General features: G+C 61.9%; 48 protein-coding genes and 6 pseudogenes (1 of these 54 only partly in view). 26 read left to right on the top strand and 28 right to left on the bottom strand.

The genetic code is table 11. The features are described from left to right. Positions 1–205: 205 nt before the first annotated feature. Positions 206–814, bottom strand: a complete 609-nt coding sequence (locus C7401_RS27220) for a M24 family metallopeptidase (RefSeq protein ID WP_373864460.1) — start codon at positions 812–814, stop codon at positions 206–208. A 381-nt stretch (positions 815–1,195) separates the two neighbouring features. Here C7401_RS27220 and C7401_RS27225 point away from each other — a divergent pair, with 381 nt between their 5' ends. Next, positions 1,196–3,388, top strand: coding sequence for a TonB-dependent receptor (locus tag C7401_RS27225; protein WP_112174542.1), 2,193 nt, complete (start codon positions 1,196–1,198; stop codon positions 3,386–3,388). Positions 3,389–3,436: 48 nt separating this feature from the next. Here C7401_RS27225 and C7401_RS27230 read toward each other — a convergent pair whose 3' ends face one another. From C7401_RS27230 to C7401_RS27240, 3 genes are all read right to left on the bottom strand, one after another. Then, complete coding sequence (locus tag C7401_RS27230) at positions 3,437–4,282, bottom strand: MBL fold metallo-hydrolase (protein ID WP_112174543.1); 846 nt, start codon at positions 4,280–4,282, stop codon at positions 3,437–3,439. Then, a complete protein-coding gene (locus C7401_RS27235; protein ID WP_220092859.1) occupies positions 4,279–5,556 on the bottom strand; it encodes an MFS transporter in 1,278 nt (425 codons plus the stop codon). Before C7401_RS27235 ends, C7401_RS27230 begins: the two co-directional genes overlap by 4 nt. A gap of 111 nt (positions 5,557–5,667) precedes the next feature. After that, entirely contained in the window at positions 5,668–6,621 is a 954-nt protein-coding gene (locus tag C7401_RS27240) for a D-2-hydroxyacid dehydrogenase family protein (RefSeq protein WP_112174544.1), read from the bottom strand. Between the two features lie 113 nt (positions 6,622–6,734). On the opposite strand from C7401_RS27240, the pseudogene C7401_RS46125 reads away from it, so the two are divergent. Together C7401_RS46125 and C7401_RS27245 are read left to right on the top strand one after the other, a co-directional pair. Beyond that, positions 6,735–6,929: pseudogene (locus C7401_RS46125) on the top strand (LysR family transcriptional regulator); the annotation flags it as partial. Between the two features lie 63 nt (positions 6,930–6,992). Continuing rightward, a complete protein-coding gene (locus C7401_RS27245; protein ID WP_258397262.1) occupies positions 6,993–7,694 on the top strand; it encodes a LysR substrate-binding domain-containing protein in 702 nt (233 codons plus the stop codon). Between the two features lie 22 nt (positions 7,695–7,716). Here the strand turns inward: C7401_RS27245 and C7401_RS27250 are convergent, their stop codons facing one another. Beyond that, the gene (locus C7401_RS27250) at positions 7,717–8,334 is read right to left on the bottom strand and encodes a TetR/AcrR family transcriptional regulator (protein WP_258397263.1); all 618 of its coding nucleotides are present in this window, start codon (positions 8,332–8,334) and stop codon (positions 7,717–7,719) included. Between the two features lie 259 nt (positions 8,335–8,593). On the opposite strand from C7401_RS27250, the gene C7401_RS27255 reads away from it, so the two are divergent. Next, a complete protein-coding gene (locus C7401_RS27255; RefSeq protein WP_112174653.1) occupies positions 8,594–9,739 on the top strand; it encodes an MFS transporter in 1,146 nt (381 codons plus the stop codon). Positions 9,740–9,777: 38 nt separating this feature from the next. Here the strand turns inward: C7401_RS27255 and C7401_RS27260 are convergent. Further along, a pseudogene (locus C7401_RS27260) lies at positions 9,778–11,785 on the bottom strand (pyridoxamine 5'-phosphate oxidase family protein). Positions 11,786–11,818: 33 nt separating this feature from the next. After that, positions 11,819–12,484 (bottom strand): glutathione S-transferase family protein, encoded by a 666-nt coding sequence (locus tag C7401_RS27265; protein ID WP_112174547.1) that lies wholly within the window; start codon positions 12,482–12,484, stop codon positions 11,819–11,821. Between the two features lie 125 nt (positions 12,485–12,609). Between C7401_RS27265 and C7401_RS27270 the strand changes: the two genes are divergently transcribed. Beyond that, on the top strand, positions 12,610–13,554 hold the full coding sequence (locus C7401_RS27270; protein ID WP_112174548.1) for a LysR family transcriptional regulator: 945 nt from the start codon (positions 12,610–12,612) through the stop codon (positions 13,552–13,554). 87 nt (positions 13,555–13,641) lie between these two features. On the opposite strand, the gene C7401_RS27275 is transcribed toward C7401_RS27270, so the two are convergent. Continuing rightward, on the bottom strand, positions 13,642–14,436 hold the full coding sequence (locus C7401_RS27275; RefSeq protein WP_112174549.1) for an alpha/beta fold hydrolase: 795 nt from the start codon (positions 14,434–14,436) through the stop codon (positions 13,642–13,644). A gap of 112 nt (positions 14,437–14,548) precedes the next feature. Here C7401_RS27275 and C7401_RS27280 point away from each other — a divergent pair, with 112 nt between their 5' ends. Continuing rightward, positions 14,549–15,466, top strand: coding sequence for a LysR family transcriptional regulator (locus C7401_RS27280; RefSeq protein ID WP_112174550.1), 918 nt, complete (start codon positions 14,549–14,551; stop codon positions 15,464–15,466). Between the two features lie 16 nt (positions 15,467–15,482). Here the strand turns inward: C7401_RS27280 and C7401_RS27285 are convergent, their stop codons facing one another. Further along, positions 15,483–16,259 (bottom strand): SDR family NAD(P)-dependent oxidoreductase, encoded by a 777-nt coding sequence (locus C7401_RS27285; protein WP_112174551.1) that lies wholly within the window; start codon positions 16,257–16,259, stop codon positions 15,483–15,485. 161 nt (positions 16,260–16,420) lie between these two features. Between C7401_RS27285 and C7401_RS27290 the strand changes: the two genes are divergently transcribed. After that, positions 16,421–17,317, top strand: coding sequence for an AraC family transcriptional regulator (locus C7401_RS27290; RefSeq protein WP_112174552.1), 897 nt, complete (start codon positions 16,421–16,423; stop codon positions 17,315–17,317). Positions 17,318–17,337: 20 nt separating this feature from the next. Here the strand turns inward: C7401_RS27290 and C7401_RS27295 are convergent, their stop codons facing one another. The 4 genes from C7401_RS27295 to C7401_RS27310 form a co-directional block, all read right to left on the bottom strand. Continuing rightward, a complete protein-coding gene (locus C7401_RS27295; protein WP_181565700.1) occupies positions 17,338–18,471 on the bottom strand; it encodes a porin in 1,134 nt (377 codons plus the stop codon). A gap of 114 nt (positions 18,472–18,585) precedes the next feature. Then, a complete protein-coding gene (locus tag C7401_RS27300; RefSeq protein ID WP_112174554.1) occupies positions 18,586–19,710 on the bottom strand; it encodes a polyamine ABC transporter substrate-binding protein in 1,125 nt (374 codons plus the stop codon). A 25-nt stretch (positions 19,711–19,735) separates the two neighbouring features. Continuing rightward, positions 19,736–21,712 carry a S9 family peptidase gene (locus tag C7401_RS27305; protein WP_112174555.1) on the bottom strand — a complete coding sequence of 659 codons (1,977 nt, stop codon included), beginning with the start codon at positions 21,710–21,712 and terminating at the stop codon, positions 19,736–19,738. 95 nt (positions 21,713–21,807) lie between these two features. Beyond that, complete coding sequence (locus C7401_RS27310) at positions 21,808–23,049, bottom strand: M20 aminoacylase family protein (RefSeq protein ID WP_181565701.1); 1,242 nt, start codon at positions 23,047–23,049, stop codon at positions 21,808–21,810. 141 nt (positions 23,050–23,190) lie between these two features. Between C7401_RS27310 and C7401_RS27315 the strand changes: the two genes are divergently transcribed. Continuing rightward, positions 23,191–24,129: a LysR substrate-binding domain-containing protein gene (locus C7401_RS27315; RefSeq protein WP_112174556.1), complete on the top strand. Its 939-nt coding sequence runs from the start codon at positions 23,191–23,193 to the stop codon at positions 24,127–24,129. A 21-nt stretch (positions 24,130–24,150) separates the two neighbouring features. Here the strand turns inward: C7401_RS27315 and C7401_RS27320 are convergent, their stop codons facing one another. Further along, positions 24,151–24,801 carry a sensor histidine kinase gene (locus C7401_RS27320; protein WP_258397272.1) on the bottom strand — a complete coding sequence of 217 codons (651 nt, stop codon included), beginning with the start codon at positions 24,799–24,801 and terminating at the stop codon, positions 24,151–24,153. On the opposite strand from C7401_RS27320, the gene C7401_RS45100 reads away from it, so the two are divergent. Further along, on the top strand, positions 24,788–25,297 hold the full coding sequence (locus tag C7401_RS45100; protein WP_181565710.1) for a hypothetical protein: 510 nt from the start codon (positions 24,788–24,790) through the stop codon (positions 25,295–25,297). The two genes, C7401_RS27320 and C7401_RS45100, sit on opposite strands and share 14 nt — an antisense overlap. Here the strand turns inward: C7401_RS45100 and C7401_RS27325 are convergent. After that, a pseudogene (locus tag C7401_RS27325) lies at positions 25,185–25,490 on the bottom strand (aminotransferase class IV); the annotation flags it as partial. The gene C7401_RS45100 and the pseudogene C7401_RS27325 sit on opposite strands and share 113 nt — an antisense overlap. 117 nt (positions 25,491–25,607) lie before the next feature. Continuing rightward, the gene (locus C7401_RS27330; protein WP_258397264.1) at positions 25,608–26,261 is read right to left on the bottom strand and encodes a TetR/AcrR family transcriptional regulator; all 654 of its coding nucleotides are present in this window, start codon (positions 26,259–26,261) and stop codon (positions 25,608–25,610) included. A 96-nt stretch (positions 26,262–26,357) separates the two neighbouring features. On the opposite strand from C7401_RS27330, the gene C7401_RS27335 reads away from it, so the two are divergent. After that, the gene (locus tag C7401_RS27335; protein ID WP_181565702.1) at positions 26,358–27,614 is read left to right on the top strand and encodes an MFS transporter; all 1,257 of its coding nucleotides are present in this window, start codon (positions 26,358–26,360) and stop codon (positions 27,612–27,614) included. Between the two features lie 118 nt (positions 27,615–27,732). Continuing rightward, the gene (locus C7401_RS27340; protein WP_112174560.1) at positions 27,733–29,745 is read left to right on the top strand and encodes an ATP-binding response regulator; all 2,013 of its coding nucleotides are present in this window, start codon (positions 27,733–27,735) and stop codon (positions 29,743–29,745) included. Here the strand turns inward: C7401_RS27340 and C7401_RS27345 are convergent. After that, positions 29,742–30,437: a response regulator transcription factor gene (locus C7401_RS27345; RefSeq protein WP_112174561.1), complete on the bottom strand. Its 696-nt coding sequence runs from the start codon at positions 30,435–30,437 to the stop codon at positions 29,742–29,744. The genes C7401_RS27340 and C7401_RS27345 overlap by 4 nt on opposite strands. Positions 30,438–30,764: 327 nt before the next feature. Here C7401_RS27345 and C7401_RS27350 point away from each other — a divergent pair, with 327 nt between their 5' ends. Both C7401_RS27350 and C7401_RS27355 read left to right on the top strand, forming a co-directional pair. Continuing rightward, positions 30,765–31,127, top strand: a complete 363-nt coding sequence (locus tag C7401_RS27350; protein WP_112174562.1) for a hypothetical protein — start codon at positions 30,765–30,767, stop codon at positions 31,125–31,127. 155 nt (positions 31,128–31,282) lie between these two features. Then, on the top strand, positions 31,283–31,825 hold the full coding sequence (locus tag C7401_RS27355; protein ID WP_181565703.1) for a PaaI family thioesterase: 543 nt from the start codon (positions 31,283–31,285) through the stop codon (positions 31,823–31,825). Positions 31,826–32,221: 396 nt separating this feature from the next. Here C7401_RS27355 and C7401_RS27360 read toward each other — a convergent pair whose 3' ends face one another. Continuing rightward, positions 32,222–33,751, bottom strand: coding sequence for a DUF1254 domain-containing protein (locus C7401_RS27360; protein WP_112174564.1), 1,530 nt, complete (start codon positions 33,749–33,751; stop codon positions 32,222–32,224). A 355-nt stretch (positions 33,752–34,106) separates the two neighbouring features. On the opposite strand from C7401_RS27360, the gene C7401_RS27365 reads away from it, so the two are divergent. After that, positions 34,107–35,618, top strand: a complete 1,512-nt coding sequence (locus tag C7401_RS27365) for a DUF1254 domain-containing protein (RefSeq protein WP_112174565.1) — start codon at positions 34,107–34,109, stop codon at positions 35,616–35,618. Between the two features lie 150 nt (positions 35,619–35,768). On the opposite strand, the pseudogene C7401_RS27370 reads toward C7401_RS27365, so the two are convergent. After that, positions 35,769–36,320, bottom strand: a pseudogene (locus C7401_RS27370) (tyrosine-type recombinase/integrase). 190 nt (positions 36,321–36,510) lie between these two features. Here C7401_RS27370 and C7401_RS27375 point away from each other — a divergent pair. Beyond that, entirely contained in the window at positions 36,511–37,977 is a 1,467-nt protein-coding gene (locus C7401_RS27375) for a metal-dependent hydrolase family protein (RefSeq protein ID WP_258397265.1), read from the top strand. A gap of 492 nt (positions 37,978–38,469) precedes the next feature. Here C7401_RS27375 and msrA read toward each other — a convergent pair whose 3' ends face one another. From msrA to msrB, 3 genes are all read right to left on the bottom strand, one after another. Further along, entirely contained in the window at positions 38,470–39,147 is a 678-nt protein-coding gene (msrA, locus tag C7401_RS27380) for a peptide-methionine (S)-S-oxide reductase MsrA (protein WP_112174656.1), read from the bottom strand. 96 nt (positions 39,148–39,243) lie between these two features. After that, entirely contained in the window at positions 39,244–41,058 is a 1,815-nt protein-coding gene (locus C7401_RS27385) for a cytochrome c biogenesis protein DipZ (protein ID WP_112174566.1), read from the bottom strand. Positions 41,059–41,094: 36 nt separating this feature from the next. Beyond that, positions 41,095–41,628 carry a peptide-methionine (R)-S-oxide reductase MsrB gene (gene msrB, locus C7401_RS27390; protein ID WP_112174567.1) on the bottom strand — a complete coding sequence of 178 codons (534 nt, stop codon included), beginning with the start codon at positions 41,626–41,628 and terminating at the stop codon, positions 41,095–41,097. 206 nt (positions 41,629–41,834) lie between these two features. Between msrB and C7401_RS27395 the strand changes: the two genes are divergently transcribed. Next, complete coding sequence (locus tag C7401_RS27395; RefSeq protein ID WP_112174568.1) at positions 41,835–42,596, top strand: response regulator transcription factor; 762 nt, start codon at positions 41,835–41,837, stop codon at positions 42,594–42,596. Continuing rightward, entirely contained in the window at positions 42,593–44,092 is a 1,500-nt protein-coding gene (locus C7401_RS27400; protein ID WP_112174569.1) for a sensor histidine kinase, read from the top strand. Before C7401_RS27395 ends, C7401_RS27400 begins: the two co-directional genes overlap by 4 nt. A gap of 27 nt (positions 44,093–44,119) precedes the next feature. Here the strand turns inward: C7401_RS27400 and C7401_RS27405 are convergent. Then, a pseudogene (locus C7401_RS27405) lies at positions 44,120–44,314 on the bottom strand (2Fe-2S iron-sulfur cluster-binding protein); the annotation flags it as partial. 187 nt (positions 44,315–44,501) lie between these two features. On the opposite strand from C7401_RS27405, the gene C7401_RS27410 reads away from it, so the two are divergent. The 3 genes from C7401_RS27410 to C7401_RS27420 all read left to right on the top strand — a co-directional run bounded on the left by C7401_RS27410 (position 44,502) and on the right by C7401_RS27420 (position 47,323). Continuing rightward, complete coding sequence (locus tag C7401_RS27410) at positions 44,502–45,449, top strand: LysR family transcriptional regulator (protein WP_112174570.1); 948 nt, start codon at positions 44,502–44,504, stop codon at positions 45,447–45,449. 152 nt (positions 45,450–45,601) lie between these two features. Next, positions 45,602–46,804: an NAD-dependent formate dehydrogenase gene (locus C7401_RS27415; protein WP_112174657.1), complete on the top strand. Its 1,203-nt coding sequence runs from the start codon at positions 45,602–45,604 to the stop codon at positions 46,802–46,804. Between the two features lie 6 nt (positions 46,805–46,810). Then, entirely contained in the window at positions 46,811–47,323 is a 513-nt protein-coding gene (locus tag C7401_RS27420; RefSeq protein ID WP_112174571.1) for an HPP family protein, read from the top strand. A 110-nt stretch (positions 47,324–47,433) separates the two neighbouring features. On the opposite strand, the gene C7401_RS44510 is transcribed toward C7401_RS27420, so the two are convergent. Together C7401_RS44510 and C7401_RS27425 are read right to left on the bottom strand one after the other, a co-directional pair. Beyond that, positions 47,434–47,682, bottom strand: coding sequence for a hypothetical protein (locus C7401_RS44510; protein ID WP_146758004.1), 249 nt, complete (start codon positions 47,680–47,682; stop codon positions 47,434–47,436). Positions 47,683–47,720: 38 nt separating this feature from the next. Then, positions 47,721–48,599 carry a LysR substrate-binding domain-containing protein gene (locus C7401_RS27425; RefSeq protein ID WP_112174572.1) on the bottom strand — a complete coding sequence of 293 codons (879 nt, stop codon included), beginning with the start codon at positions 48,597–48,599 and terminating at the stop codon, positions 47,721–47,723. Positions 48,600–48,874: 275 nt separating this feature from the next. On the opposite strand from C7401_RS27425, the gene C7401_RS44515 reads away from it, so the two are divergent. The 3 genes from C7401_RS44515 to C7401_RS27440 all read left to right on the top strand — a co-directional run bounded on the left by C7401_RS44515 (position 48,875) and on the right by C7401_RS27440 (position 52,383). Then, positions 48,875–49,204: a hypothetical protein gene (locus C7401_RS44515; RefSeq protein ID WP_146758005.1), complete on the top strand. Its 330-nt coding sequence runs from the start codon at positions 48,875–48,877 to the stop codon at positions 49,202–49,204. A gap of 351 nt (positions 49,205–49,555) precedes the next feature. Further along, positions 49,556–50,305 (top strand): hypothetical protein, encoded by a 750-nt coding sequence (locus C7401_RS27435; RefSeq protein ID WP_146758006.1) that lies wholly within the window; start codon positions 49,556–49,558, stop codon positions 50,303–50,305. 536 nt (positions 50,306–50,841) lie between these two features. Next, the gene (locus C7401_RS27440; protein WP_112174575.1) at positions 50,842–52,383 is read left to right on the top strand and encodes a methyl-accepting chemotaxis protein; all 1,542 of its coding nucleotides are present in this window, start codon (positions 50,842–50,844) and stop codon (positions 52,381–52,383) included. A gap of 263 nt (positions 52,384–52,646) precedes the next feature. Here the strand turns inward: C7401_RS27440 and C7401_RS45665 are convergent, their stop codons facing one another. Then, the gene (locus C7401_RS45665) at positions 52,647–53,054 is read right to left on the bottom strand and encodes an RES domain-containing protein (protein WP_224043368.1); all 408 of its coding nucleotides are present in this window, start codon (positions 53,052–53,054) and stop codon (positions 52,647–52,649) included. On the opposite strand from C7401_RS45665, the pseudogene C7401_RS27445 reads away from it, so the two are divergent. Beyond that, positions 53,010–53,108 (top strand): annotated as a pseudogene (locus tag C7401_RS27445) (hypothetical protein); the annotation flags it as partial. The gene C7401_RS45665 and the pseudogene C7401_RS27445 overlap by 45 nt on opposite strands. A 28-nt stretch (positions 53,109–53,136) precedes the next feature. Here the strand turns inward: C7401_RS27445 and C7401_RS27450 are convergent. Further along, positions 53,137–54,375, bottom strand: a complete 1,239-nt coding sequence (locus tag C7401_RS27450; protein WP_181565704.1) for an MFS transporter — start codon at positions 54,373–54,375, stop codon at positions 53,137–53,139. A 554-nt stretch (positions 54,376–54,929) separates the two neighbouring features. After that, the gene (locus C7401_RS27455; protein ID WP_112174578.1) at positions 54,930–55,769 is read right to left on the bottom strand and encodes a GntR family transcriptional regulator; all 840 of its coding nucleotides are present in this window, start codon (positions 55,767–55,769) and stop codon (positions 54,930–54,932) included. Positions 55,770–55,828: 59 nt separating this feature from the next. On the opposite strand from C7401_RS27455, the gene C7401_RS27460 reads away from it, so the two are divergent. Continuing rightward, positions 55,829–56,785 carry an isocitrate lyase/PEP mutase family protein gene (locus tag C7401_RS27460; RefSeq protein ID WP_220092860.1) on the top strand — a complete coding sequence of 319 codons (957 nt, stop codon included), beginning with the start codon at positions 55,829–55,831 and terminating at the stop codon, positions 56,783–56,785. Continuing rightward, positions 56,782–57,501, top strand: the 5' portion of a protein-coding gene (locus C7401_RS27465; RefSeq protein ID WP_309252002.1) for a 3-isopropylmalate dehydratase large subunit. It continues 702 nt past the right edge of the window; only the first 720 of its 1,422 coding nucleotides appear in the window; the start codon lies at positions 56,782–56,784; the stop codon falls past the right edge of the window. The genes C7401_RS27460 and C7401_RS27465 overlap by 4 nt, the downstream gene beginning before the upstream one ends.

Genomic DNA, 57,501 nt, shown 5'->3' on the forward strand with positions numbered 1-57,501 from the left:
CCACGCCGATGATAGTGCGGATTGCCCGTGTGAAAGTAGGTAATCGTCAGGCTCCTTATGCAGCAAGTCCAGAACCCCGGTGTCTCCGAAAGAGAACCGGGGTTCTGGCGTTTGGGCGTCTGAAATGCGTGTGCGGGCAAGGCACCGCGCGATATAAAAAAGCCGTCCCATGGACGGCTTTTTTGCTTTATCAGCCTCGGTGACACTACGCGAGCAGATCCTCGTAAAACGCCCCGAAGGGTCGCTCGGGGTGCGCAATCTGGATTTCGAGGATCCACAACCCAGGCGTCGGCTGCGCGTCGTACTCGCCGAGGTCGCCCGCCTTGTAAATCGCATGCGGAAAGTCGCTTACGCGGTGACCCTTGATGTCGATGTTCAATTTCCAGCCATGCGCGCGGGCGCGTTTGGCGGCATAGTCGTACAGCGCGATGCCGCTGCATCCGGTGCCGCGCCAGTGAATGGCGACTTCGTCGTAGATCGTCCTCGCAGCTCGAGCGCAAGCCTGCATCTCGGGGTCACTACCGGTCACGAAGGTTGCGCCCGCATCGCCTTCGTGACGGTCCCAGACCGCGCCCAGATCGATGAAGAAAATATCGTTCTCGCCCAGCACAGGGTCGCCAACCGAGCGCTCCTTGAAGATGCGCAGCGTGTTCTCGCCAAAGCGGATCAGCACGGGATGCCAGATCCGGTCCATACCCAACTCCTGCAAGATCGCTTTACCCAGTGCATTGGCCTCGGATTCGTGCATGCCCGGCCGGATTGCGGCGGCGATCTGATCGACCGCCTTCCAGGTCATCACACGGGCGTGTTCCATGGCGGCGAGCGAAAAGTGCTCGCCGACCGCCTGCTTGTTTTCGCTGCTCACCAGATGTCGCTCCCGTTATCACTTGATTCAACGCACTGAATGCATCGACGCCGGTCATCACAACCGTGACGTCAAGGATGCACGTTGCCTCGATATATTCTCGCGTATATTTCGCTGCGTTGACAGTCGTGACCGGAGAACGAGTCGCGCCAGGACTCAACCAAAATAAGCTCCGGAACGTCGTCCCGCCACAACAGCCATGAGCGACGCGTTAGTTTCTTGTATCCGATGCTCGATGAGTAATTTACAATTGCGAATGAGTCGTATTTAAGTATGTAATCGAGCACATTTCGGGTCATCGCCCGGTCTTCAGGGAACAACAAACACGCCATGCCACAACGGGGAACGCAGCAAAACGCCAATCGCCGCACAGCGGTATCGTCGGCAGTCGATCGTCTTTTCGTCGGGTTGGCCGCGGCCGCGGCGTTGCAGGCCAGCGCTTATGCGCAGGACACGGCGCCGCAAGGCAGTGCCGCTTCGCAATCGGACGTGTTGCCTGCGGTCGTCGTCAAGGCCGCGGCGGCCCCTGGGGAATTGCCCGCGCCATATGCGGGGGGCCAGGTGGCGCGAGGCGGCAGCATCGGCGTGCTCGGCACATCGAACGTGATGGACCAGCCATTTAGCACGACGAACTATACCGATCAGATGATCCGCGATACGCAGGCCCGTACGATCGGCGACGTCGTTGTCAATAACGCATCGGTGCGCACGGAGCAAAGCAGCGGCGGCTTTGGCGACGTGTTCCAGATTCGCGGCTTCGACGTACAGGCGACCGATGTCGCGCTCAACGGTCTGTACGGCATGGTCTCGGCCGCACGCGTGCCGGTGAACCTGCTCGAACGTGTGGAAGTCCTGCAAGGCCCGGGTTCGCTCATGTACGGCATGGGGCCGGGCGGTAGCGTCGGCGGCGCCATCAACATCGTCACCAAGCGTGCGGACGACGAACCGCTCACGCGTCTCACGGCGATGTACCAGTCGAAGGGACAGTTCGGCATGGCTGCCGACATTGGCCGCCGTTTCGGCGACGAGGGCCAGTGGGGCGTGCGCTTCAATGGTCAGATCAACGACGGGCAAACCGGCATCGCGCACGGCAACCAGCTTCAGGGCGACAGCTCGATCGGCCTGGACTATCGCGGCAAACAATTGCGCTGGTCGTTCGACGCCTATAACGTCGCAGAGAACACCGATGAGTTTCGCTCGCAGATCGGCTTCGGCACGGCAACCGCCGTACCGGCCGCGCCGTCGGGATACAGCAACCTTTATCCTGGTTCGAAGCTGAAGTTGCGCGACACGGCCGTCATGACGCGCCTCGAGTACGACATCAACCCGCACGTAACCGTGTACGGCGCAGCGGGCGAGCATTACGGCACGTCGGCGCAGAATTTCCCGTACGCGGCCGATATGACCTCCGCCGGCGCGTTCAACGTGTACAACGGCTACTACGACCAGTACACGCGCACGAAGACCGTCGACGCAGGCTTTCGCTTCCACTTCGACACCTTCGGCGTCAAGCACACACTGGTCACGGGCATCACGAGCCTGAATCAGGAGATCGGCTACTTCTATGCGCTGGGCTCGACCGCCGTGGCGTCTAGCCTCTACAATCCCACGCCGCTTCCCCCCATGGACGTCGCGCGCGGCGACGCGCAACGCAGTTCGCAGTTGCGCCTGAACAGCCAGCAGGTCATCGACACGATGTCGTTCTTCAACGACCGTCTGCTCATCACGGGCGGTTTCCGCCGACAGACGATCGGGCAGGACAACTACGACCCGACCACCGGCTTGCAGCAAAGCTCGATCGACCAGCAGGCGATCACACCGCTCGCGGGCATCGTGTTCAAGCCATTGTCGAATATTTCGGTGTACGGAAATTTCACATCGGGTCTCACGAACGGCGGCACGGCGCCGGCCGAAGCCGCCAACGCGGGTCAAGCGTTCGCGCCGTACAAGTCGAACCAGTACGAAGCGGGCGTCAAGGCGGACTGGGGCCACGTCATGACCTCGGCCGCGATCTTCCAGATTTCGCAGCCGAACGCCGTTATGGATCCGACGACGAAAATCTACGGATATAACGGCAAGACGCGTGTGCGCGGTCTCGAACTGTCCACCTACGGCGAGGTGTTTCGCAGCCTGCGCCTGATGGCGAGCGCGACCTTCTACGACCCGAAGCTTTCGGGCACGGCGGGCGGCGCGCAGGACGGCAACGAACCGGGCGGCGTGCCGAAGTTTGCCTTCAACCTCGGCGCCGACTACGATCTGCCCTGGGTGCAGGGGCTGAGCGTCAACGGCCGCATTATCCACACGGGCGCGCAGTACTACGATTCGAGCAATGCCTTGCGACTGCCCGCGTGGACGCGCTATGACGTGGGCCTGCGTTACGAGACGCAGATTGCGGCAAAGGATGTCGTGTTCCGCGCGAACGTCCAGAATCTCTTTGGCAGCCGCTACTGGATCCAGCAGGGGACCTACGTGACGAACGCCGCGCCGCGCACCGTACTGGTTTCCGCGCAGATCGACTTCTGAGGCCAGGTTCGCGGGCACGGGAAGTCCCGGCCCGCGCCTGCGAGCCGGCTATTGATACCTGCTCAGGTCCAGCCGGTATCCGCCGCTGCAACAACTACGTATCCGGCCAATCCCGGTGACGTGCGGGCCTGCCACCAGCGTGTCTTCGGTTGCGAGTTGCGCGAGCAACCGCTCGCGCGTGCGGACTGCCTGCTGCGGGTCCACGTCGAAGCCTATGCTCCAGTCCGGATAGCGCAATTGCAGTAACGTCGAATGAATGACGTCGCCCCAGATGAGTACTTGCTGGTCTGCGTCGCGTATCTGCACGCCGCTGTGGCCCGGCGTATGACCGTGAAGCGGCACGAGCGACACGCCGGGGATGACTTCGCTATTCGCGGGCAATGCCGTCACGCGTCCCGCATAGGCTTCCAGCACCGACGTTGCCAGCCGGAACAAACCGGCCTCCGCCATACGAGGATATTGCTCCGGCGACGTCGCATCGGTCCAGAACGCCCATTCTTCTTCCGAAAGGAATAGCGTGGCGTTCGGATACAACGCAAGCCCGTCGTCATTGATTAGTCCTCCAACATGATCTTCATGCAGATGAGAGAGGATGATGCCCTGTACCTGGTCGAACGCGTACCCTGCCGCGCGCAAGGCCTCGGGGGCTTTGCCGAAGCGCGGTCCGAGCTCACGACCACAGCCTGCATCGATAAGCCATAGTTCGTCGTTCCTTTTCAATGCGAACGCATTGATTGGCTCGGGAGACGGCCCCGATGCGGGAAGCCCCGCGCTCTTGAACAGTTCCGCGCCTTCCTCCGAGGCCGCAGCGCGAATCATCTCCGTGCCGCAGAGAAAAATGCCGTCCAGCAGGGTAATCAGCGTGAATTCGCCAATCCGGTGTTCCTCAATCACTTCTGTTTCTCCTGAGTCGTGAATTCTCGATGAGTGGATGAAGCCATTTGCGCGTCGAGCCGCGACTTGTGACGACGCCCGATTTGCAGCGCCAGTGCCGCTACGGAAGCGGCCGCAGCCATTGCCATCACTGCGGTCCAGCCGCCGGTTCTCCACGCGAAGCTTGCCGCGCTCGAACCCGCAGCGCCGAAGCTGAATTGCGAGGCCATGAATACCGTGTTGTAGCGTCCGCGTGCTGAACCAGCGGTCGCCAGGATTCGCGATTGATTACTGATGAGGGAGATTTGCAGTCCGGCAATCATCAGGACTGCTCCAATGACAAGCCCGACGAGATTGACGAGGGCAATCATCAGAATGAAGCTTGCCGTGACAAGTGCCGCTCCGATGCGGCCGGCGCTTTCACCCGCCATGCGTACGCCATAGGGCGCGACGACGACACCGACAAGAGCGAACACGCCGAACATGCCGGCGGCGCTGCTGGTCAACTGAAACTTCGGCCCCTGCAACAGCAGCGTGAGAATCGTCCAGAACGCGCTGAAGCCGAAGAAAAGGAGGCTCTGCGTCAGTGACGCGCGGCGCAATTCGCGCTCATCGCGCACGAGCACGAACAGCGAAAGCAGCAGTTCGACGTAGGGTTCGCGTGATGCGGGCCTGCTGCGCGGAAGCCGTGCCGCCAGTCCCAGCAGCATCAGTAAAACGAGCGCGGCGCCCAGCACGAACATCGCGCGCCAGCCGAACCAGGCGCCGACGAATCCGCTTACTGTTCTCGATAGCAGCACGCCGATAAGCAGCGCGCTCGTGACAACCGCAACGATGCGTTCGCGGCTGTCCGTGGACGCGAGTTCCGAAGCGAGGGGAATGATCTGCTGGGCGATCGTTGCGAATATGCCGACCAGCACCGAGGCGAACGCCAGGCTGTAAAGTCCGGGCGCCACACTTGCTGACGCCATCGCCAGTATCAAACCGAAGCACTGGAGCAATATCAGCCGCCGCCGATCGATTCTGTCGCCCAGCGGCACGAGCAATACGAGGCCCAGTGCATAGCCGATTTGCGTAGCGGTCGACACGAGGCTTGCATCGGCGCCTGTGTGAAACGCATCGGCGATCAGGCCGAGTAACGGCTGGTTGTAGTACTGGGTGCCGACCGAGAGTCCGGTCGCCACCGAAAGCAGCAGGATGAGGCCGCGGGTTGGCGGCTGCGCGGTAGACGCCGATTTCGAATGCGGGGCGCTCATGACACCGCCCTGACGCGCGTCGGCTTGCGCGGCCGCCATGATTTAGCGGGCGCAACTCGGATTTTGAACAAGATAGGTCCTTCCTGCTCTCAGGCGAGAGAGGCGCGTAGAAGTTGCTGAGGAGAGTGGCGGCGATCGCTCGCGCCGGGGTTATTTCGACATGACGCGCACAGGTGAGCCGCGCAACCAGGCAAGAACGTTCTCGACTGTCTCTTCGTAAAACACCTTGTACGTCCCGTGCGTGACGAAGCCGATATGCGGCGTGGCGAGCACATTGTCGAGCGTGCGAAACGGGTGGCCGGCGGGTAACGGTTCGGTGTCGAACACGTCAAGCGCCGCTCCGGCGATTGCCCGTCGGGTGAGCGCATGGATGAGCGCCGTCTCGTCGACCAGTGGCCCGCGCGATGTATTGACCAGCCATGCATGCGGTTTCATCAATGCCAGTTCCGGTGCGCCGACGATGCCCTGTGTGCGCGCCGAGAGGACCAGATGAATCGAAAGCCAGTCCGCCGCGCGCAGCAAAGTGGTCTTGTCGACAAGCGTTGCACCCGCGGCCTCGGCGGCTTCCGGCGTGAGGTTCTGACTCCACGCCAGAACCCGCATGCCGAAGGCGCGACCGATTGCAGCAACGCGCGCGCCGGTTTTGCCCAGACCGAGAAGACCAAGCGTGCTGCCCTCGAGGTCGGCTCCGACGCCTACCTGCCATCCGCCGTTGCGCATCGACGCATGTTCAGCGGGAATATGGCGGGCCGCCGCGAGAATCAAGGCCCACGTTAGTTCGGGCGCACCATTGCCCCGGCCTCCGGTTGCGCTGACAACCACGCCCTGTCGTTGCGCGGCGTCCAGGTCGATCGCGGCGTTGTAAGGCGCGTTTGAACCGATGAACTTGAGGTTGGGCAGTCGGCTCAGGATGGGGGCGGTAAGGGGCGTGCGTTCCCGCATCACGCAGATGGCGTCGAACGGTTGCAGCCTTTCCGCCAGCATGTCGATATCCGTCAAATGGTCGCGAAACACGGTGATTTCCGCGATCTTCTCCACTTCGGACCAGTTTGCACTTTGCAGTGCAACACCCTGGTAGTCGTCAAGGATAGCTAATCGAATCATGCCGTCACTCCGTTCTGAATTTGTCATGCGGTGAATCACCTTTTCCGATATATTGACTTGTCGGTACATATGTGACAAATTGAACGTAGTAATGGCACCTATCTCTGGCAGCAATGAAAGACGCAACGCTACGCAAGCTCGACCTGAATCTCCTTCATGTTTTCTCCGTGCTGATGGAGGAGAAAAGCGTGAGCCGGGCGGCCGAGCGTCTGTACATCGGTCAGCCCGGGCTTTCCAGCGCGCTGCGGCGCCTGCGTGAAGCGCTGGACGACGAGTTGTTCGTGCGTGTCGGGCGAGGGCTGGAACCCACGCCGAGGGCGTTGGCGATTGCGCCCGAAATTGCCGGCGCGCTCTCGACAATCGAGCGCGCCGTGCGGCCGCCGCAGGCGTTCGACCCTGCAACGTGGCGAGGCGAATTCCGGGTCGGGATGTGCGATAACTTCGAAATGGCGTTTTTGGGCGTATTGACGGCGCGCATTCGCGAGTTGGCGCCACATGCGCGCGTCGTGGCCGTTGCATCAACGAAGCGTGATTCCGTCGCGCTGCTCGAGCGAGGTGCGTACGACTTCAGTGTGGCTGTTCACGAAGAGCCTGCTTCCTGGCATATCCGGGACGCTTTGTTCGATCAGCGTTTCGTTTGCCTTTATGACCCGAAGCAGTTGAAGTTGACGCTGCCGTTGAGCATCGAGCAGTACGTGAAGGCGCAACACGTCATCGTTTCGTCGGAGGGTAACGATACGACAAGCATCGATGCATTTCTCGATGGCGCGGGAATCCGGCGCAGCGTCGTTGCCGGCGTGTCGCGTCACACAGCGGTTGCGCCGGTATTGCAGTCGGTTCCGGCGATCGCTACGGTGCCGGAAACGGTCGCGCATTGCATGGCGCGGCTCCACGGTCTCGAAGTGTGCCTGCCGCCGCTGGATTTGCCGATGGAGCCCATCTCAGTGCTTTACCGTCGAACCGACCAGATGGACGGACGTTCCATCTGGTTTCGGCGGCTATTCGCCGACGTGGTGGCGCAGGCGCTGAAGACCTCGGGCTGCCGGCCGTCGACGCCCGCCGCGGCTGCGTGACGCCGACGCTCTTGCGCCGCTTCTAGCGTGTTCGAGCGGGGCGCTGTTGCGCGTCCCACGCGCTCATGATCGAGGTGATGGCGGTGTTGATGACCCGCAGCCCCACACCGTCGCGCACGAGTGTCGAGATGCCGGTCAGGAAGCTGTCGAACACGGTGGCGACGCTCGAAATGTCGGTATCGGCGGCCAGTTCGCCGTTGGCGATGCCGCGCTCCACGCATGCCTTGATCCCCGCGCGGGTTCGCGCGCGCGACTGCGTGAGCGCCTGAGTCACCGCAGCGTTTTCGGGCGACGGCGCGCTCATCACCCCGAGCGCGACCATGCAGCCCTTCGGATGACCGCGCTCGCATTGCATCTTTGCCGAAGCCCGCAGCATCGTTTCGATAGCGTCGCGCGGGCTCAGCGTCGTGTCCCACAGAGGCTCGCTCACGATCGCGTATTTCGACAGATAGCGCTGCGCGCACTCCTGAAATAGCGCCTCTTTCGAGCCAAAAGCCGCGTAAAAGCTGGGTGCGGAGATCCCGCCGCCGATGCTGGATTTGAGCTGGCTAAGCGATGTGGCTTCGTAGCCCTGTTCCCAGAACAAATGCAACGCCTGTTCGATGGCGTAGTCCCGGTCGAACTGGCGGGGTCTGCCCATTTGCGCCATCGCGCCCTCCTTTTGCACCAGATTCTTTGTCACTCATATAAATACTATTCGATACAGAAGTCGTTGACAAGTGTGTTACGTCGCCGCTACATTTATATCGATCAGTATATATATCGTGCGTGAGCGGGGCCCAACCGGCAAACGCGGCATGTGACTTCTCTTCGACAAAGGATTCCTTGTGAACACATCCACGGCACCCGCGCGGGTGCATTCCCGCAGCCTGCCCGTGCTGGCCTTGCTGGCGCTGGCGATGACGGGGTTCATCTGCATCATGACCGAAACGTTGCCTGCGGGCCTGTTGCCCCAGATCGGAAGCGGTCTGGGCATCTCGCCTTCACTCGCCGGTCAGATGGTGACGGCTTACGCGCTGGGTTCGCTGGTTGCGGCAATACCATTGACGCTGGCCACGCGCGGCTGGCGCCGGCGTCGCGTGCTGCTGATGACGATCATCGGCTTTCTCGTGTTCAATTCGATCACGGCGCTGTCCTCGAACTACGCGCTGACCCTGGTCGCACGCTTCATGGCGGGCATGTCGGCGGGACTGGCCTGGAGCCTGCTTGCCGGGTACGCGCGGCGAATGGTGGCCGGGCATCAGCAGGGGCAGGCCATGGCGCTCGCCATGGTCGGCACGCCGATCGCGCTCTCGCTTGGTGTGCCGCTCGGCACCTGGCTGGGCACGTGGCTCGGCTGGCGTAGCGTGTTCTGGATCATGTCGGGGTTGACCGTAGTGCTGATCGTGTGGGTTCTCGCCAAGGTGCCCGATTTCCCGGGGCAGGCGACACACGAGCGCATGCCGTTGCGAAATGTGTTCTTCACGCGAGGCGTGCGACCCGTGCTCGCGACCGTCATTGCCTGGATGCTCGCGCACAACATTCTCTACACCTATATCGCGCCGTTTGTCGCGCAGGCCGGGTTGCTGGAGAGTCTGGACGTGGTGCTGCTGACGTTCGGCCTGGCGGCACTGGCCGGCATCTGGGTTACGGGGCGTCTGGTCGATCGTCACCTGCGCAGTTCGGTGCTGGTGAGTCTCGCGACGTTCGGTCTCGTGTCGGTGTTGTTCGGCGCGTTCGCGACGGTTCCGCAGGTCGTCTATGCAGGCGTCGCGATCTGGGGGCTGACGTTCGGCGGCGCGGCGACGCTGCTGCAAACGGCGCTGGCCGACACGGCCGGCGAGGGGGCCGATGCCGCCCTGTCGATGAACGTCGTGGCCTGGAACGGCGCCATCGCCGGAGCGGGCGTACTGGGCGGGGTGCTGCTGAACAACTTTGGCGCGCGCTCATTTCCCTGGGCGCTGGTTTTGCTGTCGCTGGTGGCGCTCGCCATTGCCTGGCGTGCGCGCAGGCATGGTTTTGCGCCCGGTGCGCGCGCAGCGGCAGCGCCACACATCGGCCATTGAGCGATAACAGCATTTTTCTTCACGATTGCTGTGGCATCCTAAAGATCTAACGTCACGCCGCTCGTCGCAGGATGCCCGATGCAAATCAGCGCTTGGTTCGCCTCGACTTCGAACTCCGGCTGCTCGTCATATTCCACGCTACCGGCTAGCACGCGCGCGGCGCACGTACCGCACGTTCCCGATCGGCAGTTGAACGGCGCGTCGATACCGCAGCGTTCAGCGGTGTCCAGCAACGAGCCCTGCTGCGGCTGCCAGCGCACCGTTTTGCCCGTGCGTGCAAATGTGACCGGTGCGCCGTTCGTCGGCTCTCTTGCAACCTTTTCGTCAACGGCCACTCGAGCCGGACCTCGCTTCAAGCTCGACGGCCCGAACGCTTCGAAGCGAATACGTTCGTCCGCGATATTCAGTGCGCGCAGGCCGTCGTACAGATCGCGCATGAATGCTTCGGGGCCGCACAGATAGAAGTCGTAGTCGTCGAACGGCAGGGAGCGACGCAACGCATCGATATTCACGCGGCCCGCAAGCCTGTCGCCATCGGGCGAATCGTGCTGCGCGGCGCTATCGTACAGGTGCACCGACACGTTCGCGTGCGCGTTCGATATCGCGCAGCGCTGCGGCGAACGGTCTTTCGTGCTCACCGCGCGTAGCATGAAACAGATGGATGCGGCGTTCCGGTTCGAGCGCCTGCGCCGCGTCGAGCATCGCCAGCATCGGCGTGATGCCGATGCCCGCCGCAGCCAGCACGATCGCGCGCGGGCTGCGTGTATCGAGCTTGAAGGAGCCGCGCGGCGCCAGCGTGTCGATGAGCGAGCCAGTGCTTGCATGCTCGTGCAGCCAGCGCGACACGGCGCCGTCGCGTTTGACGCTGATCTTGTAGCGCGCCGGGTGTGCCGCGTCATGCGCCGCGGAGAGCGTATAGGTGCGCATGAGCGGCTTGTCCGATCCAGGCATCGTCACGCGCAGCGGAAGATACTGACCCGCTTCGAATGGCGCAAGCGGCCGGCCGTCCACCGGTTCGAAGTGGAACGAACGAATCGACGGAGATTCGTCGTGCACCCCGGCCACGCGCAGCGTACGCCATGCCGTTGAGGATTCCTTGAATTGCGGCGCATAGTCGACCGCCGACCAGCGCAACGGCAATGCGGCTCGCACGCGGCGCACTTCGGTCAGCTCGAATCGCACCAGCCGCTGCGCCATTGGAAACTGCGCGACCTCCGGGCCGTCCCAGATCACCTCGGCGCGCATGGCCAGATACAGCAGATCGCCGCGAGCAAAGTCGACGAACAGCAGTCCCGCTCGCGGATCGCGCAACAGGTTGCCGATCGTGTTGAAAAAATGGTTGCCGCTGAAGTCGGGCACGGTGAGCGTGCGCTCGTCATCGATCCGCACGAAGCCGGGCATGCCGCCGCGATGCGACACGTCGGCTCCGCCTGCGGCACCGGCTGTGTCGTCGAGATTGGCGGTCGCGATAAAGAATACATCGGCGCGGGCGATCAGCGCGCGATCGTCATCGGCCAGTGTATCGGCGCGCTCGACCGTGGCGTGTGTCACTGCATCGTCTATGAACACCGGTTCGCGTCCGTTGATGTACTTCGCGCAGTTGCCGAAGCTCTGCTTCACCGCGAGCGTGACCACGTCGCCGTCGACCGTTTCGATCACGCCATTCACGCGGTTGCGCCGACGTGTGTGCGACTCGATGCCAAGACCGCCAATGCGCGCACCGGACGTCCAGTGTCCCGCGAGCGGATCGCCCGGCAGCGCGCCGCCATTGATGCGCAGCGTGCGGCTGTCGGGCGTCGACACGAATCCCGCCGTGTTCGCGCGCAGCGTCGCCCACGGCTGGCCGCTTGCGTCGACGCCGCCGAACACCATGAACGGCAGCATTGCAAAGAACGCCCGATGCTGGTCCGGCATGTAATCGCGAATGCCGCGCGAGCCGTTTTCAAGCGCGACGTCGGCTACGCCCGCGCGCAATTGGGCCTCGCGCTCGCCGTCGTGAAACGGGCCGACTACGCGGTGCGGATTCGGTTCGGAGAGTGCGGTCACGATGGCTCCTCGTGGGCGGCCTGCACGTGCCGCTCAGGCGGCGAGCAGACCCGCTTTCGTGGCAGGCATGGCCACGAAGCCCGGCAGCGCGGCGACGCGCTCCAGCCACGCGCGCAAATGCGGATACGGCTCCAGCGACACGCCGCCCTCGGGCGCATGAGCGATGTAGGTGTGCGCGGCAATATCGGCGATCGTCACGTGATCGCCGGCGGCGAACGGATTGTGCGCGAGTTCGGCGTCGAGCAGCGGCAGCAGCGTCTTCGCAATGTCCTGCGCGCGCGCCAGATCCAGGTCGCGCTTGAAGACGTGAACGAGACGTGCGGCGCACGGGCCGAACGCGATCGGACCGGCCGCGAGCGACAGCCAGCGTTGCACGGTTGCCGCGCTGTACGGATCGTCCGGCAGCCACGACGCATTGCCGTAACGCTTCGCCAGATAAACGAGAATCGCATTCGAGTCGAACAGCACCGTATCGCCATCGACGATGGTCGGGACCTGGCCGAACGGATTGAGCTTGAGATACGCAGGTTGACGATGCTCGCCCGCGGCGAGATCCACCGGTACGATTTCGAACGGCAGGCCGAGCATGGACAGGAACAACCGGACGCGGTGTCCGTGGCCGGAAAGCGGGGTGGTGTAGAGGCGAATCGGCGTGGTGGGTCGAACAGTGGGAGCAGAAGCGGGATTCAGAGCGGGCATCGCATTCTCCATAACGAAAGCGCCGCAGGAGGAAGCGGCAGCGAACGCCCAGATTAGGCAATGACGGCACGCGCGAGAAGACTGCTAAGCTTGCAATCATTTTCTATCCAAAGTGGACAATCGCGATGGCCGATGTGCGCGACGTGAATCTGAACCGGCTGACGGTATTCGTCGCCGTGGTCGAGGCCGGCTCGCTCACGGCGGCGGCCGAGCGGCTCGGCATTGCCAAGACGATGGTGAGCGCGCATATGCAGCGGCTCGAACGCGAGGTTGGCGCGAGCCTGATCGCGCGCACCACGCGGCAGCTTTCCGTGACTGACGCTGGCCGCGCGTTCTACGACGCCAGTTGCCGCATCTTGCAGATGACGGAAGAGGCGCTTTCGGCCGCATCGGGCGAGGCCTCGCCCGCGCGCGGCACGCTGCGCGTGAGCGCGCCGGTCGACTACGGCGCGCAGATCGTTGCGCCCGCACTGGTCGATCTGCGCGCCACGTATCCGGAGCTCGACATCGAACTGATCTGCGCCGATCACTACGTCGATCTGATTGGCGAGGGGATTGATCTGGCCGTGCGGCTCGGCAATCTGCGGGACTCGAACTATCGCACCGTGAAACTCGGCAGCTACGGGCGATGGCTGGTTGCGAGCCCCGCTTTCGTTGCGAGGCACGGCATGCCACGGTCGCTGAAGGCGCTCGCCGCCTTGCCGCATATCGCGATGACCGTGCTGCGGCATCCCTCCACGCTGGAGTTGACGCGCTCCGGCTCGCGCCACGGGGCGGGCGTGCTCACCGACGACAAAGCCGTGCGCCGCGTGCGCTGCACGAACGCGCTAAGTATGAACACCGCGACCTCGGCCCGCGCAGCGGTGCTCGCGGGTGGCGGCTTTGCCTCGCTGACCGACTTCTCGATCCGTGCAGACGTCGCGTCCGGCAACCTCGTCCGGCTCTTGCCCGAATGGTCTTGCGTGCCTTCCAGCGTGCAGGCCGTCTTTCCACCTACGAGCTACCCGTCGGGCAAGGTGCGCGCGGTCATCGAGGCGCTGAAAACGCGGATCGCGAAAAGCGCGGTGTGAACACACCTGCGTCTGCGCATAAATTTCGTCATCCTTAAGGTTGTATAAAAGCGCGAACCGATTTGCGCTTCGTGGACTGAACGTGCTTCAGCTCGCGTTTTTGTCCTCGATCGCGGCGACAAATCGCGCAATGATCCGCGCCAGCTCGCCCGGCGCCTCCAGCGGTGACAAATGCCCCGTGCCGGGAAGGATGTGCATCTGCGCATGCGGGATTCGCGGCAGTAACGCTGCCTGAAGTGTTGAAATGCGGTCCACCTGATCATGCTCGCCGCAAACCACGATCGTCGGCACGCCGATCGACGTCACCGCTGCGCCGATGTCTTCGAGCATGGCCACGTTCGGCCACGCGGCCTTCGCCTCTGGCGCGGCCTTGAGGCTGTCCTCGATCACCTGTTCGCGCAGGGCGGCGTCGAGCGGGCGGGCGCTCAGAACATGATCGATCACGAACTCCACCGATTCGCGCGATTGGTACGCGCCGGCCAAGGTCGCGCGCTGCTCGTCGGTGAGCACGGCGGGCGTGGGAGGCGCGGGCGCAACGAGCACGAGCCCTTCGAGTCCGCCGGGCCTGCGCGAAGCGATGCATTGCGCGACTTTGCCGCCCATCGAATGGCCGACAAGGACGTAGCGCTCGAGACCCAACGCCTCGATCACGCCCTCAGCGTCCGCCGCGAGATCCGCGATGCCGTAGCCGTCGGCCGGTGCAGCGGAGTCGCCCCAGCCGCGATGATCGGTGGCGACGATTCGATATCGGTCGGGCAATGCAGCGGCCACACCATCCCAGGTGCGTGACGAGCCGCCGTAGTAGTGCAGGAACACCAGCGCCAACGCGCCGCTGCCCTGGTCCTTGACGTGAATCCGCGTGCCATTCGTTTCGATTTCCATTTTTCGGGCTTTCTCCGTGAGGTGGTTTCCCGATAATAGAATCGAGTGCGTCGTTTGATAATTGCCGGCCGGGTGTCGTCAGTCGATAATGAGGCTATCGAATGGAGGGCGCATGGACCGACTGACTAGCCTCGGCGTATTCGTCGCCGCTGTGGAGGAGGGCAGCTTTGCCGCGGCGGCGCGGCGCTTCGGGCTCTCGCCGGCGATGGCCGGCAAGCACGTGAGCGCAATCGAGGTTGAACTGAACGCGCGGCTTTTACAGCGGACCACGCGGCGCCTGAGCCTGACCGATATCGGCCGCACTTACTACGAGCGCAGCAAGCGAATTCTCGAAGCGTTCGACGAAGCGAATCGCGAAGCGAGCGATGCGCAAGGCACGGTGCGCGGCGTGCTGCGCGTGGCCGCGCCGGTGACGTTCGGCGCGCTCCATCTGGGCGGGGCCGTCGCACGCTTTCTGGAGGCGCACCCGCACGTGAGCGTCGAAGCGCAGCTCGAAGACCGGTACATCGACCTCATCAGCGCGCGCGTAGACGTTGCGATCCGGATCGGACGGCAGCAGGACGCCGGACTCGTCACGCGGCGCCTCGCGGCCTGCCGGATGGTCGTGTGCGCGTCGCCTGCGTATCTGGCGCGTCATGGCACGCCGCGCAAGCCCGACGAATTACGGCGCGCGCAGCGCCTTGCCTTCAGCGAGGCCGTGTCTTCCGACGACTGGACCTTGTTCGACAGCGCAAACCGCGCGCACGTCATCGACGGACCTTGCCGCATGGCCGCCAACAATACGCAGATGCTGCTTGCCGCTGCGCTTGCCGGCGCCGGTGTCGCTTACGGTCCGACCTTCGTGTTCGCGCAGCCCATCCGGCGCGGCGAACTGGTGGCGCTGCTGCCCGGCTACCGCGCGGCCGATCTGGAGATCCAGGCGGTTTATCCGAGCGCGCGGCGCATACCGCTCAAAGTGCGCCGCTTCGTCGATCACCTCGCCGCATCGTTCGGTGACGAACCGCCCTGGGACCGCGACGATATCCACTAGAACGAGGTTCCTCGCATCAGATATGAATGCCTCCAGCGACCTCGATGCGCTGGGCGTTGACCCACCCGAACTCGTTCGATAGCAGCGCGGCGATAACGGGCCCCACGTCTTGCGGAAGGCCTGCGCGACCCAGCGCCGTGTGGTCCGCGACCGCCTGGTTGACCTGCGGATTGTCGCGCACGATGCCGCCGCTGAAATCGGTGGCGATCGCGCCGGGGGCGACGACATTCACGGCGATGCGGCGGGGCCCCAATTCGAGCGCCATATAGCGCGTGAGCGCTTCGACGGCGGCTTTCATGGGCCCATAGACAGCCCGGTTGGGAAAAGCGAATCGGGCCAGCCCGGACGACACGTTGACGATCCGCCCCCCGTCGTTGATCAGGGGAAGCAGTTTCTGCGTGAGCAAGAAGACGCCTTTGAAATGGACGGCGAACTGCTCGTCGAGTTCGGCTTCCGTCCCCGCGGCAAAGCTCGCGGTGGACGCAGTCCCCGCATTGTTGACTAGATAATCGAAACGCTCGGCGCCCATCGTGCCGAGCGTTTCGCGCACACGTGCGACAAAATCGTCGAAGCGAGCGGCCACACCGGTATCGAGTTGAAGCGCGACGCCGGGCGCGCCGGCCTCCGTGGTCAGTGCGACGACCGCCTGCGCCTGCTCCTCGTTCGATTGGTACGTGAAGATCGAGCGCACGCCGCGCGCCGCCAGGCGCAATACGGTGTCGCGACCGATCCCGCGGCTGCCGCCCGTGACAATCGCAATCTTGTGGGGAACGTCCTGAATGGTTTGTGCCATGCTTGACCTCTAACGAAAAGAATGTGAAGCGATTTTATGGACATGAGGGCCGCGAGTTGAATGCCGAAAATCGCCTGTTTTTTGCCTGATTGTGCTCCGGCGGGCGTATGCTTGATTGACCCGCCCGATTCAACCCATCTCATCTGAAACCTTCCCAACCTATGTCGGACCCGCTCGCCCAAGCGATTCTGCGTTACACGCAACGTCAGCCCACGCTCAGTCCTTACCAAACCGCGATCGACGGCGTCTACATTCTGCGGTCCGACAATCCCACGCCACCGACGTACAGACTGGCGAGCCCGGCCATTTGCGTCGTCGCCCAAGGTGCGAAATGGGCGACGTTCGGGGCAGACAGGCTCGAATATCGCGCGGGTCAAGCGCTCGTCGTCGGCGTGGAGGCGCCTTCGCTCGGGCGTGTTTTCGAAGCGCGACCCGACGCACCGTGTCTCGTGCTGATCGTCGAACTCGACCTGGCGATGCTGCGCAGTGTGGTCGAGCAGATGGCCCATTCGCCTAAGGCCGCTTCGGAAAGCGTCCGAGGCGTGCTCGTGACGGATTTTGGCGGCCCGCTCGCGGACTGCGCGTTGCGGCTCGTCCGTCTGCTCGACACGCCCGACGCTATCCCGACCGTGGCACCGCTGGTGATCCGCGAGATGGGCTACTGGTTGCTCGCCGGGCCTCATGGCGGGGACGTGGCGCGTTTCGCCCTCGCGGACAGTCCTTCCCAGCGCGTCATGAACGCGATCCGCGCGTTGCGCGAGCGCTATGCCGCGCCTGTTCACGTTGACGAACTCGCCGGCGTGGCGCAATTGAGTCGCTCGGCGTTTCATCGACAGTTCAAGGCGCTGACTTCGCTGACTCCCGTGCAGTACCAGAAGCAGCTTCGGCTGCTCGAAGCGCGCCGATTGATGATGTCGCAATCGATGGCGGTCGAAGCGGCAGCATTCGCAGTGGGATATGAAAGTGCATCGCAATTCAGTCGCGAATACGCGCGCATGTTCGGTGCGCCGCCCAAACGCGATGCGAAGCAGATGAAGACGATGCTTGAGGCGGGGTGAGCTTGGGGTGCAAATCAGCCTCAGAACCGATGCCGCATCGCCACGCGCACGACCACCTGATTGGCGGTCGTCGACACCCCCGCCGCGCCGAGCACATAGGCATGGTCGAGCAGGCTGCCGGTCTGGTCGCCGCCGACATGCTGGAACACGCTCTGGAAATAGACGTCGGTGCGTTTCGAAAGAAAATAGTCGGCCATCACGCCTGCGGTAACGACCTTGGGCTTCTGGGTGCCCGTGGACGCCTCGTAGTCCATCAGCGTGTAGGTCAGGCTCGCGCCTAGCGAAAAGCCAGGCGTGAACTGATAACTGCCGTTGAGCTCGAAGTTCTGGTAATTCAGCGCATTCAACGTTTCGCCTGGCGGGCTGATTGGCAGGAGATTGCCAGATTGATCGAATAGCCAGCCCGAATAAACAGGGTGCTGAACGCGCGTATAGGTGTACACGAATCCGAGTGTCGCGTGGCCTAGCTGATAATTGATGCCCGCGCCCGCAATGCGCACGAGGTCCGCTCCGAAGCTGGCATCCGCCGGGGGCGTCGTACCGTTCACGCCTTCGCCGGGCTGGTTGGCCTGCAAATACCCGGCGGCAATCAGCAATGGACCGTGGTTGTACTGTGCGCCGAAGCTGTACTGCCTGTTATACAGGAAGCTCGTATCGTTGCTGAAGCTATAGGTCGCGCTGAACTGGAAGCCGCCGAAATCCGGGCTCATGTACTTCGCGGCGTTGTTGATGTGAAACGACGAGTTGGTATTGTCGGCGTCGAGCGGATGCGCAAAGAGCGTGCCGCCCCAATTGCCTGCCGCTGTCGTCAGCGAAAGAAAGTCGACGATGGAGTCGTACTGGCGGCCGAGCGTGAGCGCGCCGTACCGGTCATTCGCGAGGCCGACGAAATAGCGGCCCGGCACCCGTGCTCCGTTGTTCACGGAAAACGCCGTTTTAAGCGTGAAGGTGGCCTTCGTGCCACCGCCCAGGTCCTCGACGCCGCTCAGCGTGAAAATGCTGCTTTGCACGTCGCCGCTTTGCATTTGCCACGCCGGATTGCCGAATGCGTTGTTCGTGTAGTTCAACCCTTCGTCGATGACCCCGGCGAGGGTGACGCGGCTTTGCGACCAGGCGGGGGAAGACATCGCCATGGACAGCAGTGGAACTGCCATCGCAACGAAAGATCTCCCGATCCTCACTCCATTCACATGAGGACTGCTAACGTTATTGTTCGACTTTTTCATGATCGTTATCGTGGGTTCCCGCGCGTGCCCGGCGGGATCAAATTATTGTCCGGACTTCAGCTTCGCCCAGAGGCGGCCTTCCAGCTTCGTGATCTCCTGCGGAAGCGGTTGCACGAGAGTCGTGTTGTCGAGCGCAGTGTCAGTCGGGTAGATCGCGGTATCCTGTTCAAACCCTGGCTTCAGGAGCGCGCGCGCTGACTTGACCGGCGTCGGATAGGACGTCGTGTTGCTGATCGACGCGCTGACCTTGGGGTCGAGAATGTAGTTGATCCACTGCATCGCGGCCTGCGCGTGAGGCGCATCCTTGGGTACGGTCATCGTATCGACCCAAAGCAGGCCGCCTTCCTTCAAGGTCGCGTAGCGGATCTCATACGGCCGCTTCGCTTCCAGCGCGCGCCGGCTCGCCGTGCCGACATCGCCGGAATACCCGAGCGCAATGCAGACGTCGCCGTTGGCGAGGTCGCTGAGATAACTCGAAGAATTGAATTGCGTGACATACGGGCGAATCTTCTTCAGCACCTCGTACGCGGCCTGGATGTCGCCCGGATTGGTGGTCGCGGGACTTTTCCTCAGGTACTGCAATGCCGCTGCGAACGCGTCTCCCGGCTGGTCCAGCAAGGAGATGCCGCACGACTTCAATTTGGCGGCGTTGGCCGGGTCGAAGAGGTAAGCCCAGCTATCCACCACCGTGTTCTCGCCAAGCGCTTTCTTGACGGCCTGCACGTTGTAGCCAATGCCGTCGGTGCCATACGTGTAGGGCACTGCGTACTGGTTGCCGGTGTCGCCGCCTTCCGCGAGTTTCTTCATCAAGATCGGATCGACGTTCTTGAGGTTCGGAATTTGTGTCTTGTCCAGCGTCTGGAAGATACCCGCACGCATCTGGCGGATCATGAAGGCGGACGTCGGCACGACCACGTCGTAGCCCGTGTTGCCGGATAGCAGCTTCGTCTGGAGCGTGTTGTTATCGTCGTAGGTGTCGTAGCGGACGTGGATGCCGGATTGCGTCTGGAAATTCGCAATCGTGTCTTTCGCCAGATAGCTCGACCAGCTATAGACGTTTAATTCCTTTTCGGCGGCGTGTGCCGGGTGGGCGAGGCCATAGCTTGCCGCCAGTGCGAACGCGAGGACGGTTTGCCGGATTCGTGCGTGCTGCTCTGAGTTCTTCATTCGTCTTCTCTGTGGGGGACACGGGTCAAGGGTTGTTGCCATGCGTCCGTGGCATCTGTCGGCTAGCGAGGGCGTGGTCAAGGCCGGGCACAAGTTCGATGCCCGTTTCGACGCTCATGCTGCAAGTGTCGAGATCGCTTCCATAGGGTTCGGCCACACCACCCAGGCTAGCCGCCAGGAAATGCTCGGCGATGGCGTAGAAGGAAAGACGCGTCGAGGTCTTTTCGAATTCGTGACCTTCGTCCGGGTACAGCAGATACGTAACCGGTCGTTTGCGGACGGCGAGCGCGGCTGCGATCGTCGCGGACTGGTCGACCCTCACGCGCGGATCGTTTGTCCCTTGTGCGATCAACAGCGGTTGCGTGATCGCACCGACTCGCGAAATGGGCGAGCGTTCGTGCAATTCGGCTTCCCCGGCCGCCGAGGCCGGGTCGCCCATGCGCAGCGCGAACTGGGGGCGCTGGAATGTCCACCACGCAGGCATGGCGCCAAGAAGTGAAACCAGGTTGCTCGGGCCTGCGATATCGACGGCGCAGGCGAACACGCCGGGGGTGAACGCAAGCCCGACGAGCGCCGAATAGCCGCCATACGAGAGACCGTAGATCGCGACCTTTTGCGGGTCGGCGATACCCTGGTCTATCGCCCATTGAACGGCGTCGAGGAGATCGTCGTGCATGGCCGCCGACCATGCGCCGTCGGCGGCTTCCATGAAGGCGTTGCCGAAGCCACACGAGCCGCGGAAATTGATGGACAGCGCCGCGTAGCCCTGCGCCGCAAGCCATTGTGCTTCCGCGTTGAAACCGAATTCGTCGCGTAGCCACGGGCCGCCATGCACGTTGAGCACGAGCGCCAGTCGCTCGCGCGGGCGGCCGTGGTCGAGGGGCGTATTGGCGGGCAGCGTCAGATAGCCGGTTATGCGCAGACCGTCGGTGGCGCGGAACTCGATGGCCGTGGTGCTCGCGAGTTCGCGCGCTTCCAGTGTCGGTCGGCTCGAAAAGAGCCGGGTCAACTGGCGGCGCTCGCGGCTCCAGATCGCGTAGTCGTCGGGGCGATGTTGCGAGGCGATCTGCACCAGCCAGCGCTGGCCATCCGGCGTTTGCGAAACGATCTTGAACGACGTACCGGCTTGCGCGCCGAGCAACGCGAAATCGATTTCCACTTGCGGCGAACGCACTTCCCACACGCCGACCAGGGGATCTTCACGCGAGGCCAGAATCGCGCCGGACCCCTGCTCGTCCAGCACATCCACGATGTCGGCAGTGCGTGCTTGCGCCAGTTGGCGTATCGCCCCTGTCTCGATCTCCACCTCCACCACGTTGGCCAGATCGCTTTGGAACGCATACAGCATGACGAGCGTGCCGCGCGCGGTGACGCTAAGCACCTTCGAACTGCGCAGCGCCCGCAGCGGTACGGTTAGAAAGGCGCGCGCAGGCGAGGTCGAGAGGTCGAAGTAAGTCGAAGAGCCGTCTTCCGGATTGACGCGCACGGCCACTCTCAAGCGCCCGTTGCTGCTAGCGATGAAGTCTGTGTAGCGGGCGTCGTTTTTCAGCACCAGTGTGCGCACGCCTGTCAACAGATCGACGCGATAGACGTCGAAATAGCGGCCGTCGCGGGAGTTGAATGCAACCAGCGCTGTGTCCGGCAAGCCGCCCGAAGCCGAAAGAATTTTCGTCTTGACGGCGGGGTCGGCCGTGAGGTCGCGCATCGCACCGGTCGCGACATCGACGGCATGCAATTGCGTGTGCTCTTCGCCCGCCACGTCTTTCATGACTAGTAGATGGCGGCAATCGGGTGTCCAGCGATATTCGGATACGCCGCGCCCGCTGAAGAACGTAATCGGCTCGGCGTCGTGTGGCGCGTCGAGCGCTGCGAGCCAGACGTTCGGCGCGCCGGTCCCGCTGCGTATGAACGACAGCGTCGCGCCGTCGGGGCTGATCTGAAGCGCGCGGCTTTCCTCGTGAGCGAAGAGTTCGCGGCGGCTGACGCGTGCTGAAGCGTGCATTGCTGCATGGAGCTCGGCATCGTGTGCCGGAAGCCCGGAGAGAGGTTGAGGGGTACTCACAATCGCCCTTGTATTCGATGAATGGATTCGGTCAATCAGACAGCGGTGTGCGTTTGGCGGCCGAGATAGCGCTCGACGAGCCTTGACCAGAAGGCCGCGCCGATGGGCAGATTGCGGTCGTTGAAATCGTAGCGGGGGCTGTGCAGCATGCGGGCCGCTTCGCCTGTGCCGTTGCCGATGCGCAGCAACGCGCCGGGCCTGCGCTGCAGCATGAATGCGAAATCTTCGCTACCCATGACGAGGGCGGCCTGTTCGACGACGTTGTTTTCGCCGACGAGTTCGCGCGCCACCTCGGCGGCGAAATCGGTTTCTTCACTGCTGTTGACGACGGCCGGGTAGCCATCCGTCGTTTGCACGCGGGCAGTCGCACCGTACGACTCGGCCTGCAAGCGCGCGATCGCTTCGATACGTCTGAGCAACAGGGCGCGCACGCCGTCGTCGAAGGAGCGAACGCTGATGTCGAGCCGCGCGCTGCTGGCAATCACGTTGCTGGCCGTCCCGACGTGCATCGAACCCACGGTGATGACGGCGGACTGGGCCGGATCGACGTTGCGCGCGACGATGGTCTGTAACGCCATGACGATGCTCGACGCGACGACCACCGGGTCGACGCTCAGGTGCGGTCGGGCCGAGTGCCCGCCAATTCCTTCGATGTCGATCACGACCTTGTCGAAGGCCGACATGAACGGCCCGCGACGCAGCAGGAACACGCCAGGCTCCGCGCCCGGGTGATTGTGCATGGCGAATACCGCGTCGCAGGGAAACCGCTCGAACAGCCCCTCTTCGATCATCTGCATGGCGCCGCTTTGCACGCCGTGTTCTTCGGCGGGCTGAAAGAACAGATGGACCGTGCCGGAAAAATTGCGCGTGGCGGCGAGATGCTGGGCCGCGCCGAGCAACATCGCCATGTGGCCGTCATGGCCGCAGGCGTGCATCTTTCCCGGCGCCTCGCTCGTGTAAGGCAGTCCCGTCGCTTCGTCGATGGGAAGGGCGTCCATGTCGGTTCTCAGGCCGACGCTGCGCGTGCCGCCGCCCGCGCTCAGCGTTGCCACCACACCTGTTTTGCCCACGCCGCGCGCGACCTGCCAGCCCCAGCTCTCGAGTTGCCGCGCGGCGTAAGCCGCCGTCGCATTTTCCTCATACGCCAGTTCGGGGTGGCGATGAAGATGGTGGCGCATCGAACACAGGGTGTCGTGATGTGGCGTCAAATCGGCAATGCGGGTGTAGTTGCCTGCGAGCGGTGCGGCTTGGGAGGGTGAGGCGAAAGCCTTCTGCATGTTCGTGCGCTCCGTGCCGTGATGAAGGTTGTGACGGTTTTGTCTTGTTCATGGCAGGCCGACTCTAGCAAGGCAAATTTGGCCGGGTAAGATGCTATTTTTTTTACCGTGATTCGAGATTCTTATCTCGGTGGAAACCCTATGAAACCGCAGCAATTGCAGATCTTCATCGCGGCCGCGCGCCACGGGAGCTTGCGCGCGGCCGCGCGGGAACTGGGCATCACGCAACCCGCCGTGACGCATGCCGTGCGCGAGCTGGAAGGCGAACTGGACGCACAGTTGCTGGTGCGGAGCATTCGCGGAATCGAATTGACGGCGTGCGGCCTCGCCTTGCTGCCGCGTGCCGAGCAACTGGTCGGCGATCTTCAGCGGGCCGTGGACGCCGTGAAGCAGACCAAGGGCGAACTGGTCGGCGCGATCAACATCGCAACCACGCCGTCGATCGCCATGACGGTGCTGCCGAGAGCACTTTCACTCTTTCGCCGCTCGATGCCGCTCGTGAAGGTGAATCTGCTGGAATTGCCGGTTCCGGAGGCATTGAGAGGACTGCGAAACGGTTCACTCGACATAGCCGCGATACACCACGTGCAGGGTCTCGACGACGATCTGGTCGGCACGGCGCTCTTTTCGACGCCGTTTTCCGTGGCGCTGCGCCGCGATCACCCGCTCGGCCACGCGCGCCATCTGCATCAGTTGATCGACGCCGAATGGATGGTCACGTCGGGGCCGAACGACGTGCCGCATTGTGTGATTCACGCGTTGTTCAACATGAACGGGCTGCCCGCGCCCGCCCGACTACTGCGCGTGCCGTCGTCGTTCTCGGTCACGCTGGGCCTGCTTTCGAAAACGGATGTGATCGGCTGCGTGACTCAGCCCTTGCTCGACGCGATTGCACCGCTTGGGATTGAGGCTCTGCCGGTGCTCGATGCGCTGCCGACCATCAACGTCAGCGCGTTGATGCGCAAGGACGTGCTGCCCACGCGCGCCGCCAGTCATTTCCTCGAAGTGTTGCGGGATGCCGCGCGCGCCGAGACTCGCGTGGCGCACGCACCTGCCGCCGTGGCCGCCGAGAGCGTTTGAAGCCCCGCACCCCCACGCCTCTCACGCGCGAGGAATGCGAAGCACCGCGACCAAACCGCCCTCAACGCGGTTTTCGAGCCGCAGCGAACCGCGATGACGAATGGCGACATCCTGTGCAATCGCGAGGCCGAGACCGGTGCCGCCGGTTGCCTTGCTGCGTGAGGCGTCGAGCCGGTAGAACGGCGCGAACACGCGTTCGATCTCTTCTTCGGGAATGCCCGGGCCGCGATCGGCCACGCGGATCTCCACGCCGCTACCGGAATCGCGCACCGTGATTTGCGCTTGTTCCCCGTAGCGCACCGCGTTGCTCACGAGATTCGTGAGACAGCGCTTCATCGCGAGCGGCTGCGCGTACACCACGCCGCTCACCGCACCCTCCACTTCCACGCGCTCGTCGCGTTCGATCGCGTCTTCCGCCACCGCGCGCACCAGTGCGTTGATATCGAGCTTGCCATAGGTTTCCACGACTTCTTCGTTGCGCAGAAAAGAAAGCGTGGCGTCCACCAGTATCGTCATCTCTTCCACGTCGTCGAGCAACTGGTCGTGCAGCGCGCTGCGCTGCGCCGCCCCGAGCCGCAGCTTCATGCGCGTGAGCGGCGTGCGCATGTCGTGCGAGACGGCGGCGAGGAAGCGGCCGCGCTCGTTGAGTTGCTGACGGATGGCGGCCTGCATCTGGTTGCACAACCGCGCGGCGCCGGCAGGCTGTTTTGTCAGCGAGGAAATGGGCGCGATCGCCACGATCAGGCGGGAAGGCGACGTCTGGCGGCTCGACATGCAGGTCAGTGACGGCCACGCGAGCTACACCTTCGAAGCGCTGGCCGGGCCGATCGTGCGCTTTACGCCGGCCACGCCGCTCACGCCGCTCTCGGGGCTTCTCGTGCTCGACCCTTACGAGTCAAGCGTGCCGCGCTTCTGGCTGGGCAACTACAACAACCGCCGCGTGGAGTTCGTGCGCGCGGCGCATGCAGAGGGCGTGCAAGCTATCGCCAGCGCTGCTGGAGATGCGATGAAATTCCGGGCAAAAAAGCATGCCAACGATCGGTCGGTGCTCAATGCGGCCGGCGATGCAATCGTGATAGCCCATTACGGCGGACGACTTCGAGTTGCGCATCGCGCACGGTCGAGAAATCGAACGGTATTTCCATTTCGAAGATCTTGGCCGAGTTGAACAGGCGCCGCGTGTGATCCTCCAGCCGGAATATCGCGGCGCCACGCGAGGTTTCGTAGGCGCGTACGCCTTCGAATACGGCCATTCCGTAATGCAGCGAATGGGTGAGGAAGTGCAGTTGCGCGTCTCTCCAGTTCACGAAGGCGCCATCAAGCCAGATCGTTCCGTCACGGTCATGCATGGAAGGTTTCATCTCTTTCCCGGTCGTTGTTGTTAAGCATTCGCGCCGAGTATAGAAATCCCGTCCGGAAGCGTAAATTCACAAATTAAAAAGGCTGATATGCGAAATTCAGATTGCTTGATGCACATGTCAGGAATCCATACTGACACTCGCTGATTCCGCCGGCCGTGCGCGCGAAAGGTAAGCATTCACTAGCGCAGTGAGTTCCCACCGCAGGACTGGCGAGGAGAGTTGGCCTTGTCGCGCCGCTTCGTGGACAGCGCCCGCCAAAGCCCCGGAGAGGACTTGCGCGCCGACGCGAACGTGCGCCGCCGTGCCGCCGGCGTTGGCAATGAACAGCGCCTCATAGGCCTTTCGACATTCGATCTCGAAGCGATCGTGAGCGCTGCGAGAATTGTCGCCGCGCGGGCTCTCTTCCATCAACACTCGATGCGCGGCCGGATGACGGCTGTGGACGGCAATCATGCCGTCCACGAGTGCTGCGATGCGGCGCGCTCGCGCGATCTCCGGTCTGGTGGCTGCTTGCAATACGGCGAGCACCTCGTCGAAGTGCCGCCGACGCACGGCGTCGATCAACGCAATCTTGTCCGGAAAGTATTGATAGAGCGAACCAATGCTCACGCCGGCCGCCTGAGCCACGGCGTTCGTGGTGAACGACGCCCAGCCACGCTCGCCCAGAATGTGAGCCGCCGCGTCGAGAATGGCGTCGGTCGTCGCCTTCGAACGTGCTTGTTTCGGCGCTTTGCGCATGGCGCCGGTAGGTCGGGGAATGCGAGTAGCCATGTGCGGGCTCCGGTGCGAACATGAGCAATATGCTCGCATTTCCAGCAGCAGTCAGGTTGATTCGCGCGAGCGGCGACCCTGCTTCGGAGAATGACGTTGGAAACGAAAGGGCACGAGATCACGTATCGACGGCTTGACCTGCATGCGTACCTGGGCCTGCGGTTCCTGGCGGAGGCGTCGTCGATGGCGCTGTCCGTCATGGTTGGCTGGACCGTCTACGACATATCCAGGACACCGCTTTCGCTCGGCATTGTGGGCATCGTGGAGTTCATTCCCGCCTTGCTGCTAACACTGCCCGCAGGTGAGCTATGCGATCGACTGTCGCCGCGCCCGATTATCGTTACAAGCCTCGCGCTTGAATGTGTCTGCTCGTTTGCATTCCTTACATTGCACTGGATGCATTGGCGTGCGCTCTGGCTCTTTTATGGCGTGGTGCTGGCGTCGGGGCTTGCGAAAGCGTTCGCCGAGCCGGCGGTGCAGGCGATGCTGCCGTGTCTCGTGCGGGCAGGGCAGTTGCCGCGCGCGGTTGCTTTCAGTTCGACGGCCTGGCAGATGGCGGTCGTCCTTGGCCCCGTTGTGGGTGGCCTCGCCTATGCCATCGATCCGGCGCTCGCCTATCTCGGCTGCGCGGCCGCATGGTTTGCCGCGATGCTGCTCGCCGCGATGCTGCGCGCTCGCCAGGTGGCGTTCAAAGCAAATGCGTCTCAGGGACGGATGGATCGCGTCTGGGCGGGAGTCCGTTTCGTATGGTCCCAGCCGGTAGTCCTTGGTGCGCTTTCTCTCGACCTGTTCTCCGTGCTGCTGGGCGGTGCGACCGCGCTGCTGCCCGTCTACGCGCGGGACATCCTGAAGGTGGGCCCCGAGGGTCTGGGAATGCTCCGCAGTGCGCCGGCGATCGGCGCTTGCATCGTAGGGCTGGCGCTGTCACGCTTTCCGCCCGAACGGCGCGCCGGCTCCAAACTATTTGCCGCCGTGATTGTGTTCGGCATATTCACGGTGGTCTTCGCGTTTGCGCGCTCGCCGGTCGTCGCATGGATCGCCCTTGCCGTGATTGGCGCGAGTGACATGGTCAGCGTCAACATTCGCACGACACTGATACAACTCGTGACGCCCGACGCCATGCGTGGGCGCGTATCGGCGGTGAATGCGCTTTTTATCGGCGCTTCGAGCCAGTTGGGCGCGTTCGAATCGGGGGTGGTGGCTGCGCTGCTCGGTGCTATCCCCACCATCGCGCTCGGTGGTTGCGGGACGATTGTCGTCGCGCTCGCGTGGATGCTGATGTTTCCCGACATGAGAAAAGCGGATCGTCTCGACATGGACCTGAATCGCGAGGGTGTGACGAGCGGCGAGTGAAGCTTGCATGACACTTTACAAGTGAGCGCGATAGCGACCGACTAGAATGAACTGGCACGCCCGAGCGAACGACGTGCTTCCCGCTTCGCAAACCCAGTGAGTACGCCGGCGAGATGCGATGAGCATATTCAGGTTTACCTCGGAAACGGAATCGAAATTCCTTAAAGGCTCGGCGGCGCCAGGCGCCGTTCGCGCGTGGCTGGTCGATATTCTTTGCTGGCCCGCGCGTTTCGAGGACCCCCGGGTCGAGCGGGAATTCACGGAGGACTACGGGCGACGTTTCGCCGATTTCCGCCGCGCGGCGCTCGTGCTCGGTACGGTGATCTGGGTGTGCTTCGGCTTTTGGGAAATCAGTCTCGCGCAGGAAAGCGCGGTGTTCCGGCCATATTTTCCGGTGGTTTTCGCGTTTCGTTGCGCCGGTGCGATTGGCGCGACCGTCGGCATTGTGCTGGCCTTCAGGCTCGAATTTCATCGCGACACGGTTGCGCATTGGATCCTGCTGCTGGGGTTGGCGTTCATGTGCCTGTGCCTGTTGATGCAAACGGTCCTTGCGCCGCGCCCGTTCAATTTCACCCATTTTTTTGTCGGCTTTTATTTAATTCTTTTTTATCAGTTCGGTTTTCTACGTCTGAGGGCCAAGGCCACATTGATGCTGACCGTGTGCGTGATCGCCGTGATCGTGATCGTGCAACTGGTCACGCAGGCGGTCGAGCCGGACAACTTCGCGGCGGGTATGTTCTACCTGCTGAACGTCGCCATTCTGGGCCATAGCGTCAACGTGAACGCCGAGCGCCATGTGCGCGACCGGTACATCGCCGTCCAGGCACTCGCCCATAGCAACGATGCGCTGCAAAACGCCAACGCCGAACTCGCGCAAAAGCACCGTGATCTGGAGCGTGCGCGGCGCGACCAACAAACCAAGTCGGAAGCGCTGATCGCGCTGCGAGAGCAGCAGCGCGAAGCCGCGGAACAGGCAAGCCGCGCGAAATCGCGCTTTCTGGCGGCCGCGGCGCATGACCTGCGCCAGCCCATGCATGCGCTAAATCTCTTTCTTGCCGCGGCCTCCGAAGCGCTCGATGCGCGCGACGTCGAAGCGTCGAGCAAACTGATTGGGGAGGCGCGCAAGGCGTCGGTGCTCACGGCGCGCCTCTTCAATGCGGTGCTCGATCTGTCGAAGCTCGAATCGGGGCACGTCAACCCGATTTATACGAGCGTCGACCTGAGTCGCGTAACCGAGGAAACGGTTGAACAACTCGCGTCGTTCGCTACGAGCCGCGGCGTTGAACTGCGCTATGGAAAGACGCAGCAAGGACCCGTATGGGTGCGCACGGACGCCGACTGGATTCCGCGCGTGCTGAGCAACCTCATCGCGAACGGGATTAAATATGCGGATCCATCGAAAACGGGCCGCTCCACGGTGCTCGTCGGTTTGGTTCGCATGCCGAATTATGTGAGGCTAGACGTTATCGACAATGGCATAGGCATCGCCTCGGAGCATTGGGATGCGATTTTTCAACCGTTCGTGCAGATCGGCAACCCGGAACGGGACCGCGAGAAAGGTCTCGGACTGGGCTTGTCGATCGTGAATGCAGTGGTGTCGCTGCTTGAAGGACACCGTCTCGAACTGAAGTCGATCGTGGGGAAAGGGTCGCGCTTCTCGGTGCGCATGCCGGTGGCGGATCCATTCGCGCTCCAGGATGCGGCGATATCGCCCGCCGATGCGGCATCGTCACCCTCGCCGTCGTCGCTGCGCGGTCTCTACGTGTTGCTGGTCGAGGACGACAGTCTGGTACGCGCATCGATGGAGGCGCTCTTCGGGCGATGGGGTGTCCTGTTCGATTCGGTTCGCTCCGCAACCGAACTGGGCGAACTATTGCAGGCGATCGAGCGGGTGCCGGATCTCGTGATCAGCGACTACCGGTTGCCGGAGATGTCGACCGCGCACGACGTCGTGCGCCTGCTGGCCGGGCACTTCGCGCGGCCAGTGCCGTTCCTCGTGGTGACGGGGGAAGCCGTGGCCAGCACGCAGGGGGCGTTGCCGGAGCGATGCGTGCTCAGCAAGCCATTGTCCCCTGACCTGCTGATCGCGCGCATGCTTGAATTGACCGGGGAATCGGCCCGCGCATGCTAGGCCGCCGGGGCGTGCGCAACGGCGGGAATTTCAATGCCGCGGCGCGCCATTTCGACGATCAGGAAGGTGCGCCGCGAAACGTTGAAACGGCTCAGCAGATCGCTGATGTACTCCTTTGCCGTGTTCTCCGAGATATTCATCTTGCGCGCGATGGCCTTGTTCGACATGCCCTGCAAGAGAAAGCCCAAGGTTTGCGCGAGGCGCGGCGGCAGGTTCAGCGAGTCGATTGGAATGCCCTTGCTCGGACCCGGAGACTGCGGCGTATGCCCGCCTTTGCCAAGCACGCTGTTGGGCAGGTAGACGCGCCCGTTCAGGATCGTCAGCAGGGCTTCCCGGAAAACCGCGCCGCCTTCCTCGCTGGCCTTCGAAATGAAGCCACCGGCGCCATTCTTGATGCATTCCAGCACGGTTTCGCGGTCGTCCTGTGCGGACAGCATGACGACATGCGCCGCGCGCTCGTTTTCCTGTAGCCAGCGCAGCAGGTCGAGGCCGGTGTGATTGTCGCCGATCTGGTAGTCGAGAAAGACCAGGTCGTAAGCCTTGTTCTGCAAGCGCTCGACGGCGGCGGCGTACGAGCCGGCTTCGTCGATGTCGAGCGTCGGCTCTGAGGTCAGGATCAGGCTCTTCATCGCAATACGCGTCAAGCCTTCGTCCTCTACGAGCAGTACGTGGCGGAAATGCAGGTTGTCCATCGGCGCCTCTTCAAGTCCCAACCATCCTACCCGCAATCCTTCAGGCTGCGATCCCCCCAAAGCGGGGGACGCTTTTGGGGCCGCCTTCTGGAGGCGCTTTTCCCCCGGCATGGCCGGTTTTTCCCACGCCCCGAACCGCGCAGGATGGAGTCGTCGCGGTTAGGACGGAGAGGGGAGACCACCATGCGCACGTCATGTCCCGATTTGAAGAGCCTGCTGAATATTTTCCGCTTCGCGCCCGGCGAAGTCCGGAAAGTGCTCGACGGTAATGGGTGACCGACCCGCACAAGACCGGTTGAACAGGCTGACCCACGAGGAGACCACCCGATGCAAGAGAAATCCATCTCGCACGCCCGTGATGGACGTCGATCGCCGACCCAGTTTGCCCACGAGCACGAAGGACCGTCGTGGGGCAAGCGGGCTGACCATGAGAAAACCAATCGGGAAAAAACAGAAACGCAGAACCGGACTCAGGCGGAGCGGCGACCCCTGAGTCCTTATACGATCCACAACCTCGACACCGCCATTGCTCACCTCGAGGTCGCGATGAACGCGGACCAATCGATGGAGCTTTTCGGCGAGAACTACTGGCATTCACGCGTGCTCGAACTCCGCTCCACACCGGGCATCCTGCACGCTCAGGACCGTCGGTTGCAGTGTCTGCTGGATCGGTTCGGGGGGACGGGGTAACGGGGATTTAATCGCGCGCGGCTCGGTCGGCTGGACTGGATGGTTGGACAAAGCGATTTGCCGTGCGTGGTGTTTTCATAAAAAATGACTGCATTGGGAAAGGAATCATCTCGACCGACCAGATGGGTTACGCATAGTTACTGGCGCGTGTGCGCGTGTGCGCGTGTGCGCGTGAGCGTGGCTATGGCGTCGATCATGGCAATTACATCGCAGGCGTTACGGTGGTTGCAGCGCCGGTGCTCAACCGCGCAGGTCGAATGGCGTACGGACTGGCGGCGGTCGGCATCGCTACGCAGTTGAATGCGGACCGTGTAGCCGAACTCGGCCACGATCTGCGCGAAGCGGATCGTTATGTATTCGGTGTGCTCGTTACGCGTGAGCATGCGAATCCGGCGGGCATGATCCACGGCGGCATGATTGCGAGCCTGCTCGATCAGTCCGTCAGTACGGCGGCGTGGGAAGCAACCGGGCGGCAGCCCTGCGTGACGGCGCAACTCGACACGCATTTTGTCGTGGCCGTGCGGCCCGGCGCCTTCATCGAGGCGCGCTCGCGTGTCGTGAGGCAGGCCGGCTCGCTGGTGTTCGTGCAAGCGGAATTGAGCGTTGCGTCGGAGATTGTCGCGACCGGCGCTGCGACGATCAAGGTGATGCGTGCGTCAGCAAATGAACTCAACGTGGGCAATCATCCTTCAGTTTGACCCGTTGCATCACGCGGCGAAAGCTGTGCCAGTCGCTGGATGGATTGTGTTGCGTAGCGTGGCTGTCCCAGAGGGCGATCGCGTTCGGTGTCTGCGAGAAGCGGCAGGTGAACTCTGACACGGTATCAAGCGAATCGCGCAGGGCTCTACAGAGCGGGTAAGGGCGGTGTGGTTTTGTTTCGGCGGCAGCGGGTAATGCCCATGAAGCGCAATTTTGCGCTTCACGTTGGTTCGCCGTGGGAAAAGAATGCACCGATCGGTAGCAGATTGTCACCAGTCTTTTACTGGCCGACTGCTACCCGACACGGCCGGCCGTAGTCGACCCATCTCTGCCGTTCAGTCATGCGCAGGCTGAACGGCAGCTATGTGCGGTACAACGGCCGTGGCAGAAGAGCGTCAGGCCACCTTTCGAATCTGAGGTGGTTTCCACGAGCCGTCGAGAATAGGCTCTTTGCCCCAGTAAGCCCGAATGTACAGCGAGAAGGCGCCAGCCGGTGCTGGCAGCCAGTTCGACTCGTGCTCGGCGCCGGGTGACTGCGCGCTGGCATAGAGCGTGAGCGAACCATCAGCATTGCGCTTCAAATTCTTGTTCTTCGTGCCAAGCGAATAGCGCTTGAGATCGTTCGGATGAAAGAGATGTTTTTCGTTGTAGAGCGTAAGCGACCAAAAACCGTTGACTGGCGGCTCCTCCCCGTTGGCGAACACGATTTCGTAGATATTCGCACCGCTCAACGCTCCGCCGGATGCGTCGTTATCGGTATAAAAGTATTGTGTTTCTGTGGGGCGATTGTCGAACATGTTCGACTTGGCCGTTCCCGTGCGGTCAAAATAATCCAGACCCGTCTGCGCATTATTGGTCGATCGGTTCCAGCCGTTGCCCGCCGATAGTCCGTTGTGCTGCCACTCAAAGAACGGTTCAATAGCCTCGCGTTCAGTGTCGACCGCCGCCGAGACAATCGCCTTTTTGACCTCAGAATCCCGTCCGGCAACTTCCATCAACGATCTGAATTGCGCATAGAGCGCTTCTTCGCCTGCCAACGGGGGCACGGTGTCGAGCACCTGATTGAATTCGTCGAAGAACTTCTCGGGCACCACCCATTTCGTTTCGCCGCCGCCTTCTGACTGCGGCCCGGGTATCGCGGGTGCCTTGCTCCAGTCGATGGTTTTCATGCGGCCGTCGAATTCCTTCAACGGATAGAAGACGATCTGGTTGAGCACGTGCTGGATGGCCTGCTTATCGTCAGGTGTGTCGTTCTGGAACACACGCGGGATTGCATTCGCGAGCGCGGTCGGGCAGCGAATGATCTCCGTGATGCCGGCGGGCTTGTCGCCTTTCCAGTTCGGGCCGACAAGTAGATAGAAGCCCTGCCGCGAGTGATAGGGTTTGCCGAGATGGCCGAACTGGTTCGTGCGTGCGTCGTACAACGCATAAACCCAGAAGCGGTCGCCGAAATCGGGTACCTGCGCGACGACGGGCTCCTCGTCGAGTGAGAAGAAGCCAAGCCCGTACACCACGTCCTGGTTCGGGCACGTCACGAAAGTTTCGGTGGGGTCGATGTAGTCGTGAAGCATGGCCACTTGACCGCGCGGCGCAACGGGCAACACGCCGTTGAGCAGACCAGGTTGCGGCGCTTTCGTGATGGCGCTGAAGCGATTGAGCATGTTGGCCATCGGCCAACCCCAGACGTAAGCCATTCGGGCAATCACCTGCGCATACCCGGCGTGCATGTTCAACCCTGCCGGAGGCAGGATTTCCGTTGTGTTCGCATGACCGGACGCATTGGTCTTCTTCGCCGCGGTGCCGTTCGAATCGGCTGCGGCTACCGTTTGAGGGACGACTGAAAGGGACGCACAGGCTAGCGGCAGCGCGCCGCTGAGCAAGGTAAAGAGCCTTCGTGTCGAGTTAACTTCTTCCTGATCGGACATTACCAGCCTCGCTGTATTCTGTTGACGTGTTGGTCGCGTGGTACACCAAACTGATACTAGCGTGTTGCCTGACGCCGCAGCGTTGCAATAGGTAGTTAGGGCAATCGTATTTCCCTTTCGGGCAATAGGGTTCAATGGACTTCCCTTCTCAACGGTCCTGACGCTAAATTACGTTTTCCAGATGACACCAAGGATCACGATGTTTTTCGCATTCCCGGGGCTAAGCAGGGATCGGCAATCTGGTTGCCGATGTTGCGGTCAACGGGATAGGGCGAGCAACTCGTATGCGTGAGCAAGACGGTAAGCCAATCACCTTAGTCATTTTCACCAATGAAACACTCCTGGAGTGCAATGGATGAAACGGTCACGACTGACTCAACTGGCATTTGCGGTAACGCTCCTCCTCGCGGCCGCCGCGCATGCTGACGATTCGCGCTATCAGGAACTCGCGAACGCCCCGTTCGAGAAGGACTATCCGACGGCCGCCGCTTCACGCGCGCTAGAGCAGGAACTCATTTTCCAGCGCGCGACCCAGGCCTACCTCTGGGCGCTGCCAGCAGTCAACATGTGGGCCATGAAGGAAGGCTCGGAAAAGGTTTTCGGCGCAGGCTACAACGTACTGCCGGTGTGGAAGGAACGCATCAAAGCCTCGACCCAGGTGACGACGCCGAATTCCGACGTTGTCTACGCAATGGGCTACCTCGATCTGCACAAGGATGGTCCACTTGTCGTGGAGGTGCCGGCGGGTGTACAGGGGATGTTCGACGACTTTTTCCAGCGCCCGCTAACCGGCCCGACGATTGACGGACACACGTGGACCGGGGACGTAGGCTTTGCCGGGCCGGACAAGGGCAAAGGCGGCATCTTCGTGCTCCTTCCTCCGGATTTCAAGGGCGATCCGAAGAACATACCGAAGGGCGCATTCGTCTACAGGTCGCGCACTTACAACGTCTTCCTGTTCTGGCGTGCGTTCTTCAGCGATCCGAAGGACCTTACGAAGCCCAATGCCGAGATTGCGGCCACACGCATCTATCCGCTTGGGCACAAGGCAACGGCAAAGCCGATGCAGTTTCCGAACGCCAATGAAAAGCCCGCCAATCTTCTTTTCCCGCATGACACCAGTTACTTCGACATGACGTCGCGCTTCATCAATAGCGAATATGTCGACCCGGCCGATCTCGACATGCGTGGCTTCCTGCATACGATCGGCATCGACAAGGGCAAGCCGTTTGCGCCGTCGGCCGATATGCGCGCCTTGCTCGACAAAGCCGCTCAAACCGGCTTCAAGATGAGCAAGGTGGTGATTACCGACATGGTCGCGCGCGAGCCCGGTGGCAAGTATTATCCCGACCGCCAATGGATCAACGTATTCGCTGGCGAGAATACCGCGTTCCAGGCCAGCGACACGTTCACCAATCTCGAACAGCGCTCCGGTTACTTCACGAGCGCCTATTCGGCAAGTCCGGGCATGGTGAAGAATATTGTCGACGCCGGTGCCAAGTATCCCGTTACGTTCCGCGACAAGGATGGCAATTTCCTCGATGGCGGTCAGTCGTACACCCTACATTTGCCGCCGAACATTCCGGCGAAGAACTTCTGGTCTGCAACGGTCTACGACGGGACGACGGCATCTGGGCTGGACAATGGCCAGCCGTATCCGTCGCTAAACCAGATGGACAAGCCAGTGGCGAACGCCGACGGCTCCATCGACTTGTACTTCGGTCCAACTGCGCCAGCGGGCAAGGAGAAAAACTGGCTACGCACCGTGCCGGGCAAGGGTTATTTCGTGATCTTCCGTCTCTACTCGCCGGAGAAAGCGTTCTTCGATCAAACGTGGAAGCCCGGTGATCTCGAAAAAAGCAGTTGACGCTTGCGGGGACATCAGTAAGCGAGTGACCTCACCGAAGGTCCGGGTGGCGGCTTTCGCACGCGCACCGGACTTTCGGGTGTCTGAGAATCAACGCTGGCGAGCGGCCGGAACTGGCCGGTCAGCGACCATTCGTCGGCCGGTTCGCCGTCATACTTCGGCTTGCTCTGCCATTTCAAAGGCATCGTCTACCTCAATGCCGAGGTAGCGAACGGTGGTCTCGAGCCTGGTATGGCCGAGCAGCAATTGCACCGCGCGGAGGTTCTTCGTTCGCCGGTAGATTAACGACGCCTTTGTACGACGCATGGTGTGTGTGCCGAAGGCCGTATCGTCGAGGCCGATGGATGAGATCCAGCGGTGGACCATGCGGGCATATTGGCGCGTCGAAATATGCGGTGACGCATGCATTCGGCTCGGAAACAGGTAGTCGGCCGATTTCAATCTCCGGGCTTTTATCCAGGCCTCCAAGCTTGGACGGGTCTGCTCGGTGATTTCGAACTAAACAGGTCGTAGCGTCTTCTGCTGCATGACCATTGCGCGCGATCCAGCGTGACTACCCTGGCAGACATCCTGCACGAGCAGCCGAGTGAGATCGCATGCCCGTAGTTTGCTATCAATCGCAAGATTGAACATCGCCAATTCGCGGATGTTCGAAGACATCTGCAACCTCGTACGAATCGCCCAGATTTCCGGAGGCTTCAACGGTGGCTTGTGCGCAGTGAGCTTGCCCTTGTTTCACGGCACTCGGTTCGACGCTTTGAAGGCACGAGCGTTAGTTGATTGCCATACTTCCGTATGAACGTCGTTACTGTCCGCTGGTTGTTCCCTTTACCTGTTCAAAGGCCGTAATCAGCGCTTCCGTGCATGGTGTTCAACTCAAATGGGGGTGGATATGGCTTCCGGAAAGTACAGCGGCGTTAACCGAACAAGCCAGGCGTATTCCTGCTTCTGTAACAAGGCGCTTGCCCAGTATGCGAATCGTCGTATCGACGCCGACCTCGCGCGACGCGGATTCCTCATCGGCATGGGGGCGACCATGCTAAGTGTCGTGCTCCCGGAACTCGTTCGGGCGCAGGGTGCGAGTCCCGCCGCCGCTGCGCCGCAGCCCGTCACGTTTACAAACTTCCGACTGTTCGACGGCAAGTCTGCCGGCCTGCGCGATGGGATGTTTCTCGTCGTCGAAGGAAGCCGCATCTCACAGCTGGGGCAAGGCCAGCCGCCCGCTGCCGGCATGAACCGCACCATCGATTGCGGCGGCAAGGTGATGATGCCAGGGTTGATCGAGATGCACTGGCATGCCATGCTCGCCTCACTTCCGATCCAGACGATCTTGCAGGCCGACCTGGGCCTGGTGTATCTGGCTGCGAGTGCGGAAGCCCAGCGTACGTTGCTGCGTGGCTTCACGACGATACGCGATGTGGGCGGCCCGGCATTCGCGCTGAAACAGGCTATCGACGCAGGGATGATTCCTGGCCCGCGCATTTATCCGTCCGGCGCGATGATCACGACGACAGGTGGTCATGGCGATTTTCGCCCGCTCACGGACATCCCGCGTACGACGGGCGAAGTCAGTGCGCAGGAAAGGACCGGCGCGAATGCGATCGCCGATTCTGCGGACGAGGTGCGCTTACGCGTGCGCGAGCAGTTCCTGCAGGGCGCAACGCAGATCAAGATCGTGGGAGCCGGCGGCGTATCCACGCCGCGCAGTCCACTCGACATGCTGACCTTCACCGAGCAGCAACTGCGAGCAGCCGTCGAAACCGCGGGCGATTGGGGGACCTATGTGGCCGTTCATGCGTACACGTCAGAAGCCGTGAAGCGAGCGGTGGCAGCAGGCGCGCAATGTATCGAACATGGTCATCTGATGGACGATCATGCAGCCGAGATCATGGCGAAGAACGGGACATGGTTAAGCACTCAGCCATTCGTGAACGAAGACGACGTCGGGCCGCTAGCGGGACCGATCCTCGAAAAGTTCCGGGAAGTCATCGTGGGGACCAACAACATGTACAAACTCGCACGCAAGCACGGACTCAAGGTGGCGTTCGGGACCGACCTGATCTTCTCGCCGGCGGTGGCGGCACGCCAGGGTTTGATGATCGGTAATATGGCGCGCTGGTACAACGGCTCCGAGATTTTGCGGATGGTGACAGGGGGCAACGGGGAGTTGCTTGAGCTCTCAGGAAAGCGCAACCCCTATCCCGCCAAACTGGGGGTGCTTGAGCGGGGCGCATGGGCCGATTTGCTGGTCGTCGGTGGCAACCCGCTCGACAATGTGGGACTGCTCGCCGATCCCGACAAGAACCTGAAGCTGATCATGAAGGATGGGCGCATCTATAAAGATGCCATGCAGACCTAGACCTGCCTCTTCAGGTTGTTGACCAACTGACGGCGCATCATGTCGGCGGCTGGCTGGAGCGGAGCAACGTGAAGTCCGATATACGCCGAGATTAAACGGGCGCTACTGGCAGCGGACGAACTGCAAAAAGTCCGCTGTCTGACTTGATTTGACGTTTGAATGTCAATCAAAACCTCCTGATGAGCGGCCGCAGCCGACTGCCGCCCTATACGTTTTGCTTGGGTTCGCCGTGCCTTGTCGCGCCGCGAACGGCAGAAAGCAATCGCATTTCTTAGGCGCCAGCGCGTTGCGACACATTCACTGTCGCAACGATGACTCTTGCAGACCAGTGCTCCAACCAGACTTGCGAAAAGCCGGATGCATACTCATGTGCGTCGACGAGATAGGGGGCTCAAACTGTTTAAGCGAAGCAGGGTAAAGTCAAACAGAGTAGCTTTTATCTCTTGATCCAGGCTTTTCAATGGATGGCGCAATTGATGCGGTCTACGGAGACTATGGTTTGGTGCTCGCCGTGGTCTGAAACAACACAGGCTGGGTTCGATAAAGCGCGGGAAACAAGCTCTTCAATGCGTCGATCTTCGGCATATCGTTGATCGCGATGTACGGGTAGTCGGGATGAAGGGCGAGAAAATTCTGGTGGTAATTCTCGGCAGGATAGAAGCCCTTGAACGGCTCGACACGCGTCACAATCGGACTCGCGAACACGTGTGCGCCCTGTAACTGTGCGATGTAGGCCTGCGCCACATTGCGCTGTTGCGCATTCAACGGAAAGATCGCCGAGCGGTACTGGGTGCCGTGGTCAGGGCCCTGGTAGTCGAGTTCCGTCGGGTTGTGCGCGACCGAGAAGAAAATTTGCAGGAGCTTCCCGTAGCTGATCACGGTGGGATCGAAGGTGATCCGCACCGATTCTGCGTGCCCCGTATCGCCATCGCTCACGCGCTCGTATTCGGCCGTATCGGACGCGCCGCCCGTGTAGCCGGACGCCACCTGCGTAACGCCGCGTACGTGTTCGAACACGCCCTGGACGCCCCAGAAGCAGCCACCCGCGAGCACGGCGGTTTCCGTATGCGCGTTGCCTGCGTGCTCGTCCTGAACCGGCGCAGGAATGGACACTGCACGCTCATCGGAATGGGCGCTGCGCTGCCAGAACGCGACGGCGGCCATCACCATCGCGAGGGCGCCAAAGTGGGCGATCTTGCTGGATTTCATGAAAAGCGGATTCACGATGTCATCCTTGCCAGACGAAGCAAGTCCGGCCGGTGGGGTTTAACCGAAAGTAAATGCGAAGGCCTGCACGCCCGCATCGAGAAACTGGATCGCGAAGGTGTGATCCGCGACGTCTCCGGGCTGGCGAACGAGTTGATAAAGGCGCTGCCCTGTCACCGTCCCAGCGCCATCCGGCGCGACATCGCTGCCGTGCGCGCCTGCCGGCGCCTTGCCGTCGACCGTCACGCGAAAGCGCACTGGCTTGCCGTCGGGGCCGGGGCCAAGAACCAGATGCAGGTCTCGTGCATGAAAGCGATAGATGATTTCTCCGCCGGGTTTGGCGAGCGTCGCGTGCTCGCCGCCGACGCTCCACTCGCCTGTCAGTCCCCAATGGTTGAGAGCGGGATTCGACGGCGCGCGATAGTCGTGCGCGCGGTCCTGTGCGACGCCACCGGGCGACGCGAAGCCTTCGGCGCGCTCGAAACCGATATAGGTTTCGGGCGAGCGCATGTCGGCATTGTCGGCCTGTCGCTGGACGCCGCGCTCTTCGGCGCCGCCCAGGCCGATGGGGATGTTGGCAGCATCCGCGTGGCCCGCTTCCACGAGCAGTTGCTGAATGACGCGTTCGGACTGGTCATACTCGCCTTCACCAAAGTGCTCGTAGCGAATCTGCCCTTTGGCATCGGCAAAATAATGGGCGGGCCAGTACTGGTTGTCGAACGCACGCCAGATTGCGTAGTTGTTGTCGATCGCCACGGGATAGTCGACGCCGAGATCGTGAACGGCCTTGCGCACGTTGTCGATGTTGCGTTCGAAGGCGAACTCGGGCGCATGCACGCCAATCACCACCAGCCCCTTGTCGCGGTACTTGCTGGCCCACGCCTTGACGTAGGGAAGGGAGCGCAGGCAGTTGATGCACGAATACGTCCAGAAGTCGACGATGACGACCTTGCCGCGCAGGGCCTCGTCGGTCAGCGGCGCCGAATTCAGCCATTGCACGGCGCCCCCTAACTGCGGCAACTGGCCGAGCACCGGTAGCGCTTGCGTGGTTGCGGGGCGCATGGCGTCGGAGGCGCGCATCATGGCGCCTCCGGTCGCCGACATCGTGTTCGCGGCGCCGGCGGCACCGGTCATCGCCATCGCGCGTTGGTGCGACGGTGCGAACGCATCGACGAGACGCTGCTCGAGACCACCCGTCGCCACCGTCGAAATGCGCGTGAGCACGCCCGTGTCCAGACCGAGCGCGATGGCGGCAACACCGGCGAGCATCGCCGCGCCAATACCGCGCCGGATCCACTGGCCCGCCCCCAGTGAGCGCTTCATCGCCGCGAAGACACGGCCGCCCAGCAGCAGCGCGACGGCGAGGGAAGTTGCCGCTCCGGCCGCGTACGCCAGCAACAGCAGCGTTGTGCCGATGCTCGCGCCTTGCAGCGCTGCGCCGGTCAGGACAAGACCGAGAATCGGTCCGGCGCAGGGCGCCCACAAGAGTCCCGTGGCGACGCCAAGCAGAAACGACGAACCGATCCCCGGCGCGCCGTCGTGCTGCGCGGCGTTGGAAAGCCGGTTGCCCGCGTTCACGAGCGGCTGCATGATGCGATCGGCGAGACCGGGCAGCAGGAGCGTGAGGCCAAATACCGCGAGCAGCACGATCGCGAGCCAGCGGCCATACTGGTTGGCCTGGGCGACCCAGCCGCCGCCGACGGCAGCGAGCGTTGCGACCGCTGCGAAGGTGGCGGCCATGCCGCCGAGCAGCGGCAGGCCGGAGCGCACGAAGGGCTGATCGGCGCGTGCAAAGACGAAGGGCAGCACGGGCAGGATGCACGGACTCAGGATGGTGAGCACGCCGCCGAGATACGCCAGGACGATGAGTAGCATGATGGTGTCGGGAAGGACGATGCGGGTTCGACCGGTTCAGGCCGCGCCAGGCTTGAAGGTCATGGCGATGCCGTTCATGCAGTAGCGCAGGCCGGTCGGCTTCGGGCCGTCGTCGAAGACATGGCCGAGGTGGCCACCACAGCGGTGGCAATGCACTTCGGTGCGGACCATGCCGAACGAGCGATCCCTGTGTTCGGCCACCGCATGCGGGAGCGGCGCATAAAAGCTCGGCCAGCCCGTGCCGCTCTCGAATTTCGTCGTCGAGGCGAACAGGTTCGTCGCGCAACCCGCGCACGCAAAAATGCCGGCTCGGTGTTCGTCGTTGAGCGGGCTCGTGAAGGGCGGTTCCGTCCCCGCATTTCGCAGCACTTCGTACTGGGCGGGCGTGAGGAGCTTGCGCCATTCGGCATCGCTATGCACAACGGCGAAATGTTCGGCGGGCCCGGACGCCGCGCCCGCCGCCGCCGCATCGCCGTCAGGCTGAGCCGCCTTCACGCGCCACTGGCCGAGCGCGGCCATGACGGCGAGCGCGCCGCCGCCCGATAGCAGCAGCCGTCTACGGATATCCATCGTGCTCTCCTTGTGCGGTGCACCGCCGCCCGAGGGGTAGGCGGCGCGCATCCTTTACACGAAGCATAGGCAGCGCCCGATATCGAAGTCCTCACGAAAAGTAAAATTAATTGTGATAACTCTGTGGCGGAATTTCTGCACAATGGTTTTTTCATCGCGCTTCAATCCGGGGCGCGCTGCGCCCTATCGAACGAGCTGAACGACACATGGATCGGACCAAACGCGTACTCATCGTCGAGGACGACGCGGATATCGCCAACGTGCTCATGCTGCATCTGCGCGACGAGCACTACGAGGTGGTCCACAGCGCCGATGGCGCCGAGGGGTTGCGGCTGCTGGAGCAGGGCGGCTGGGACGCCTTGATCCTTGACCTGATGCTGCCGGGAGTCGATGGCCTCGAAATCTGCCGGCGCGCGCGGGCCATGACACGCTATACGCCGATCATCATCACGAGCGCGCGTTCGAGCGAAGTGCACCGCATTCTCGGGCTCGAACTCGGCGCCGACGATTACCTCGCGAAGCCGTTTTCGGTGCTCGAACTCGTCGCGCGCGTCAAGGCCCTGCTGCGCCGGGTCGAGGCGATGGCGAAAGATCTGCGGCTCGAAGGCGGCACGCTGATGCTGGGCGGCTTTTCAATCGATCCAGTCACGCGCGAAGCCCAGGTCGATGGCAAACGCATCGAGCTGACGCCGCGTGAATTCGACCTGCTTTATCACTTTGCGCGCCATCCGGGCAAGGTGTTCTCGCGCATGGAACTGCTCAACGCCGTCTGGGGCTATCAGCACGAAGGCTACGAACACACGGTCAACACACACATCAACCGCCTGCGCACCAAGATCGAAGCCGACCCGGCGCAGCCGGTGCGCATCCTGACCGTGTGGGGGCGTGGCTATAAATTCGACCCGCTGGCGCCCGCGGCTTCCGGCAACGCCGCGCTGCGCGACGACAGCCAGGGAGGGGTGCCATGAACCTGTCAGTGACGCAGCGGATATCCATCGTGTTTGCGGTGCTCCTGATCGCGTGCTGCGGGGCGTCGGCCTGGTTGCAGATACGGGATTCAGACCTGCACGATCAGGAGGTCATCCAGGCGCTCTCCCACGACCTGGCCTTCCACATCGCCCGCAACTCCACGCTCATGGGCGCGGACGGTCCCAAGCCCGCGGCGTTGCGCACGTTGTTCGGCCAACTGATGGTGGTGAATCCGAGCGTCGAAGTCTATCTGCTTGACGCGAACGGTCACATCACCGGCGACGATGCCCCGCCCGGACATATCCGCCGCATGCAGGTCGACCTGCAACCGGTGCGGCGTTTTCTGGCCAACGAACCATTGCCGATTCTGGGCGACGATCCGCGCAGCGCAGACGCGCGCAAGGTGTTCAGCGCCGCCGTCGTTCCAGGCGCCGACGGCCACCCGGCTGGCTATATCTACGTCGTCCTGATTGGCGAAGCGCGCGATGCACTGGCTTCGCGGCTTGCACAAAGCACCGTGCTGCGCACCACGCTCGGACTGATGGCCGTGGTCGCCTCGCTCGGCCTCATTGCCGGGCTCATCGCATTCGGACTGATCACGCGGCCCTTGCGGCGTCTGACCGATACCGTAAGCCGCTTCGATGCATCGATTCGCACCGGCTCGGAACCGGCGCCGCTTGCGCTCAGTCGCACGGCGGCATCCACGGGAACGCGCGATGAGATTGCCATTCTCGAACGCACCTTCGCCCAGATGGCCGATCGCATCGGTTTGCAGTGGCGCGAACTCAAACGGCAGGACCAGGAGCGGCGCGAACTCTTCGCGAACATCTCGCACGATCTGCGCACGCCGTTGACTTCCCTGCACGGCTACCTCGAGACCTTGTCGTTGAAAGACGAGAGTCTGGAGGGCGGCGAACGCCGCCGCTATCTGGCGGTCGCGCTCGCGCAAAGCACGAAGGTAGGGCGGCTTGCGCAATCGCTGTTCGAACTGGCACGGCTGGAGCACGAGAACGTACAGCTGACGCTCGAAACGTTTCCCCTCGCGGACGTCGTGCAGGACGTGTTCCAGAAGTTCGAGCTGGCCGCGCAATCCCGGAAGATCCGCCTGAAGGCTCAGATTCCGCCGCGTTTGCCGGCGGTTTGCGCCGATCTGGGCATGATCGAGCGCGTGCTGACCAACCTGCTCGACAACGCAATCCGGCATGCGCCTGACGGCGGCGAGGTCAGTGTCGAACTGGCCGGCGAGGGTGACAAGGTGAGCGTCGTGGTCAGTGATACAGGTCCCGGAATCGCGCCCGAACTTCGTGCGAATCTGTTCCGGCGAGCGTTCAGTTCAGGCGACGCACGCCGCCAGGGCGGCTTGGGATTGTTGATCGTGCAACGGATGCTGCAACTGCATGGCAGCGTCATCGAGCTGGTCGAGCGCAACGATCGCGGCGCGACGTTCAGTTTCAAGCTGAACGCCGCGCCAGTGCGGGCGGCGCTCAAGACGTGATCGACTTGCGCGTGCGGCCTCGCGCCATAGGTCGATCACGATGCGCGAGGAGCGGGCGCGCGAGCAACACAATGCGATTTGCTGGTTCGCTGCGCTTTTTTCCGTGTCGCTTTGCACGGTATCGCGATGATCGACCACGCCTTCTCGTACCGGCGTCAGGCACGCGCCACAAATACCCATCTCGCACGACAGCGGCACGTTGACGCCGCCTTCCAGCAGGACAGGTCATTCGTGAACTCATCGTAATATATAGCAGAATATAGCGATGGGTGCGCCGCGCTACCATGCCCGGAGCACAAACACGAGGACGTTTTGATCCATCAGTTGAAAGTGGCGCGCGCGATGGTACACATGCGCCAGTGCGCTCGCGCATGTGGATCAAGCCGCCGGCCGAACCAGGAGACAAGCAATGTTTATCCGGCAACTCAACTATCTGGTTACGTTGGCCAGGGAGCAACATTTCGCGCGCGCAGCGGAGCTTTGCAACGTAACGCAACCGGCGCTATCGTCCGCCATACGCAGTCTGGAGAACGAACTGGGACTGGTGATCGTCAGGCGCGGCCGACGTTTTCTCGGACTCACCGAGGAAGGCGAGCGGGTGCTGGGTTGGGCCCGTCAGACCATCGCTGCGCTCGACCATATGAGGCAGGATGTCTCCGCTGCGAACCTGCTAACCGGTACGGTCAGGGTCGGCGTGATTCCCACGACAATGCCCGTCGTGAGCCTGCTCATCGCAACCTGTCGGGAAACGCATCCCATGCTGAGGTTCGCTGTGCGTTCACTGAGCTCGGACGCCATCCTGCGGCAACTCGACGAATATGAACTCGATATCGGCTTTACCTATCTCGACGAACACACGCAGGCCGGTTTCGAGGTGATGCAGCTTTATCGCGAACGCTATGTCCTGGTCTCGCCGTCCGGACCGGACGAAAGTGTGCGCGCCGGTGCCGTTCGCTGGGATGCATTGGGCGAATTGCAATTTTGTCTTCTGGATTCCTCAATGCAGAACCGGCAGGTGATCAATGCTGCTTTCCGTCGTGCTGGCATTGAGCCCAAAATCGTACTCGAGGCGGACTCGTTGCTCACGTTGATGTCGAGCGTTCAGCATACCGGGCTTCACACGGTGTTGCCGCATAGCGTGCTCAGCGTAACGGACAGCGCCGGGCGGGATGCGGTGACACCGATCGCGCCGGAACTCACTCGCGAGATCGGCCTGATTGCACGCGAACTTCCCTCCCGCCCGCCGCTCGTTGCGGCCTTATGGAAAGCCGCCGGGCGTCTCGATTTGCAGACGCGATTCGACGCATTCCTGGATCACCCGCACGCGATTGTCGACGCGACAACTGCCGTTTCATAAGCCAGACTTATCTGGTGATACGTCGAAACGATTGGATCGACATTAAGCTTGTCGTCGACACTCTGTCCGTCGATCGATCGCAGGTAGCGCGATCGGACAGCCGGCGGCACCAGGCGGCCGGTTCCTCGCCAATCAGAGTGGAGACAGACATCGTGGCAAAAATTGTTTGTGTGCTGTATGACGATCCGGTCAACGGAATGCCGAAGCAGTACGCTCGCGACACCCTTCCTGAAATTACGCGCTATCCCGACGGCCAGACGACGCCGACACCCCGCGCGATCGACTTCACTCCGGGGCATTTGCTGGGTTGCGTCTCGGGCGAACTGGGTCTGCGAAAGTACCTGGAATCGAACGACCATCAACTCGTGGTGAGCTCCAGCAAGGACGGAGCCGACAGCGTTCTCGACCGGGAATTGCACGATGCCGAAATCGTGATCTCGCAACCGTTCTGGCCAGCCTACATGACGGCCGAACGTATCGCGAAGGCGCCGAAGCTCAAGATGATCGTCACTGCCGGGATCGGATCGGATCATACGGATCTCCAGGCCGCCATGGATCGCGGTATCACCGTGGCAGAGGTCACGTATTGCAACAGCAACAGCGTGGCCGAGCACGTCGTGATGACAACGCTTGCGCTCGTACGCAACTATATTCCGTCGCATAACCGGGCCAACAACGGTGGCTGGAACATTGCCGATTGCGTCGAGCGCTCGTATGACGTCGAAGGCATGCATGTCGGTACGGTTGCCGCTGGGCGCATCGGTCTGCGTGTGCTGCGCTTGCTCAAGCCGTTCGACATGAAGCTGCATTATCTCGATCGTCACCGGCTCCCCGAATCGGTGGAGAAGGAGCTGAATCTCACTCATCACACGAGCCTTGAAAGCCTGACCCGCGTATGTGACGTGGTCACGCTGAATTGCCCGCTGCATCCTGAAACCGAGCACATGATCAACGCGGCGACGCTGAAAAACTTCAAGCGTGGCGCTTACCTGATCAATACAGCGCGCGGCAAGCTGTGCGATCGCGACGCAATTGTCGATGCGCTGAAGAGTGGCCGGTTGGCGGGATACGGCGGCGACGTCTGGTTCCCTCAGCCTGCACCGGCAGATCATCCGTGGCGAAGCATGCCGCATCAGGGAATGACGCCGCACATCTCAGGCACGAGCCTTTCCGCGCAGGCACGTTACGCGGCGGGTACGCGCGAAATCCTCGAGTGCTACTTCGAAGGTCGTCCGATCCGCGATGAATACCTTATCGTGCAGGGCGGCAAGCTCGCGGGTGTTGGCGCGCACTCGTACAGTGCGGGCAACGCGACGAAGGGCTCGGAAGAAGCTGCGCGCTTCAAGGCAGCCTAACCGCCCATGACGTCCCCGGTCGCAGCCTCTGCTGGCGCCAACGGGGCCTCGACGCGGCGTGCTCAGGCGGTCGGCATTCTGCTTGCCGGCCTGGGCGCATTCGTCGCGTTGGCTCTCGTGGGCATGCTGGCACAAGAGACCTCGGAACCCTGGATTCTCGGTTCATTCGGGGCCACCTGTGTCCTGCTGTTCGGCTTTCCCTCCAGCCCTTTCTCACAACCGCGAAACATCATTGGAGGCCATGTCCTGACGTCGCTGGCGGGCTTGCTCTGTCTGCATCTGTTCGGCCCGGGATATGTGCCGATGGCGGTCGCTGCCGCGTGTGCGTTGATGTTGATGATGCTTACGCGGACGGTTCATCCGCCGGCAGGCAGCAATCCGGTGATTATCTTCGCAGCGCAGCCTGGCTGGTCTTTCCTGCTACTCCCAACGATGATCGGAGCGATCTCGCTGGTATTGATCGGCTGGCTCTATTGGACAGTCGTCAAACGCGGCGTGTGGCCACATCGGGCACGGTGAGGCGCTTATTGTTGGGTTGGTGGCGATCATCTCGCCGCCGGTGCAGATGGGCACGCAGGTGTTCATCTGCACAGCCGCGCAAGCCCGCTGAAGCGGCTGCGCGGAGCGATTCAAGGATCGAGCACAAGATACGACGTCCGGACTCGAGAGCTTGCGCTACTGCAATCGTCGGTGACGAAGATTGCATCTTCGTTCGGAATGGATGCGATGCCGCTCAGCCTTGCATTGATCCTGATGCGATCCGCCGCGGTGCGGGATACGCCCTGGCATCCTTGAGCGCTGATCACTGGCACGTCAGCGACGAAAGCGGAAACGAGGCGTGAAAGCAGTCCTGTCAACATAAAGCCGGCAAGCGCCATGAGCGGTGACTCCCGGCAACGGGCTGCTTTTGCAGATTTTACGACGCGCAGGATTCGTTTCCGTCTTCGAGACGCGCACGCAGCCACGCGGTAAAAGTGTCGAGTTCGGCGGGGAGCAACCGGCCCGCCGCAGGCAGCACCATCAGTCCGAAGGGGAGTTCGGCAAAGCCCCACGGGGCGATCAGTTGCCCTTCACTGATTTCCTTGCGTACCAGCCGTTTTTCGACGAGCGCCACGCCGAGTCCGGACAGCGCAGCCTCGATGCACAGATGCGTGTGTGGAAACGAGATTTCGCCACCGTCGCCAATGCGCTCCGCGTTCTGCCTGTCCCAATGCGCCCACGCGTTTGTCGTGAACTCGTGCGCGATGCGAATGCCATGTCGTGCCGAAGACGCGTATGCGGGGAGACAGACGGGCCCAAAGGCGACATGAGCAAGGCGGATGGCGCGTTCGCGATCGCTCTCGGGATAGGACGTGAGATCCCACGCGATGACCAGGTCTGCGCCCTCGGTTCGGATTTCCCGCGCCGACGTCATGGAAAGCCGGATACGGATATCGGGCCAGGCGCGGTAGAAATCCGCCAGATTGGGGACGAGCCAGCGCATGGCGAACGTCGCGCTGCACGCTACATGCAGGCCGGACTGTCGTGCCTGGTCGCGCACTCTGGCATAGCCATGTTCAAGTTGCTCGAACACCGAACTCGCTAGCAGGTATAGCGCATGTCCTGTCTGGTTGAGGCGGATTCCTGTTCCTTCACGCGAAAAGAGCGGTGCACCGATATGGCTCTGAAGGAGTTTCAACTGGCGGCTGACCGCGCCGTGCGTGCGGCATAACTCGTCGGCTGCTTTCGTTACCGACTGATTTCTGGCGGTTGATTCGAACGCACGGAGTGCGGAAAGCGGCGGAAGTGAACGCAACGGAGTGTCGTCGGTGAGAAAAACTGACGAAGATCGCAAAAAAAGTCGATTTTCACATGCTATCGCGCGGAGCTATCGTTTGGACTGTAGCTCGCGATGATTGATGAGATGGGACGAAGAGACGGCTAGTGCGCATCAACGAGGCGTATGTGCGAGTTCAGGTCGTGCCGGATTGCCTCACTTGCGCTCGGGAAGGCCTCCGTCAGTAAATCTGTCAAAGACGCAGTCGTTGTCGGGCCGCGAGCGGACATAGATAACACCCGGGAGGTGAAACCATGCTGAAGCAGTTGCTCCCCGCCTTCGTGCATCAATGCGCGCCTGTGGATCCTTATCTGCGCGACATATTGCGCCATATGCTGGGCGCGTGGCCGGACGATAGCGGGCGAGTGCTCTGGGGACGCCGCAACTATTTCATGACGGGGCCTGGCCGGGTCGACGATTCCCTGCGCAAACTTCTCGCCGACGGGCTGGTTCGTGTTGGGAGTTGCGCGGCAGGAGATATCCGTGTCTACCACGCGACACCCATGGGTTGCCTCGCGATTGGGCTCGATGCGACTCAAACACGTCGAGCCCTGGAAGCGGCACACCAGGTGGAGATTTCTTAGCCGTCGGGTCCGGAGGCCCAAGTATGGGCAAGGGCGAATGTTGTGTCTCGGCTTTGGCCGAAATCCGACGTCGAGCAGACTTTCATTGTGAACAAGGGGACGGAAGCTTCTGGCTGAACCCGGAAGTAGGGGAAGCCGTACCGAACCGCCGGGGAGTTGGCGTCTCGAACTTCCGTAGTCGACCCGCAACTGCCGTTCGATCTCGCTTTGGCGCAACGACCGCTGCCGAGGCACAACTACCACTCGCGCAGTCGTGGCGGGCGGCAAGTCGTCTATTCGCGGCACCGGACGATCATGTAGTTAGCATTGCTTTAAACTCCGTCGCTTTCAACGCGCGACGAATAGCTAGTCGTGGTGCGTTTCAAAGTAACTCTGAACGGCTGTCTGAATCTGCTCAATATGACTGTTCCCGGCAATCTGCTAACAATTTATCGGCGGCTGACGGCGCGTAAGCGGTGCATTCCGCAGAGTTATCGTATGTGCGGCTACCAGCATACCGGCAGCGAATCCGACCCGAGATCGCCGGGAACCCAACTAGAATTTCTCTGGCGAAGAATCATATGTAGTGGTAATTCAACAAGAGGAGAATTGCCGATGCCGGACGCTAGAGGAGGGTACGGAGCCGAGCAGCGATCAATCATATTTCGCGCTGTACGTGAGGCGTTTAAAGACAAGGAGAACCAGGCCGCCTGCAACAAGTTTGTCGCCAACGTGGTATCCATAGTTACAAAAGGGCGAGTGTCGTTCCCGAAAGGCGCTTCGGCAAATGAAATCTTTGATCTGATCCAAAATGAACCTTGGCAGATTGTCGGCAGGGGCATCCAGGGCTATCACGTAGCGGGAGTCATCGCCGGTCATGAAGGGAAACTGGTGGTTGCCGCGTGGAAGAGTCCTCCCTCTGAGAAGAACGGGCATTGCGCGATCGTCCTTGATTTCACCAACTCGAAATCTGCGGATCCGAACTTGATGAGGAATCGAGCGGTAATTGCACAAGGCATGCTGCATCATCCAGAAAAGGCCCGTCAGTACGCCAAAATCAGCATCGGATTTAGTGAAGACAAGCTGAAGAATTGCGTATACAGCTGTGTTGACGTCGCGTAGTTGACAGCCTGAGTCCGAGCAAATATTCACATGTGAGAAGCTCAGGAGACGGCGCTTCAATGAAACTCGAAGGTCCGCCATGCGTTATGGAGCCGACATCGGAATGCACGCTACGGCGAGCGGGCGACGGTCCCTTACTGGCCGATACCGTAAGCCATCGGTTCGCCTGTTCGGAGGCGATCACGTCGGCTGGCGAATTTACGTAGTCGCAGGCCGCCTGCTGCGCGTTTGAGTCGTATCACCTCGACCGGCTTCCCGCTCTTTTTTCGTATGAAGAAATGCGGCGCCATATTGACGGAGTAGTACCGCTGGATTGGCTGGAGTTCGCAGAGCCATATGCAGCAGCCCTGCTGCAACGCCACGATCACGATTCGCCTGGTCTTGATCGAAGCGTCAAGTTCGGCTTCAAAAGCGGCTCACGCGGCGGTGCCGTCAGCGTCATGTAATGAATCCGCGTTGCCCTTCAAATAGCGCGCTTCGCGCCGTTATATAGACTTCGTTTGCCCCATCCGGCAATACCTTTCACGAAGACCCCCATGAAGCTTAGGCATAAGATTCCCCTTGCCTTTACCGTCTCCCTCACGCTTATGTCGGCGGGTGCGTTCTATGGCATCCACACGCTTAACCAGGCCATCGAGACTTACCGCACTAGCGTGCAGGACGCAGCCGCGAACGAACGAATGGCATCGGCGACGCTCGTCGAATTCAAGCTTCAGGTGCAGGAGTGGAAAGACACGCTGCTGCGCGGCAAGGATGAGCAGAAGCTTGATCATTACTGGAGCGCATTCGAAAAGCGCGAGCGTACCGTTGATGACATGGCCGCCACGCTCGAAGCGAAACTGCCCCAGGGAGAAACGCGTGCGCTCGTCGCCCAGTTTGCGGCAGCGCACGCCACCATGGGCCAGGGCTATCGCAAGGGGTTCGCGGCGTTCAAGGCGACAGGCGCCGACCCGGTGGCGGGCGACGCCCTGGTTGCAGGCGTCGATCGCGCCCCTGCACAGCTTCTGGACCGTGCGGCGCAGACGATTGCCGCCGACAATGCGCGAATCGCGGCCACGGCCGCTGTCGACGCGCAACGTGCCACCGTCGTCAGCGCTGTTATTGCGCTGCTGGTGTTCGCGCTCGGACTCGTGGGCGGCGTCGTGTTCAGCCGTACCGTGACAAGACCACTCGGCCGCGCCGTGGCATTCGCGCGGGAAGTGGCAAACGGCGACCTTTCGACCGATCTGCACGCCCGCGGCGACGACGAAACTGTGGAACTGCTGGCCGCCCTGGCTCAGATGCAGGAAAGCCTCGCGCGTGTAGTGAGCGAAGTCCGCTGCAACGCCGAGGGTGTCGCAACGGCAAGCGCACAGATTGCCGCTGGTAACCTGAACCTGTCGCAGCGCACCGAGGAACAGGCAGCGTCGCTCGAAGAGACAGCCGCGAGCATGGAGGAGTTGACATCCATTGTGCGGATGAACGCCGAGAACGCGCGGCAGGCGTCCGGGCTAGCCGGCGCGGCGGCGCAGACGGCCACGCAGGGCGGGACGGTGATGCGCGAAGTCGTCGGCACGATGCAGTCCATCGCGGACAGTTCGCACAAGGTTGGCGAGATCATTGCGCTGATCGACGGCATCGCGTTTCAGACCAATATTCTCGCGCTCAATGCTGCGGTTGAAGCTGCGCGCGCGGGCGAACAGGGTCGTGGGTTCGCCGTGGTCGCGGGCGAGGTGCGCACGCTCGCGCAGCGAAGCGCATCTGCCGCGCGCGAGATCAAGGCGCTCATCACACAATCCTCCGAGCGCGTGGCGGCCGGGTCTTCGCAGGTGGCCAGCGCCGGGCAGATCATTGGCGAGATTGTTGTGTCGGTGCATCGCGTCACCGGTATTGTCGGCGAGATTTCGACGGCCTCCGGCGAGCAGTCGACTGGCATCGAGCAGGTGAACATGGCCGTTACACAGATGGACGAAGTCACGCAGCAGAACGCGGCGCTTGTGGAGGAGGCCTCCGCAGCGGCGCATGCACTGGCCGAGCAGGCGCGGTCGTTGCGTGAGTCCGTCGCGTCGTTCAGGCTGCGCGATGCCGCGATGGCTTGAAGATGAACGATTGGCGCAAACAGCTTGCGGGGGCTGACGGCTCGTGCATGTCGGGCGAGCCGGTGATCCGGAAGCCTCCAGCGTAGCCTGGCAGCGGACACCCAGAAGGCCGAGGGTAGTGGTCTCCGCAGAAAACGCACATCATCTGCCTGATGCCGGCACAGCAACGCGTCTGGCCAGGATGAGGCAGTTTGCGCGGGGGATGCCCGCGAGAGTCGAGAACCGCTAGCTTCGTCAGGTATCGAACTTTCCGGGCGCACCGGTCATTTCCATGATGACTGGTTGTGTGGCAGGGAGCCTGATGGATCATGGACTTCGAGGTTGTCGCTGGTAGCCAGCTCGTCCACATAGCGCACGAGGTTGGTGCCCGATGGCGAAAGCCGGGAGCGGAAGAGAATGCCCTTGGCGCCTGCCGCAATGACGGCATCGCCCAGCACCCAGCTTGGTGGTTCAGTTCGATCGTTAAACCAGATCGTGCGCCAGTCGCAGTAGAAGTCCTCCCAGAGCGGATTCCACATTCCCGCCGCGAAACCCTGGGTGAAATCCACAACCGGTCCGGCGGAGATTCGGAACCTTGGCCAGGAGACTTCATGATTATCAGTCCGCGCGTACGTGGCTTCATTTGTGTGACTACGCATCCTTCCGGTTGTCATGCCAATGTGAAAGAACAGGTCAACCATGTCGTTTCGACCGGCCCCATTTTCAACGGGCCCGAGATCGTGTTGCATTAGCCCTTTCATATTGCCAACTCGATCAAAACTCGACGACGAGCGCCGATGCAGCGCGCGCCTTGGCCAGGATCGCGGGGATCAGCGCCAGCACGCAGCACGCGGCTAGACACAGCGAGATCGCCATGAGCGCAAACCCGTTGTCGAACTTGCCGGTCGCGTTCACCATCCAGCCGATCGCAAACGGAGCGATCACGCCACCACATTGGCCAAGCGTGCTGCAAAAGCCGGAATAGGTCGCGCGTGTCTGCGCCGGGGCGAGTTCGAGCAAGATGGCGCCGAAACAACTGAGCCCTCCGTAGAGAAAGAAGGCTGTGACCGACAAGCCGCACAGCGCACCCCAGACCGACGTCGCCCGGTACGCTCCAATGAGCCCGACGGCAGTCAAGATGTATGAACATGCAAGCAACTGAGGGCGATGGCGATAGAAAACGCGGCCACCGAGCCAGCCATGCACCAAGAGTCCAAAGAACGCGAGTGCATACGCGACACCGCCGAGCATGCCAATAGACTTCATGTCGATTCCATGCGCCGACGCAAGATACGTCGGCATCCATCCCAGGTACCCTCCGAACGCGATGTTGTACAGGAAGTAAGCGCCCGTGATGAGCCACAGGTTGCGATCACGCAAGATCGAACGCGCTGCGCCGCGATCGACACCCGTCGTTTGAATATCGATGCCGGCCAGCACATGCGCATCCGTTTTGGCGCCGCGCTTCGGAATGAACACGTACATCGTGACGGCAACGATCAGCGACGGAATCGCCAGCATCTGGAAAACGCTTTGCCATTTGAAATGCACCAGGAGCGCGCCAATCAGCGGGCCGACGCAGGCCGGACCGATCGCCATCGCTGTGCACCAGATCGCGATGGCGCGGGTGCGTTCCTGCGAATTGAAGTGTTCGCCGAACACTTTGTAGCAAGACGAATTTGATAACCCCTCGGCAAGCCCAAGCGAGACGCGCACGAGCATGAAACCCGCAAGTCCGGAAACCAAGCCCGTTGCGCCCGTAAAAATGGCCCAAAAAATCGGTGATATCACGAGAAGAATCTTGCTGCCGATTCGATCGGCAAGCAGGCCTCCGGGAATCTGTGCGATGAAATAGCCCATCGTGAACGACGAGAGGACCATGCCGAACGTCTTCGTATCCATCGACAACGACTTCATGATGGACGGACCCGCAAAGCTCAAGGCCACGCGGTCCATATTGTTGATGGCTTGAAACAGCCACAGGGCCGCCAGGATTTTTGTCTGCTCTTTCACGTTGTCTCCAAACGCTTTGCGCCGAGGACGTCCCTTGAAAGACGATCGACGCATCATATTGAGGCACCGATTTCCGCACGCCGCTCACTTTTGCGTCAATAGGACCAGATGGCCTTATCGATGTGATGGCCGTACGCGCATTGCGGCGCGCCGCACACGGAGCCAAGCAGTCCGCTGTCCGCTGTCCGCAGCAAGCAGCAAGCAGCAAGCAGTCAGCAGTCAGCAGTCAGCAGTCAGCAGTCAGCAGTCAGCAGGGAGGAGACGGCGTTTAAGGGGCAAACGCGAAAAGAGACCATTCGCGACGATACCGGCCTGCGTCCGTCCGATCTTATGCCTATCGTCAAGGACGAATTTGCAGGAACGCATCAATTTAAAAATCGATTTCCTGATGAAAAGAATATCGATGATTGTTGCGTTCGCGATATCCGCGAATCTCGCGCATGCGCAGTCCAGCATATCGCTGTACGGACGTCATCGACGTGGGCATCGGATGGCGTCGACAAGGCAAAGAATCCCGGCATCCACTGCGCTTCGGCGCGGCGAAATTCAACGCCTTAGTCCGGCGTTTCGACGATTTCTCCACGCTCGTCGTTCGTGACCCAAAGCCGCGTCTCACGACCTGTCCTCGACAAGCGCATGTGTTGCTCATATCGCGTCGGATGAAACAACGCACTCAGATAATGCGTCGGCGTCCCCGCTTCATCGAGATAGGTCCGCGCGATCTTCAGCAGCGCGGTGCCTTCAGGTAAGCCCAGCGCTTCGGCGGCCTCGGGCGTGGCGTTCACGGCATGGATCGTCTGCTCCGCGCTCGCGATCCTGACGCCCTGATTCTCCAGCAAGACAAACACGGGATCGTCGTTGAGCGCTTGACGCGTCATGTCCCGAGCAAGGGCACGCGGCACGAAGACTTCGGAATAGGAAATCGGCTGCCGCTTGAACGTGCGGATCCGCGTGACCTTCAACGTTCGCTCATGTGTCGCTATACGCAGCGCGCTCGCGACATGGGGCGGCGCGGGTATCCATGCCATATCGAGCACCTTGGCCTTCGTACGCCGACTCATGGACGCAAGATTATCGAGCGGGCCGCCGCGCAACGCCGTCGTGGGCTGATTCTCGGGCCGCTCGACCGCCAGTGTGCCGCGGCCCCTCAAGCGCACGACCAACCCCTCTTCTTCAAGCCGCTTGAGCGCGGCGCGGACCGTCACGCGCGCCACCCCAAATTCGAGCGCAAGTTCACGCTCGCCTGGCATGCTGAACGCGTCGCTGTACCGGCCCTCACGGATACGTTGGGCCAGGATAAGGCGCAGTTGGTGGTAGCGCGGAACCGGCGGTGCCAAGTCAGCCATCCCAAAATTGTACATCCGCGCGTGTTCCCCGTAAAAAATGCTTTGCATGCTGATGTGTCGCACCGCGATCGGTGCGCTGCGGCCTCTTCATGAGACCAATAGGACCAGTGGTTGCATTGATCGAGCCTGAGCGTGGCCGCACAGTAGCGTCCAGCAAAGGAGAAACCATGCGCAAAACCACTCGCCTCAAGCAACTGATCGAATCGCCGGATCTGCTCGTGATGCCGGGCGCATTCGATCCGCTGTCGGCTCGAATCATCGAACAAGCAGGATTCCACGCGGTGCAGTGCTCGGGCTATGGCATTTCCGTCAGCCGGCTCGGGCTTCCAGATTACAGCTTCCTGTCGATGTCGGACATGGTCGCCGCCACACGTGTCATTGTCGACGCCGTCGACTTGCCCGTCATGGCCGATGGCGACACGGGCTTCGGCAACGCTGTCAACGCCTGGTACGCTGTGCGCGCGTTCGAACGCGTGGGCTGCGCCGGCGTCAATATCGAAGACCAGGTGATGCCCAAACGTTGCGGGCATCTGGACGGCAAGACCATCGTGCCGATCGAAGAAGCTGTGGCGAAAATTCACGCCTGCGCACAGGCGCGCATTGATAGCGACTTCGTCATCAACGCACGCACCGATGCACTCGCCATCGGCGGCATCGATGAAGTCGTGCGGCGCGGCAACGCCTATCTGGCGGCAGGCGCCACGATGATCTTCGTAGAAGGCATGACGGACAAGGCGTTGGCCGCGCAAGCCGTCAAACGTATCGAGGGTCCGGTCGCCATCAACGTCGTGGAGGGCGGCAAATCGCCCGATCATTTCACGTTCGCCGAGATGCAGGCCATGGGCATCGCGCGTGTGAGCCTCCCCGGCACGTTGGTCTTCGCCGCGATCGCCGGCATGCGCGACGTGCTCGAGTCCGTCAAAACGAATGGTTATGCGGGCGGCCCCGGCACACGCCAAACCTCATTCGACGAGGTCCGCAAGCTTGCCGGATTCGACGAGGTTTTTGCGTTGGAAAAGCAATTGCTTGCCGATCTGCAAGCGAATTCGGCCGAGCACGCATGATGAGCGCCGCGATGCACGCCAAGCCCCGTACGATCATCGAAAAGATCTGGGACGCCCATGCCGTCGCCGAGTTCGATAGCGGCCAGACGCTGTTGCACATCGACCGCGTGTTCCTCCACGATCGCGCCGGGCCCACGGTGTACGCGGGGCTCCACGCCGCGGGCCGTGAGATGTCGAATCGCGAACTCGTGTTTGGCACGATGGATCACATCATCGACACGCATCCCGGGCGCGGTGACGAGACCCTGCTGAAGGGTGGCATCAACTTCATCCGTGAATTCCGCGCAGCGTCGTTGCAACGCGGCGTGCGTCTGTTCGACATCGGCGATGCGCGGCAAGGCATTTCGCATGTCGTGGCGCCCGAGCAAGGCATTGCCTTGCCCGGTAGCACGCTCGTGTGCTGCGACAGTCACACGTGCACGAATGGCGGCATTGGCGCGCTCGCATGGGGCATAGGCACCAGTGAAGGTGAACACGCCGTCGCCACGCAGACCCTGGCGCGTAGCCGACCCAGGATGATGCGGATCGACTTCAAGGGGCGCTTGCAGGCAGGCGTCACCGCAAAGGATCTCGTGCTTGCGCTGATCGGTAAATATGGTGCGACAGGCGGGGCCGGCCACGTGATCGAATTCGCGGGGGACGCGATTCGTGCATTGGACGTCGAGGGACGCTTGACGGTCTGCAATATGGCTGTCGAATTCGGCGCCTGGACAGGC

The sequence above is a fragment of the Paraburkholderia unamae genome (assembly GCF_003268775.1).
GTDB classification, from domain to species: Bacteria; Pseudomonadota; Gammaproteobacteria; order Burkholderiales; family Burkholderiaceae; genus Paraburkholderia; species Paraburkholderia unamae.

What these genes read in the sequence shown, in the direction of transcription:
- C7401_RS27300 (WP_112174554.1), bottom strand. Translation starts at nt 19,710, where the DNA reads ATGAAGAACTCAGAGCAGCACGCACGAATCCGGCAAACCGTCCTCGCG.
- C7401_RS27440 (WP_112174575.1), top strand. Translation starts at nt 50,842, where the DNA reads ATGAAGCTTAGGCATAAGATTCCCCTTGCCTTTACCGTCTCCCTCACG.
- C7401_RS27240 (WP_112174544.1), bottom strand. Translation starts at nt 6,621, where the DNA reads ATGATTCGATTAGCTATCCTTGACGACTACCAGGGTGTTGCACTGCAA.
- C7401_RS27345 (WP_112174561.1), bottom strand. Translation starts at nt 30,437, where the DNA reads ATGGACAACCTGCATTTCCGCCACGTACTGCTCGTAGAGGACGAAGGC.
- C7401_RS27410 (WP_112174570.1), top strand. Translation starts at nt 44,502, where the DNA reads ATGTTTATCCGGCAACTCAACTATCTGGTTACGTTGGCCAGGGAGCAA.
- C7401_RS27295 (WP_181565700.1), bottom strand. Translation starts at nt 18,471, where the DNA reads ATGGCAGTTCCACTGCTGTCCATGGCGATGTCTTCCCCCGCCTGGTCG.
- C7401_RS27250 (WP_258397263.1), bottom strand. Translation starts at nt 8,334, where the DNA reads ATGGGCAGACCCCGCCAGTTCGACCGGGACTACGCCATCGAACAGGCG.
- C7401_RS27280 (WP_112174550.1), top strand. Translation starts at nt 14,549, where the DNA reads ATGGACCGACTGACTAGCCTCGGCGTATTCGTCGCCGCTGTGGAGGAG.
- msrA (WP_112174656.1), bottom strand. Translation starts at nt 39,147, where the DNA reads ATGGTGATGGCCGCCGTCGCGTTCTGGCAGCGCAGCGCCCATTCCGAT.
- C7401_RS27350 (WP_112174562.1), top strand. Translation starts at nt 30,765, where the DNA reads ATGCAAGAGAAATCCATCTCGCACGCCCGTGATGGACGTCGATCGCCG.
- C7401_RS27375 (WP_258397265.1), top strand. Translation starts at nt 36,511, where the DNA reads ATGGCTTCCGGAAAGTACAGCGGCGTTAACCGAACAAGCCAGGCGTAT.
- C7401_RS27420 (WP_112174571.1), top strand. Translation starts at nt 46,811, where the DNA reads ATGACGTCCCCGGTCGCAGCCTCTGCTGGCGCCAACGGGGCCTCGACG.
- C7401_RS27235 (WP_220092859.1), bottom strand. Translation starts at nt 5,556, where the DNA reads ATGGCGGCCGCGCAAGCCGACGCGCGTCAGGGCGGTGTCATGAGCGCC.
- C7401_RS27315 (WP_112174556.1), top strand. Translation starts at nt 23,191, where the DNA reads ATGAAACCGCAGCAATTGCAGATCTTCATCGCGGCCGCGCGCCACGGG.
- C7401_RS27275 (WP_112174549.1), bottom strand. Translation starts at nt 14,436, where the DNA reads ATGGAAATCGAAACGAATGGCACGCGGATTCACGTCAAGGACCAGGGC.
- C7401_RS27365 (WP_112174565.1), top strand. Translation starts at nt 34,107, where the DNA reads ATGAAACGGTCACGACTGACTCAACTGGCATTTGCGGTAACGCTCCTC.
- C7401_RS27400 (WP_112174569.1), top strand. Translation starts at nt 42,593, where the DNA reads ATGAACCTGTCAGTGACGCAGCGGATATCCATCGTGTTTGCGGTGCTC.
- C7401_RS27360 (WP_112174564.1), bottom strand. Translation starts at nt 33,751, where the DNA reads ATGTCCGATCAGGAAGAAGTTAACTCGACACGAAGGCTCTTTACCTTG.
- C7401_RS27395 (WP_112174568.1), top strand. Translation starts at nt 41,835, where the DNA reads ATGGATCGGACCAAACGCGTACTCATCGTCGAGGACGACGCGGATATC.
- C7401_RS27310 (WP_181565701.1), bottom strand. Translation starts at nt 23,049, where the DNA reads ATGCAGAAGGCTTTCGCCTCACCCTCCCAAGCCGCACCGCTCGCAGGC.
- C7401_RS45100 (WP_181565710.1), top strand. Translation starts at nt 24,788, where the DNA reads ATGGCGGCCTGCATCTGGTTGCACAACCGCGCGGCGCCGGCAGGCTGT.
- C7401_RS27225 (WP_112174542.1), top strand. Translation starts at nt 1,196, where the DNA reads ATGCCACAACGGGGAACGCAGCAAAACGCCAATCGCCGCACAGCGGTA.
- msrB (WP_112174567.1), bottom strand. Translation starts at nt 41,628, where the DNA reads ATGGATATCCGTAGACGGCTGCTGCTATCGGGCGGCGGCGCGCTCGCC.
- C7401_RS27340 (WP_112174560.1), top strand. Translation starts at nt 27,733, where the DNA reads ATGAGCATATTCAGGTTTACCTCGGAAACGGAATCGAAATTCCTTAAA.
- C7401_RS27265 (WP_112174547.1), bottom strand. Translation starts at nt 12,484, where the DNA reads ATGCCCGCTCTGAATCCCGCTTCTGCTCCCACTGTTCGACCCACCACG.
- C7401_RS27305 (WP_112174555.1), bottom strand. Translation starts at nt 21,712, where the DNA reads ATGCACGCTTCAGCACGCGTCAGCCGCCGCGAACTCTTCGCTCACGAG.
- C7401_RS27290 (WP_112174552.1), top strand. Translation starts at nt 16,421, where the DNA reads ATGTCGGACCCGCTCGCCCAAGCGATTCTGCGTTACACGCAACGTCAG.
- C7401_RS27320 (WP_258397272.1), bottom strand. Translation starts at nt 24,801, where the DNA reads ATGCAGGCCGCCATCCGTCAGCAACTCAACGAGCGCGGCCGCTTCCTC.
- C7401_RS44515 (WP_146758005.1), top strand. Translation starts at nt 48,875, where the DNA reads ATGCTGAAGCAGTTGCTCCCCGCCTTCGTGCATCAATGCGCGCCTGTG.
- C7401_RS27285 (WP_112174551.1), bottom strand. Translation starts at nt 16,259, where the DNA reads ATGGCACAAACCATTCAGGACGTTCCCCACAAGATTGCGATTGTCACG.
- C7401_RS27330 (WP_258397264.1), bottom strand. Translation starts at nt 26,261, where the DNA reads ATGGCTACTCGCATTCCCCGACCTACCGGCGCCATGCGCAAAGCGCCG.
- C7401_RS27455 (WP_112174578.1), bottom strand. Translation starts at nt 55,769, where the DNA reads ATGCAAAGCATTTTTTACGGGGAACACGCGCGGATGTACAATTTTGGG.
- C7401_RS44510 (WP_146758004.1), bottom strand. Translation starts at nt 47,682, where the DNA reads ATGGCGCTTGCCGGCTTTATGTTGACAGGACTGCTTTCACGCCTCGTT.
- C7401_RS27270 (WP_112174548.1), top strand. Translation starts at nt 12,610, where the DNA reads ATGGCCGATGTGCGCGACGTGAATCTGAACCGGCTGACGGTATTCGTC.
- C7401_RS27255 (WP_112174653.1), top strand. Translation starts at nt 8,594, where the DNA reads ATGACGGGGTTCATCTGCATCATGACCGAAACGTTGCCTGCGGGCCTG.
- C7401_RS27220 (WP_373864460.1), bottom strand. Translation starts at nt 814, where the DNA reads ATGGAACACGCCCGTGTGATGACCTGGAAGGCGGTCGATCAGATCGCC.
- C7401_RS27385 (WP_112174566.1), bottom strand. Translation starts at nt 41,058, where the DNA reads ATGCTACTCATCGTCCTGGCGTATCTCGGCGGCGTGCTCACCATCCTG.